46 protein-coding genes, 1 pseudogene and 1 riboswitch (1 of these 48 running past the window's edge) are annotated in these 57,085 nt (G+C 67.8%); of the genes and pseudogenes, 30 read left to right on the top strand and 17 right to left on the bottom strand.

Annotation, left to right across the window (positions count from 1 at the left end):
* The 12 genes and pseudogenes from WDC87_RS02315 to lpxC form a co-directional block, all read left to right on the top strand.
* Positions 1-920, top strand: the end of a protein-coding gene (locus WDC87_RS02315) for a penicillin-binding transpeptidase domain-containing protein (RefSeq protein ID WP_049406060.1). 925 nt of this gene lie to the left of the window's left edge; only the last 920 of its 1,845 coding nucleotides appear in the window; the start codon falls outside the window, past its left edge; the stop codon is at positions 918-920.
* A complete protein-coding gene (locus WDC87_RS02310) occupies positions 917-2,425 on the top strand; it encodes a UDP-N-acetylmuramoyl-L-alanyl-D-glutamate--2,6-diaminopimelate ligase (protein ID WP_053505689.1) in 1,509 nt (502 codons plus the stop codon). The genes WDC87_RS02315 and WDC87_RS02310 overlap by 4 nt, the downstream gene beginning before the upstream one ends.
* Positions 2,422-3,816: a UDP-N-acetylmuramoyl-tripeptide--D-alanyl-D-alanine ligase gene (gene murF, locus WDC87_RS02305; protein ID WP_252745158.1), complete on the top strand. Its 1,395-nt coding sequence runs from the start codon at positions 2,422-2,424 to the stop codon at positions 3,814-3,816. The genes WDC87_RS02310 and murF overlap by 4 nt, the downstream gene beginning before the upstream one ends.
* The gene (gene mraY, locus WDC87_RS02300; RefSeq protein ID WP_033834434.1) at positions 3,806-4,891 is read left to right on the top strand and encodes a phospho-N-acetylmuramoyl-pentapeptide-transferase; all 1,086 of its coding nucleotides are present in this window, start codon (positions 3,806-3,808) and stop codon (positions 4,889-4,891) included. Before murF ends, mraY begins: the two co-directional genes overlap by 11 nt.
* 1 nt (position 4,892) lies before the next feature.
* Entirely contained in the window at positions 4,893-6,218 is a 1,326-nt protein-coding gene (ftsW, locus tag WDC87_RS02295) for a putative lipid II flippase FtsW (RefSeq protein WP_164688290.1), read from the top strand.
* The gene (gene murG, locus WDC87_RS02290) at positions 6,215-7,303 is read left to right on the top strand and encodes an undecaprenyldiphospho-muramoylpentapeptide beta-N-acetylglucosaminyltransferase (RefSeq protein WP_252745159.1); all 1,089 of its coding nucleotides are present in this window, start codon (positions 6,215-6,217) and stop codon (positions 7,301-7,303) included. The genes ftsW and murG overlap by 4 nt, the downstream gene beginning before the upstream one ends.
* Positions 7,304-7,343: 40 nt before the next feature.
* Positions 7,344-8,780 carry a UDP-N-acetylmuramate--L-alanine ligase gene (murC, locus tag WDC87_RS02285; protein ID WP_049468223.1) on the top strand — a complete coding sequence of 479 codons (1,437 nt, stop codon included), beginning with the start codon at positions 7,344-7,346 and terminating at the stop codon, positions 8,778-8,780.
* On the top strand, positions 8,777-9,739 hold the full coding sequence (locus WDC87_RS02280; protein ID WP_049468221.1) for a D-alanine--D-alanine ligase: 963 nt from the start codon (positions 8,777-8,779) through the stop codon (positions 9,737-9,739). The genes murC and WDC87_RS02280 overlap by 4 nt, the downstream gene beginning before the upstream one ends.
* Positions 9,736-10,410, top strand: a pseudogene (locus tag WDC87_RS02275) (cell division protein FtsQ/DivIB); the annotation flags it as partial. The gene WDC87_RS02280 and the pseudogene WDC87_RS02275, both read left to right, overlap by 4 nt.
* A 71-nt stretch (positions 10,411-10,481) precedes the next feature.
* Positions 10,482-11,717 (top strand): cell division protein FtsA, encoded by a 1,236-nt coding sequence (gene ftsA / locus WDC87_RS02270; protein WP_005408083.1) that lies wholly within the window; start codon positions 10,482-10,484, stop codon positions 11,715-11,717.
* A 169-nt stretch (positions 11,718-11,886) separates the two neighbouring features.
* Positions 11,887-13,122, top strand: a complete 1,236-nt coding sequence (gene ftsZ, locus WDC87_RS02265; protein ID WP_088497852.1) for a cell division protein FtsZ — start codon at positions 11,887-11,889, stop codon at positions 13,120-13,122.
* 206 nt (positions 13,123-13,328) lie between these two features.
* Positions 13,329-14,240 carry a UDP-3-O-acyl-N-acetylglucosamine deacetylase gene (gene lpxC / locus WDC87_RS02260; RefSeq protein ID WP_008267619.1) on the top strand — a complete coding sequence of 304 codons (912 nt, stop codon included), beginning with the start codon at positions 13,329-13,331 and terminating at the stop codon, positions 14,238-14,240.
* Between the two features lie 281 nt (positions 14,241-14,521).
* On the opposite strand, the gene WDC87_RS02255 is transcribed toward lpxC, so the two are convergent.
* A complete protein-coding gene (locus WDC87_RS02255) occupies positions 14,522-14,971 on the bottom strand; it encodes a DUF721 domain-containing protein (RefSeq protein WP_049413132.1) in 450 nt (149 codons plus the stop codon).
* Positions 14,972-14,983: 12 nt separating this feature from the next.
* Between WDC87_RS02255 and WDC87_RS02250 the strand changes: the two genes are divergently transcribed.
* The 3 genes from WDC87_RS02250 to WDC87_RS02240 all read left to right on the top strand — a co-directional run bounded on the left by WDC87_RS02250 (position 14,984) and on the right by WDC87_RS02240 (position 20,045).
* A complete protein-coding gene (locus WDC87_RS02250) occupies positions 14,984-15,940 on the top strand; it encodes a M23 family metallopeptidase (protein WP_033834438.1) in 957 nt (318 codons plus the stop codon).
* A gap of 317 nt (positions 15,941-16,257) precedes the next feature.
* A complete protein-coding gene (gene secA / locus WDC87_RS02245; RefSeq protein ID WP_072167854.1) occupies positions 16,258-18,990 on the top strand; it encodes a preprotein translocase subunit SecA in 2,733 nt (910 codons plus the stop codon).
* 101 nt (positions 18,991-19,091) lie between these two features.
* Positions 19,092-20,045 carry a Nudix family hydrolase gene (locus tag WDC87_RS02240; RefSeq protein WP_072167855.1) on the top strand — a complete coding sequence of 318 codons (954 nt, stop codon included), beginning with the start codon at positions 19,092-19,094 and terminating at the stop codon, positions 20,043-20,045.
* 102 nt (positions 20,046-20,147) lie between these two features.
* Here WDC87_RS02240 and WDC87_RS02235 read toward each other — a convergent pair whose 3' ends face one another.
* Complete coding sequence (locus WDC87_RS02235) at positions 20,148-20,732, bottom strand: DUF4124 domain-containing protein (protein WP_072167856.1); 585 nt, start codon at positions 20,730-20,732, stop codon at positions 20,148-20,150.
* Between the two features lie 40 nt (positions 20,733-20,772).
* On the bottom strand, positions 20,773-21,600 hold the full coding sequence (gene metF, locus WDC87_RS02230; protein ID WP_252745161.1) for a methylenetetrahydrofolate reductase [NAD(P)H]: 828 nt from the start codon (positions 21,598-21,600) through the stop codon (positions 20,773-20,775).
* 150 nt (positions 21,601-21,750) lie between these two features.
* On the opposite strand from metF, the gene WDC87_RS02225 reads away from it, so the two are divergent.
* Positions 21,751-22,308 carry a DUF3228 family protein gene (locus WDC87_RS02225; protein WP_072167858.1) on the top strand — a complete coding sequence of 186 codons (558 nt, stop codon included), beginning with the start codon at positions 21,751-21,753 and terminating at the stop codon, positions 22,306-22,308.
* 41 nt (positions 22,309-22,349) lie between these two features.
* On the opposite strand, the gene WDC87_RS02220 is transcribed toward WDC87_RS02225, so the two are convergent.
* The gene (locus tag WDC87_RS02220) at positions 22,350-22,841 is read right to left on the bottom strand and encodes a hypothetical protein (RefSeq protein WP_072167859.1); all 492 of its coding nucleotides are present in this window, start codon (positions 22,839-22,841) and stop codon (positions 22,350-22,352) included.
* On the bottom strand, positions 22,841-23,314 hold the full coding sequence (gene ybaK / locus WDC87_RS02215) for a Cys-tRNA(Pro) deacylase (protein WP_072167860.1): 474 nt from the start codon (positions 23,312-23,314) through the stop codon (positions 22,841-22,843). Before ybaK ends, WDC87_RS02220 begins: the two co-directional genes overlap by 1 nt.
* A 96-nt stretch (positions 23,315-23,410) precedes the next feature.
* Here ybaK and WDC87_RS02210 point away from each other — a divergent pair, with 96 nt between their 5' ends.
* The gene (locus tag WDC87_RS02210) at positions 23,411-24,253 is read left to right on the top strand and encodes a tetratricopeptide repeat protein (protein WP_252745162.1); all 843 of its coding nucleotides are present in this window, start codon (positions 23,411-23,413) and stop codon (positions 24,251-24,253) included.
* A gap of 21 nt (positions 24,254-24,274) precedes the next feature.
* Here the strand turns inward: WDC87_RS02210 and WDC87_RS02205 are convergent, their stop codons facing one another.
* From WDC87_RS02205 to ahcY, 3 genes are all read right to left on the bottom strand, one after another.
* Complete coding sequence (locus WDC87_RS02205) at positions 24,275-25,615, bottom strand: peptidoglycan-binding domain-containing protein (protein ID WP_227838008.1); 1,341 nt, start codon at positions 25,613-25,615, stop codon at positions 24,275-24,277.
* Between the two features lie 49 nt (positions 25,616-25,664).
* Positions 25,665-26,453, bottom strand: a complete 789-nt coding sequence (locus tag WDC87_RS02200) for a hypothetical protein (protein ID WP_061478378.1) — start codon at positions 26,451-26,453, stop codon at positions 25,665-25,667.
* Between the two features lie 259 nt (positions 26,454-26,712).
* Entirely contained in the window at positions 26,713-28,158 is a 1,446-nt protein-coding gene (gene ahcY / locus WDC87_RS02195; RefSeq protein WP_072167863.1) for an adenosylhomocysteinase, read from the bottom strand.
* A 36-nt stretch (positions 28,159-28,194) separates the two neighbouring features.
* A riboswitch (S-adenosyl-L-homocysteine riboswitch) is annotated at positions 28,195-28,278 on the bottom strand.
* 120 nt (positions 28,279-28,398) lie between these two features.
* Here ahcY and WDC87_RS02190 point away from each other — a divergent pair.
* Both WDC87_RS02190 and ppc read left to right on the top strand, forming a co-directional pair.
* A complete protein-coding gene (locus WDC87_RS02190; RefSeq protein WP_072167864.1) occupies positions 28,399-30,915 on the top strand; it encodes a prolyl oligopeptidase family serine peptidase in 2,517 nt (838 codons plus the stop codon).
* A 237-nt stretch (positions 30,916-31,152) separates the two neighbouring features.
* On the top strand, positions 31,153-33,864 hold the full coding sequence (gene ppc, locus WDC87_RS02185) for a phosphoenolpyruvate carboxylase (RefSeq protein ID WP_227838002.1): 2,712 nt from the start codon (positions 31,153-31,155) through the stop codon (positions 33,862-33,864).
* A 38-nt stretch (positions 33,865-33,902) separates the two neighbouring features.
* On the opposite strand, the gene WDC87_RS02180 is transcribed toward ppc, so the two are convergent.
* Entirely contained in the window at positions 33,903-34,409 is a 507-nt protein-coding gene (locus tag WDC87_RS02180; RefSeq protein WP_005415314.1) for an acyl-CoA thioesterase, read from the bottom strand.
* Between the two features lie 138 nt (positions 34,410-34,547).
* Positions 34,548-35,759, bottom strand: a complete 1,212-nt coding sequence (gene metK, locus WDC87_RS02175) for a methionine adenosyltransferase (protein ID WP_005408103.1) — start codon at positions 35,757-35,759, stop codon at positions 34,548-34,550.
* A gap of 337 nt (positions 35,760-36,096) precedes the next feature.
* On the opposite strand from metK, the gene WDC87_RS02170 reads away from it, so the two are divergent.
* From WDC87_RS02170 to WDC87_RS02160, 3 genes are all read left to right on the top strand, one after another.
* Positions 36,097-37,812 (top strand): lysophospholipid acyltransferase family protein, encoded by a 1,716-nt coding sequence (locus tag WDC87_RS02170; RefSeq protein WP_252745163.1) that lies wholly within the window; start codon positions 36,097-36,099, stop codon positions 37,810-37,812.
* Positions 37,809-38,609: a UDP-2,3-diacylglucosamine diphosphatase gene (locus WDC87_RS02165; RefSeq protein WP_088497858.1), complete on the top strand. Its 801-nt coding sequence runs from the start codon at positions 37,809-37,811 to the stop codon at positions 38,607-38,609. The genes WDC87_RS02170 and WDC87_RS02165 overlap by 4 nt, the downstream gene beginning before the upstream one ends.
* 119 nt (positions 38,610-38,728) lie before the next feature.
* A complete protein-coding gene (locus WDC87_RS02160; protein ID WP_252745164.1) occupies positions 38,729-39,760 on the top strand; it encodes a metal-dependent hydrolase in 1,032 nt (343 codons plus the stop codon).
* 544 nt (positions 39,761-40,304) lie between these two features.
* Here the strand turns inward: WDC87_RS02160 and WDC87_RS02155 are convergent.
* From WDC87_RS02155 to WDC87_RS02135, 5 genes are all read right to left on the bottom strand, one after another.
* Complete coding sequence (locus WDC87_RS02155; RefSeq protein WP_061478371.1) at positions 40,305-41,132, bottom strand: class I SAM-dependent methyltransferase; 828 nt, start codon at positions 41,130-41,132, stop codon at positions 40,305-40,307.
* A gap of 63 nt (positions 41,133-41,195) precedes the next feature.
* Complete coding sequence (gene dusB / locus WDC87_RS02150; protein ID WP_072167924.1) at positions 41,196-42,191, bottom strand: tRNA dihydrouridine synthase DusB; 996 nt, start codon at positions 42,189-42,191, stop codon at positions 41,196-41,198.
* A 147-nt stretch (positions 42,192-42,338) separates the two neighbouring features.
* Positions 42,339-42,770, bottom strand: coding sequence for a hypothetical protein (locus WDC87_RS02145; protein WP_252745165.1), 432 nt, complete (start codon positions 42,768-42,770; stop codon positions 42,339-42,341).
* Positions 42,771-42,919: 149 nt separating this feature from the next.
* On the bottom strand, positions 42,920-43,885 hold the full coding sequence (locus WDC87_RS02140) for a ribokinase (protein ID WP_088497859.1): 966 nt from the start codon (positions 43,883-43,885) through the stop codon (positions 42,920-42,922).
* Between the two features lie 25 nt (positions 43,886-43,910).
* Positions 43,911-45,209: a nucleoside transporter C-terminal domain-containing protein gene (locus WDC87_RS02135; RefSeq protein WP_252745166.1), complete on the bottom strand. Its 1,299-nt coding sequence runs from the start codon at positions 45,207-45,209 to the stop codon at positions 43,911-43,913.
* Positions 45,210-45,402: 193 nt separating this feature from the next.
* On the opposite strand from WDC87_RS02135, the gene WDC87_RS02130 reads away from it, so the two are divergent.
* From WDC87_RS02130 to WDC87_RS02110, 5 genes are all read left to right on the top strand, one after another.
* Positions 45,403-46,374 carry an aldo/keto reductase gene (locus WDC87_RS02130; RefSeq protein WP_072167870.1) on the top strand — a complete coding sequence of 324 codons (972 nt, stop codon included), beginning with the start codon at positions 45,403-45,405 and terminating at the stop codon, positions 46,372-46,374.
* A 198-nt stretch (positions 46,375-46,572) separates the two neighbouring features.
* Entirely contained in the window at positions 46,573-46,767 is a 195-nt protein-coding gene (locus WDC87_RS02125) for a hemin uptake protein HemP (protein ID WP_005412278.1), read from the top strand.
* 153 nt (positions 46,768-46,920) lie between these two features.
* Positions 46,921-49,113 (top strand): TonB-dependent hemoglobin/transferrin/lactoferrin family receptor, encoded by a 2,193-nt coding sequence (locus WDC87_RS02120; RefSeq protein ID WP_289852700.1) that lies wholly within the window; start codon positions 46,921-46,923, stop codon positions 49,111-49,113.
* Positions 49,114-49,117: 4 nt separating this feature from the next.
* Positions 49,118-49,717, top strand: a complete 600-nt coding sequence (locus tag WDC87_RS02115) for a Hemin transport protein (RefSeq protein ID WP_252745168.1) — start codon at positions 49,118-49,120, stop codon at positions 49,715-49,717.
* Positions 49,718-49,789: 72 nt separating this feature from the next.
* Positions 49,790-50,725 carry a DUF6607 family protein gene (locus WDC87_RS02110; protein ID WP_252745169.1) on the top strand — a complete coding sequence of 312 codons (936 nt, stop codon included), beginning with the start codon at positions 49,790-49,792 and terminating at the stop codon, positions 50,723-50,725.
* A 101-nt stretch (positions 50,726-50,826) separates the two neighbouring features.
* Here the strand turns inward: WDC87_RS02110 and WDC87_RS02105 are convergent, their stop codons facing one another.
* Positions 50,827-53,343, bottom strand: coding sequence for an FtsX-like permease family protein (locus tag WDC87_RS02105; RefSeq protein WP_252745170.1), 2,517 nt, complete (start codon positions 53,341-53,343; stop codon positions 50,827-50,829).
* Complete coding sequence (locus WDC87_RS02100; RefSeq protein WP_088497863.1) at positions 53,340-53,987, bottom strand: ATP-binding cassette domain-containing protein; 648 nt, start codon at positions 53,985-53,987, stop codon at positions 53,340-53,342. The genes WDC87_RS02105 and WDC87_RS02100 overlap by 4 nt, the downstream gene beginning before the upstream one ends.
* A gap of 75 nt (positions 53,988-54,062) precedes the next feature.
* Here WDC87_RS02100 and WDC87_RS02095 point away from each other — a divergent pair, with 75 nt between their 5' ends.
* The 3 genes from WDC87_RS02095 (at position 54,063) to WDC87_RS02085 (ending at position 56,933) form a co-directional block, all read left to right on the top strand.
* Positions 54,063-54,707, top strand: a complete 645-nt coding sequence (locus WDC87_RS02095) for an arylesterase (RefSeq protein WP_061478363.1) — start codon at positions 54,063-54,065, stop codon at positions 54,705-54,707.
* Positions 54,708-54,794: 87 nt separating this feature from the next.
* Positions 54,795-55,508, top strand: a complete 714-nt coding sequence (locus tag WDC87_RS02090; RefSeq protein ID WP_002811889.1) for a response regulator transcription factor — start codon at positions 54,795-54,797, stop codon at positions 55,506-55,508.
* 153 nt (positions 55,509-55,661) lie between these two features.
* Entirely contained in the window at positions 55,662-56,933 is a 1,272-nt protein-coding gene (locus WDC87_RS02085) for a HAMP domain-containing sensor histidine kinase (RefSeq protein ID WP_005415333.1), read from the top strand.
* Positions 56,934-57,085: the final 152 nt, after the last annotated feature.

Below are 57,085 nucleotides of genomic sequence, written 5' to 3'. Positions count from 1 at the left end.
AGGCCGGGGCGGTGACCAAGGACACCATCATCGATACCAACCCGGGCTATATGACCCTGGGCCGCTTCACCATCCGCGACGTGCCGCGCAACAACGGTGTGCTCAACGTGACCGGCGTGATCACCCGCAGTTCGAACGTGGGTGCGGCAAAGGTTGCGGCGAAGATGCCGGACCAGACCTTCTACGACGGCGTGCGCCGCTTCGGCTATGGCTCGGCGCCGCACAGTGGTTTCCCGGGGGAATCGGCCGGCGTGGTGATGCGCCCGGCGCGCTGGTCGGGCACCACCAAGACCACCATGTCCTACGGCTACGGCCTGTCGGTGACGCCGCTGCAGATCGCTACGGCGTATTCGGCGCTGGCCAACGGCGGCAGGTTGATCGCGCCGACCTTCGTCAAGGGCCAGCGCAACGAGGGCCAGCAGATCATCGACGAGAACGTCGCCCGGCAGGTGGTGGCGATGATGGAAACGGTGGTCACCCAGGGCGGTGCCAAGCAGGCGGCCGTGCTGGGCTACCGCGTGGCCGGCAAGACCGGTACCGCGCGCAAGGCCGGCCCCGGCGGTTACGAGCGCGGGCATTACAACGCGCTGTTCGCCGGCGTGGTGCCCGCCACCAACCCGCGCTTTGCCACCGTCATCGTCATCAACGACCCGCAGGCCGGCAAGTTCTACGGCGGCCTGGTCTCGGCGCCGGTCTACCACAACGTGATGGAAGGCACCCTGCGCCTGATGGACGTGCCGCTGGACGACCTGCAGTCGTGGCTGGCCGCACAGCAGTCCGGCAAGGTCGGCCATTCGGCTTCGATCCTGCCTGCGCCGCCGGCCGAGACCGCGCTGCCGGTCGATGCCGCCGCTGAATTCGACGCTGCGCTGCCGAGCGCGCAAGCCCAGACGCCGCCCGCTACGGGAGGCACGCAATGAGTCCTTCGATGTTGCTTTCGCAGTTGCTTCCGGACGTGGCCCTGGCGGGTCATGATCCCGTTCTGACCGGCCTGGTGCTGGACAGCCGTGCCGTGCGCCCCGGTAACGCCTTCGTCGCCATCGCCGGTTTCGGCGCGCATGGCCTGGGCTTTGTCGAGCAGGCGCGCGCTGCCGGTGCCAGTGCCATCCTGTTCGAACCGCCGGCACCGGCCGATCTGCCGGCACCGGCCGATGCGATCGCCGTGCCGGGCCTGCGCGCGCGCATGGGCGCGATGGCCGACCAGTTCCATGGCGCACCGTCGCGGGCAATGGCGATGGTCGGCGTGACCGGCACCAACGGCAAGACCTCCACCGTGCAGCTGCTGGCCCAGGCCTGGCACCTGCTCGGAACGCCCAGTGGCAGTATCGGCACGCTCGGCGCCGGACTTTATGGTGCCGTCGAGCCGACCGGCTTCACCACGCCGCTGGTGCTGCAGATGCATGCGTTGCTGGCCCAGCTGCGTGACGCCGGTGCGCGCGCGGTGGCGATGGAAGTCAGCTCGCATGCGCTCGACCAGGGCCGCGTGGACGCCGTGCACTACGACGTGGCGGTGTTCACCAACCTCACCCGCGACCATCTGGATTACCACGGCGACATGGCCAGCTACGGCGCGGCCAAGGCGCGGCTGTTCCATCGCCCGGGCCTGAAGGCGGCGGTGATCAACCTGGACGATGCCTTCGGCCGCCAGCTGTTCGCGGGCCTGCCGGCCAGCGTGCAGCCGATCGGGCTGAGCTCGCGTGGTGCCGAGGACGCCAGCGTGCGCGCCGAGGCGCTGCAGCTTGACGGTCGTGGCATCGCCTTCGAACTGGTCATCGACGGCCAGCGCGCTGCGGTGCAGTCGCCGCTGCTGGGCCGCTTCAACGTGGACAACCTGCTGGCCGTGGCCGGTACCCTGCACGCGCAGGGGCAGCCGCTGCCGCGTATCGCCGAAGTGCTGTCGGCGCTGCAGCCGATCCGTGGCCGCATGAACCGCCTCGGCGGCGAGAACGGCCTGCCGACCGTGGTGGTCGACTACGCACATACCCCGGACGCGCTGGAGCAGGCGCTGGACAGCCTGCAGGGCCACCTGCACGGCGCGCTGTTCTGCGTGTTCGGCTGCGGTGGCGAGCGCGATACCGGCAAGCGCCCGCAGATGGCGGCGATCGCCGAGCGCCTGGCCAACCAGGTCATCGTCACCGACGACAACCCGCGTGGCGAAGACGGCGACGTGATCGTGGCCGACATCCTGGCCGGCTTCCAGAACGCCGATGCCGTGACCGTGCAGCGCAGCCGCGCGCGCGCGATCGGCCTGGCGGTGAAGCGCGCCGGTGCCGGCGACATCATCCTGATCGCCGGCAAGGGCCACGAGCCGTACCAGGAAGTGAATGGCGTGCGCCATGACTTCGACGACACCGAAGTGGCCGCGGCCGCACTGGCGGCCAAGGCCGGTGTTCTAGAGGCACAGGCCGGGGAGGGCGCCGCATGAAGCGCACCCTGCTTTCGCTGATCGCACACTGGGCCGGCGGCGAGATCCACGGCGACGACGTGGCCATCGATGCGGTCAGCAATGACACCCGCAACCTGGGCCCCGGCAGCCTGTATGTCGCGCTGCGCGGTGAGCGTTTCGACGGCCATGACTTCGCAGCCGACGCGCAGGCGCGCGGTGCCAGTGCGCTGCTGGTCGAGCGCCTGCTGCCGATCGAACTGCCGCAGGTGCTGGTGGCCGACAGCGAACTGGCACTGGCCAGGATCGCCACCGGCATGCAGCGTGACCGTGGCACCGAGGTGTTCGCGATCACCGGCAGCAACGGCAAGACCAGCGTGAAGAGCCTGCTGCTGTCGATCCTGCAGCAGGTGGCCCAGCACGCGCACAAGGTGGTCTACGCCAATCCGGGCAACCGCAACAACGAGATCGGCCTGCCGCTGGCGGTGATCGATGCACCGGAAGATGCCGACTATGCCGTCTACGAGATGGGTGCCGGCAAGCCGGGCGACATCGCCTACCTGACCGACATCGCCCGCCCGCGCTACGCGCTGGTCAACAACATCGCCCCGGCGCACCTGGAGCGGATGGGCAGCCTGCTCGGCGTGGCGGTGACCAAGGGCGCGATCTATGCCGCGCTGCCCGCCGATGGCGTGGCGGTGATCAATGCCGACGATGCGTACGGCCGCTGGTTCGAACAGCATTTTGTCGGCACCCCGGCGCGCTGCCGCGTGCTGCGCTTTGGCCTGGAGCATTCGGCAGAGGTGACCGCGCGCGACATCCGCGCCGGTGCGCAGGGCAGCCAGTTCACCCTGGTCGCGCCGGTCGGCGAAGCCCGCGTGGTGCTGGGCCTGCCGGGCCGCCACAACGTCAGCAATGCACTGGCCGCCGCCAGCCTGGCGCTGGCCGCCGGCATCGACCTGGCACGCATCGCGGCAGGCCTGGCCGAGGCACAGCCGGTGCCGGGCCGCCAGATCGCCCATCAGCTGCGCAATGGCGCGGTGCTGGTGGACGACAGCTACAACGCCAACCCCGGTTCGCTGGCAGCGGCCATCGATGCCCTGGCCGCCGCGCCGGAAGAGGGTTGGCTGGTGCTGGGCGACATGCGCGAGCTGGGCCCGGATGCCGAAGCGCTGCATGCGCAGGCGGGCCTCCGCGCACGCGCCGCCGGGCTCAAGCGCCTGTATGCGCTGGGTCCGCTCAGCGCCGCCGCCGCTGCCAGCTTCGGCGACGGTGGCCGTCATTTCGCCACCCATGACGCGCTGTCGCAGGCGCTGAAGGACGAGCTGCACGCCGGCGTGCGCTGCCTGGTCAAGGGGTCCCGTGGCAGCGCCATGGACACGATTGTCAAAGCGCTGCTGGCGCAAGGAGAGGAATCCCCGCATGTTGTATGAACTGGCTCGATGGTTGCAGCAGTTGGAGAGCCTGTTCGGGCTGTTCAACTACCAGACGTTCCGCGCCATCCTTGCCGCGCTGACGGCCCTGTTCCTGTCGCTGTGGCTCGGCCCGGCGATGATCCGCAAGCTTGCCCAGTTCAAGGGCGGCCAGCCGATCCGCAAGGACGGTCCGCAGACCCATTTCTCCAAGGCCGGCACGCCGACCATGGGCGGTTCGCTGATCCTGCTCACCGTCACCCTGTCGGTACTGATGTGGGCCGACCTGCGCAACCGCTACGTGTGGCTGGTGCTGGCGGTGATGCTGTGCTTTGGCGCCATCGGCTGGTATGACGACTGGATCAAGATCGTCCGCCGTGACCCGAACGGCCTGAAGTCGCGCTGGAAGTACCTGCTCCAGTCGATCTTCGGCCTGGCCGCGGGCCTGTTCCTGTTCTATACGGCCGACGTGCCGGCGGCGCTGACGTTCTACATCCCGATGTTCAAGTCGGTCGCGCTGCCGCTGGCCGGCATCGGCTTCGTGGCCATTGCCTACTTCTGGATCGTCGGCTTCTCCAACGCGGTGAACCTGACCGACGGCCTGGACGGCCTGGCGATCATGCCCACCGTGCTGGTGGCCTGCGCACTGGGCGTGTTCGCCTACGCCTCGGGCAACGTGGTGTTCGCCAACTACCTGCAGATCCCGCAGATTCCGGGCGCAGGCGAGCTGGTCATCATCTGCGCGGCGATCGCCGGCGCGGGCCTGGGCTTCCTGTGGTTCAACACCTATCCGGCCATGGTGTTCATGGGCGACATCGGTGCACTGGCGCTGGGTGCGGTGCTGGGCACGATCGCGGTGATCACCCGCCAGGAGCTGGTGCTGGTGATCATGGGCGGCGTGTTCGTCATCGAGACGCTGTCGGTGATGATCCAGGTCGCATCGTTCAAGCTGACCGGCAAGCGCGTGTTCCGCATGGCGCCGATCCACCACCATTTCGAACTGAAGGGCTGGCCGGAGCCGCGCGTGATCGTGCGCTTCTGGATCATCTCCGTCGTGCTCGTGCTGATCGGCCTGGCCACGTTGAAGGTGCGCTGAGATGAACGACCTGTCCCGCCAGGCAACACGCCTTGAAGCCATCGAAGGCAGCTACGACAAGTGGCTGCTGGGCGCGATCATCGCGCTCACCGGTGTCGGCGTGGTGATGGTGGCCTCCAGCTCGATCGCGCTGATGAGCAGCCCGTTCTATTACCTCAACCGCCACCTGATCTTCCTGGCGGTGGGTATCGTGCTGGCGGTCATCGCCGCCCGCACCGAGCTGAAGTCGATCGAGCAGTACAACCAGATGCTGCTGCTGGGCTGCTTCGTGCTGCTGCTGGCGGTGTTCGCGCCGGGCCTGGGCAGCACGGTCAACGGCGCACGCCGATGGATCAACCTGGGCATTTCCAAGTTCCAGACGGTCGAGGCGGTGAAGGTGCTCTACATCGTCTGGCTGTCCAGCTACCTGGTGCGCTTCCGCGACGAGGTCAATGCGACCTGGCCGGCGATGCTCAAGCCGCTGGGCGTGGCCGGCGCGCTGGTGGTGCTGCTGCTGCTGCAGCCGGACTTCGGTTCCTCGACCCTGCTGCTGGCGATCACCGCCGGCATGCTGGTGCTGGGCGGGGTCAACATGCCGCGCATGTCGATGCCGGTGATCATCGGCCTGGTCGGCATGAGCGCGCTGGCGATCATCGAGCCGTACCGCATGCGCCGCATCACCTCCTTCCTGGACCCGTGGGCTGACCAGCAGGGCGACGGCTACCAGCTGTCCAACGCACTGATGGCAGTGGGCCGTGGCGAATGGACCGGCGTCGGCCTGGGCAATTCCGTGCAGAAGCTGTACTACCTGCCGGAAGCGCACACCGACTTCATCTTCTCGGTCACCGCCGAGGAATTCGGTTTCCTGGGCACCTGCGTGATCGTGGCGCTGTACGCGCTGCTGGTCGGCCGCACCTTCTGGCTGGGCATGCGCTGCGTGGAAATGAAGCGCCACTTCTCCGGCTACATCGCCTTCGGCATCGGCCTGTGGATCAGCATGCAGACCTTCGTCTCGATCGGCGTGAACCTGGGCATCCTGCCGACCAAGGGCCTGACCCTGCCGCTGATCTCCTCCGGCGGTTCGTCGGTGCTGATGACCTGCGTGGCGATGGGCCTGCTGCTGCGCGTGTCGTATGAACTCAAGCGCGCCGAGCGACGCCAGGCCGTGCGCATCGGTGGCGCCGAAGACGCCCCGACCGAGCCAGTGGACGCGCCGGCCGCACCGATGGCCACCGGCGTGCCGCTGAGCGCCGCGCCGGTCGCCCCCGCGCCTGCTGCAGCGAACGCCGCGCGCGGCACCAGCCGACTGCAGTCGCGCATCGAACCGACCTTCGGGAGGCTGTCATGAGCGCGGCCACCGATAGCGCGCGTCCGGTGATGATCCTCGCCGGCGGCACCGGCGGCCACATCTTCCCCGGCCTGGCCGTGGCCCGCGTGCTGCGCGGGCGTGGCGTGCCGGTGACCTGGATGGGGGCCGAAGGCGCGATGGAAACGCGCCTGGTGCCGCAGCACGACATTGCCATCGACACGCTGGCCATCACCGGCCTGCGCGGCAAGGGCAAGCTGGCCCTGCTGGCGGCACCGTGGCGGCTGATGCGTGCACTGCGCGCGGCCGGGCTGATCATCCGCAAGCGCCAGCCGCGCGCGGTGGTCGCCTTCGGTGGCTTCGCCTCCGGTCCCGGCGGCATGGCCACGCGCCTGCATGGCCTGCCGCTGATCGTGCATGAGCAGAACCGTGCGCCGGGCCTGACCAACCGCATCCTGTCGCGTTATGCGCGCCGCCTGCTGACCGGTTTCCCGGGCACCTTCGCCCAGCGCGAGGAATTCGTCGGCAACCCGGTGCGTGCGGAAATCGCCGCCATTGCGCCGCCGGAGCAGCGCTTCGCCGACCGCCACGGCCCGCTGCGCGTGCTGGTGGTCGGGGGCAGCCAGGGCGCGCGTGCGCTCAACACCGGCGTGCCGCAGGCGATCGCCGCGCTGGGCGCCGACGTGCCGGTGCAGGTGCGCCACCAGAGCGGCGAGAAGATGCATGCCGAAGCGGTCGAGGCGTATGCCAGGGCCGGCGTGCAGGCTGAGATCACCCCGTTCATCGCGGACATGGCCGAGGCCTTCGCCTGGGCTGACCTGGTCGTCTGCCGCGCCGGCGCGTCCACCCTGGCCGAGCTGTGCGCGGTCGGTGTCGGCAGCGTGCTGGTGCCATTCCCCGCTGCCGTCGACGATCACCAGACCCGCAACGCGGAGTACCTGGTCGAGCGCGGCGCGGCGGTGTTGCTGAAGCAGGACGGAACGCTGGCCGACGGCATCGCCGCACTGCTGCGCGATCTGTCCGAAAATCCCGCCCGCCGCATGCAGATGGCGCAAGCCGCGCGTGCCCTGGCCAAGGTCGATGCCGCCGAGCGCATCGCCGATATCATTCTCGAGGAAGCTGTATGAAGAAGGCATGCCACCGCGCCTGCCCTGCGCGAGGCCGCGCATGATCCGTCGCCTGCACGACACCAACGACCTGGTGCGCGCGTTCCCGCGCGTGCACTTCGTCGGCATCGGTGGCACCGGCATGAGTGGCATCGCCGAAGTGATGCTGACGCTGGGCTACGAAGTGTCCGGCTCGGACAACGCTGACAACGTGGCGACCCGCCGCCTGGCCAGCCTGGGTGCGCGCATCATGCGCGGCCACTCGGCAGCCAACGTGCTGGGCACCGACTGCGTGGTGGTCTCCAGCGCCATCCGCGAGGACAACCCGGAGCTGATGGAAGCGCGCAGCCAGCGCATTCCGATCATGCCGCGCGCGGCGATGCTGGCCGAGCTGATGCGCTTCCGCCGCGGCATCGCCGTGGCCGGTACCCATGGCAAGACCACCACCACCAGCCTGACCGCTGCGGTGCTGAGCGAAGGTGGCCTGGACCCGACGTTCGTGATCGGTGGCCAGCTGCTGGCCGCCGGTGCCAACGCCAAGCTGGGTGGCGGGCAGTGGCTGGTGGCCGAGGCCGACGAAAGCGATGGCAGCTTCCTGCGCCTGAACCCGTTGATGTCGATCATCACGAACATTGATGCGGATCATCTGGAGAACTACGGCAACGATTTCGCCCGCGTGCAGGCGGCGTTCGCCGAGTTCCTGCAGCGCCTGCCGTTCTACGGCCTGGCGGTGCTGTGCATCGATGATCCGGAAGTGGCGGCACTGGCTGCCAAGACCCCGCGCCACGTGATGAGCTACGGCATGAGCCCGCAGGCCGACGTGCGCGCCGAGAACGTGGTGCAGGAAGGCTCGCGCATGCGCTTCACGCTGCGCCTGCCGCAGGGCACCAGCCAGGAAGTGGTGCTGGCGCTGCCGGGCAGGCACAACGTGCTCAACGCGCTGGCCGCCGCGGCGGTGGGCTGGCAGCTCGGCGTTGCCCCGGACGCGATCGCGCGCGCGCTGGAAGGCTTCGCCGGTGTCGGCCGCCGCTTCAACGACCTGGGCGAAGTGACCACCGCCAGCGGTGCGAAGGTGCGCATCATCGACGACTACGGCCATCACCCGAGCGAGCTGGAGGCAGTGTTCGCCGCCGCCCGCGGGGGCTGGACCGACAAGCGCCTGGTGGTGGCCTTCCAGCCGCACCGCTACAGCCGTACCCGCGACCAGTTCGACAAGTTCGCCGCGGTGCTGTCGAGCGTTGATGCGCTGGTGCTGAGCGAGGTCTATCCGGCCGGTGAGGAACCCATTGCCGGTGCCGACTCGCATGCGTTGGCCCGCGCCATCCGCGCGCGCGGCCGCAGCGAGCCGGTGGTGGTGGGCAAGGCCGCCGAGCTGGCCAGCGTGCTGCCGGATGTACTGCAGGACGGTGACCTGCTGCTGATGATGGGGGCCGGCGACATCGGTGCCGTGGCTACCCACATCGCAGTGGAAGGCTTCAAGGGGGAGGGCCAGGCGTGAGTACGCTGACCTTCCCGCCGCTGCGCGTGACCGACCCGGCCGTGTTCGGCCGCGTCGCAGTGCTGCTCGGCGGCAGCTCCAGTGAACGCGAGGTGTCGCTGGATTCGGGCCGCAACGTGCTCGAAGCCCTGCAGTCACGCGGCGTCGATGCGTTCGCGGTGGATGGCATCCCGGCGCTGGCCAGCGCGCTGGCCGCCGGTGGCATCGACCGCGTCTTCAACATCCTGCACGGCCACAACGGTGGCGGTGAGGACGGCATCGTGCAGGGCCTGATGGATGCCTTCGGCGTGCCGTACACCGGCTCGGACGTGCTGGGCTCGGCGCTGAGCATGGACAAGATCCGCACCAAGCAGGTGTGGCTGTCGCTGGGCTTGCCGACCCCGCAGTACCGCAAGGTCGACGCCTCGAACGTGCATGCGCTGGCCGCCGAGCTGGGCCTGCCGGTGGTGGTGAAGCCGGCCAACGAAGGCTCCAGCGTGGGCATCAGCCGGGTCACCGACGAGGCGGGCCTGGATGAGGCCGTGGCCCTGGCCGCGCGCTACGACGGCCAGCTGCTGATGGAACAGATGGTGGTCGGCGACGAACTGACGGTGGCCATTCTGGGCGACGTCGCGCTGCCGTCGATCCGCATCGTGCCCAAGGGCCAGTGGTACGACTACAACGCCAAGTACATCGCCGAGGACACCCAGTACCTGTGCCCGGGCCTGGAAGGCGATGCCGAGGACGAGATCCGCCGCATCGCGCTGGCCGCGTTCCGTGCCGCCGGCTGCCGTGGCTGGGGCCGCGTGGACGTGATGCGCGACCGTGCCAGCGGCCGTTTCTTCCTGCTGGAAGTGAACACCGCGCCGGGCATGACCAGCCATTCGCTGGTACCCAAGGCGGCGCGCCAGGCCGGCATCGGTTTCGAGGAACTGGTGTGGCGCGTGCTGGAACAGACCCTGGAGGCCGCGCACGCATGAACGCGCTGCTGCGCATCTTCGTCTGGCTGTTGGCGCTGTCGGTGGTTGCACTGCCGGTGGTGGCCGTGGTCAATGGCTGGGTCGGCGCCGAGCGCTGGCCGCTGGCGAAGCTGCGCGTGCATGGCGAGTTCAAGCGGGTACCGGCCGAGCAGCTGCAGCAGGTGCTGCTGCCCTATGCGCGCGCCGGCTTCTTTGCGGTCAAGCTGCAGGATGCGCAGGACGCGCTGGAAAAGCTGCCGTGGGTGGAAAGCGCGCAGGTACGCAAGCAGTGGCCGGACGTGTTGGAAGTGACCCTGGTCGAGCACAAGCCGTTCGCACGCTGGGGCAACGACCGCCTGGTCTCCGAGCAGGGCAAGCTGTTCCCCACGCCGAAGAAACTGTCAGACCTGGAACTGCCGGAGCTGGATGGCCCGGACAGCCAGACCCAGGAAGTGATGAAGCTGTACAGCGACTCGCGTGCCTTGTTCGCACCGGCCGGCGTCGACGTGCGCCGGGTGACGATGGATGCGCGCGGCAGCTGGTCGCTGGTGCTGAGCAACGGCACCGAAGTGGTGGTCGGCCGTGACGACGCGCGCTCGCGCATGCAGCGCTTCGTCAAGGTGCTGCCGCAGCTCAACCGACAGGACGCGCCGATCGAGCGCGCAGATCTCCGTTACACCAATGGTTTCACGCTGAGCTGGGGTACCCCGGCCACGCCGGCGAACACGCCGGCGACCCCGGCCAGAAGCACGCAGGAAAGGACATGAATCGCAAGGGTGACAAATCGCTGATCGTTGGCCTGGACATCGGCACCTCCAAGGTGGTGGCGCTGGTGGGCGAGTATTCGCCGGGCAACCCGATCGAAGTGATCGGCATCGGCTCGCACGAATCGCGCGGGTTGAAGCGTGGCGTGGTGGTGGACATCGAATCGACCGTGCAGTCGATCCAGCGTGCGGTGGAAGAAGCCGAGCTGATGGCCGGCTGCGAGATCCGTTCGGTGTACGCCTCGATCTCCGGCAACCACGTGCAGTGCAAGAACTCGCCGGGCATCGTGCCGATCCGCGACGGTGAAGTGACCTGGGGCGACCTGGATCGCGTGCTCGACGCAGCCAAGGCGGTGGCGATCCCGGCCGATCAGAAGATCCTGCACGCGATTCCGCGCGAGTACGTGCTGGACGATTCGCAGGAAGGCATCCGCAACCCGGTCGGCATGACCGGCGTGCGCCTGGAAGTGCATGCGCACCTGGTGGTGTGCGCGCAGTCGGCGGCGGCCAACATCAGCAAGTGCGTGCAGCGCTGCGGCCTGCAGGTGGACGACCTGGTGCTGTCCTCGCTGGCCTCCAGCGTGGCGGTGCTGACCGCCGACGAGCGCGAGCTGGGCGTGGTGCTGGTCGACATGGGCGCCGGTACCACCGACATCGCGGTGTTCGTGCAGGGCGCGATCTGCCACACCGCCTCGCTGCCGATCGCCGGCGACCACGTGACCAACGATATCGCGCACATGCTGCGCACGCCGACCCCGGAAGCCGAGCAGATCAAGGTGCGCTATGCCTGCGCCCTGGCCCAGCTGGCCACGGCCGAGGAGAGCATCCAGGTGCCGTCGGTCGGCGACCGCCCGCCGCGCCGCATGCCGCGCCATTCGCTGGCGCAGGCCGTGCAGGGTCGCTACGAGGAGATCTTCGAGATGGTGCAGGCCGAACTGCGCCGCTCCGGCTTCGAGGAACTGGTGCGCGCCGGCATGGTGCTGACCGGGGGCGCATCGAAGATGGAAGGCGTGGTCGAACTGGCCGAGGAAATGCTGCAGATGCCGGTGCGCGTGGGCATCCCGCAGCACGTCACCGGCCTGGGCGAAGTGGTCGGCAACCCGGTGCACGCCACCGGCGTGGGCCTGCTGCTGATGGGCAGCCAGATCGAGCACCCGCGGCGGCCGTCGCTGCCGACCGGGCGCGCTGGAAGCATGTTCAAGAAGCTCAAGACCTGGTTCCGCGGCGAGTTCTGACGCGGAACCCGTAACTCCGGGCCCGGCCCGGCGCAACACCCGCAGTACCCGCATCACAACGCAACAACGCACTACACAACCCACACAGCCGCAACGGCAACATGACACGCGAAGGCAGGAGGCCCGACCGTCCATGCCACCGACAAGCGGATACAACGAGGACACGGACATGGCGCATTTTGAACTGATCGAAAAGATGGCACCCAATGCGGTGATCAAGGTGGTTGGCGTGGGCGGCGGCGGCGGCAATGCCGTGGCGCACATGGTCAACTCGGCGGTGGACGGCGTGGAGTTCATCACCGCCAACACCGACTCGCAGGCCATCAAGAATTGTGGTGCCAAGCTGCAGCTGCAGCTGGGTACCAACGTGACCAAGGGCCTGGGCGCAGGCGCGAACCCGGAGGTCGGCCGCCAGGCCGCGCTGGAAGACCGTGAGCGCATCATGGACGCGCTGCAGGGCGCGGACATGGTGTTCATCACCGCCGGCATGGGCGGCGGCACCGGCACCGGCGCCGCGCCGGTGGTGGCGCAGCTGGCCAAGGAAATGGGCATCCTGACCGTGGCCGTGGTCACCAAGCCGTTCCCGTTCGAAGGCCGTCGCCGCATGCAGGTGGCGCTGAAGGGCATCGAGGAACTGAGCCAGCACTGCGACTCGCTGATCACGATCCCGAACGAGAAGCTGATCACCGTGCTGGGTCGCAACGCGACCATGATCCAGGCCTTCCGCGCCGCCAATGACGTGCTGCAGGGCGCCGTGCAGGGCATCGCCGACCTCATCGTGCGTCCGGGCCTGATCAACGTCGACTTCGCCGACGTGCGCACCGTCATGTCCGAAATGGGCCTGGCGATGATGGGTACCGGCACTGCACGGGGCGATGACCGCGCCCAGGCCGCTGCCGAATCGGCGATCCAGAACCCGCTGCTGGACGATGTGAACCTGGCCGGTGCCAACGGCATCCTGGTCAACATCACCGCCGGCGCGGACTTCACCATGGCCGAGTTCGACGAGATCGGCCGCACCATCGACGGCTTCGCTTCGGAAGACGCCACCGTCGTGGTCGGCACCGTGCTGGACCCGGACATGCAGGACGAAGTGCGCGTGACCGTGGTGGCCACTGGCCTGAACCGCGTCTCGGCCAGCAAGACCCAGCGTCCGGGCGAGCGTGCACCGATCAAGCTGGTCCGCAACGCCACCACCGGCCAGCCGGAGTTCGGCGAGTTCGACAACGGCGGCGACGCCGTGTCCAAGGCCGTCGGCGGCATGGGCCTGGGCCTGCGTCGCGCCAGCAGCGATACCGCAGCGGCTTCGGCCCCGTCGGCGCCGTCCTCTTCGGCCCCGGCCGCGGCAGAACTGCCGAACGATTACCTGGACATCCCGGCGTTCCTGCGCCGCCAGGCGGACTAAGCGGGCCGGCCCGGGGTTGTCCTCCCCGGGTTGCGCCACCATGTCCTGAAAACGCGGGCGCCGGGCCAGGATGGGCCCGGCCGCCCTGCTTCACGCGCTTTCCCAGCGGCGTGCCGGTGTGTCCTGCCGGTGGCTGTCACTGGCGTTTCAGCCAGGGTAGGGGAGTGCGCGTGTTAATCTAATGTGTCACTTCCGGTCCATCCCCCATGATCCAGCAACGCACCCTCAAGAACACGATCCGCGCCACCGGCGTTGGCCTGCACAGTGGTGACAAGGTCTACATGACCCTGCGCCCGGCACCGGTCAACCATGGCATCGTGTTCCGCCGCGTGGACCTGGACCCGGTGGTGGAGGTGCCGGCCAAGGCCGAACTGGTCACCGAAGTGACCCTGTGCACCGGCCTGACCTGCAACGACGCCAAGATCCAGACCGTCGAACACCTGATGTCGGCGCTGGCCGGCCTGGGTGTGGACAACATCATCGTCGAACTGTCCTCGGCCGAGCTGCCGATCATGGACGGTTCGGCCGGCCCGTTCGTGTTCCTGCTGCAGTCGGCAGGCATCGTGGAACAGGATGCGCCCAAGCGCTTCATCCGCGTGCTGAAGACCGTGGAAGTGACCGAGGGCGACAAGGTGGCCCGCTTCACCCCGTACGAGGGTTACAAGCTGGGCTTCACCATCCAGTTCGACCACCCGATGATTCCGGCCAAGCAGTCGCGCCAGGAAATCGAGTTCTCGACGCTGGCCTACACCAAGGAAATCTCCCGCGCGCGCACCTTTGGTTTCATGCGCGACCTGGAGTACATGCGCGAGCGCAACCTGGGCCTGGGCGGTTCGATGGACAACGCCATCGTGCTGGACGAGTTCCGCGTGCTCAACGAAGACGGCTTGCGCTACGCCGACGAATTCGTGCGCCACAAGATCCTGGACGCCATCGGTGACCTCTATCTGGCCGGTGGCCAGGTGCTGGGTGCGTACGAAGGCTTCAAGTCCGGCCACGCGCTCAACAACAAGCTGGTGCGGGCCCTGATGGCCGACGCCAGCGCCTGGGAATGGGTCAGCTTCGACTCGCCGGCCACCCCGGATCCGGTGGAATACGCCACCCCGGCGTACGCCTGATTCCATAGGTTGTTGAATTTAAAGATAAAAACGCCGCCTTCATGGGCGGCGTTCTTGTTTCCGGCGTCGGCGACGCATTCAGCGTGCTTGAAAGACGTCAAGGCTGGTTCAAGGTCACGGTTTTGTGAACCTGTTGAATCAGAAGCCTGAATTTAACGCAGTTTTAACAACAATCTAACGACAGGCCCCCGGATGGCCGCTAGGATGCGACCCGGCCCCCGAAATGTTTCACGCCGTGGTGACACACGCGACGGGGAGCGGAGCCGGATGCTCCCTTGCAATCAGGACCGTTTCTTCGGCTTCGAGGGAACGTCCTGCAGGCAAGCCAAGGCGTCGCGTAGCCCTTTGTGCGTGGCGGCTGAAACTGCGTGGGGTCCATTCCGGTTGTCGAGCGCTGGGGAGCGCGTGGGAGTGGGAGACGCAGTCTTGATGGTCACCCTGGTGGCCTTCAGCCCGATGGAACGGGCCGCGTCGAGCAGCTGGGCTTCGGCAAGCCGCAACTTGGCATGCCAGACCGGGGACTCGACGAGAAAAACGAGGTGTTCCCCGTCCACATTGGCCAGCCGGCAACGGCTGCGCAGAGGTGGCGGCAACTGGGGGCGCAACTGACGGTCCAGCGCGTCGAGCCACAAGGCACGCCGCAGCGGGTTCCCGCTTTTGTCCGCCATTACCGCATCCAGCGCCGGTTTCGGTGCCGACGCGGGGCGAACGCTGGATTTCGGCTCAGACATGAAAACTCACTGATGGCATTCAAGAAGATCGTAATCAAAACGCGTGAAGGACAGGCCAAGTCGTCGCCGATCGCGCGTTTGCGGTTCTATTTCGAGGACCGCCCCCGTGCCCTGCTGGGCAGCGTGCTCGGGGTAGGCTGCATTATCGGCCTTGCTGGCGGCATTGGCGCCAGCGCGCTGAATGATTCCCGGCTGCAGGCCAAGGTCGAGCGCCAGGATGCGGAACTGGCCAAGGTCAAGCGCGATGCGCAGACCCAGGTCAATGCGCTGGCGGCCCGCCTCGGCGAGCTGCAGGCCCAGGCGACCCGCCTCAACGCCCTCGGCGAACGGCTGACCCAGATGGGCAAGCTGGAGGACGGCGAGTTCGACTTCAACGAGACCCCCGGCCTCGGTGACGGTGACGCAGGCGGCCCGACCAGCGACATCCCGGTCAAGGACGTCAACGCCGACTTACAGGTGCTGGAGCAGCGCTTCGCTGCTTCAGGCCGCCAGTTGTCGGTGATGGAATCGCTGATGTTCGACCACCAGCTGCAGCAGAACGCGGTGCCGTCGCGCATGCCGATCCGCAACAGCTATGTGACGTCCGGCTTCGGCACCCGTGCCGACCCGTTCGGCCGCGGCGCCGCCACCCACAAGGGCATGGACTTCCACGCAAAGGTCGGTGACCCGGTGATGGCCGTGGCCGAGGGCGTGGTCAGCTTCGCCGGCGTGAAGGGCGGCTACGGCAATGTCGTCGATGTCGACCATGGCAATGGCTATGTCACCCGCTACGCGCACAATTCGCGCCTGGTGGTGAAGGCCGGCGACCTGGTCCGTGCCGGCCAGGAAGTGGCCAAGGCCGGTTCCACCGGCCGTTCGACCGGTGCCCACGTGCACTTCGAGGTGTGGGAGAACGGCAACGTGGTCAACCCGCGCAAGTTCCTCGGCGACGGCGGCAACACGCCGGTCGGCCGCGTCAGCCGCGGCTGACGCCACATTGGGGTGCCGGCTGCCGTCGGCACTACCGCCCCCGGAGTACGGGGGCAGCGCCGTAGGCGCGGGGGTGTGGAGGCGAGGTGAGCGGGGCCCGCGGTTCGCGCAGCGAAGCGTGGGAGCGCCAGCGCGTATGCGCTGACGCGTACCCGGCCAGCGGCCGGCACTACCCCTCGGGGTTGAAACCCCTCGCGCCCGTCCCAAGCTACAATGGGTGTTGCCATCGACAGGGCGCCAGGCGCCCTGTTTCGTTTGCGGCGGACGGATCCCCAGGGGGAGGCCGGGCGTCGTGTACATCCAACCCGGTTCCTTCAATGATCAACAGCCTGCTTACCCGCGTATTTGGCAGTCGTAACGAACGACAGCTGCGCCAGCTCAACCGCATCGTCGCCAAGATCAATGCGCTGGAGCCGGAGATCGAGAAGCTGTCCGACGAGCAGCTTCAGGCCAAGACGCCGGAGTTCAAGCAGCGCATCGCTGGCGGTGAAGCCCTGGACAAGGTGCTGCCGGAAGCGTTCGCGGTCTGCCGCGAAGCCGGTCGCCGCGTGCTGGGCATGCGCCACTACGACGTGCAGCTGATCGGCGGCATGGTGCTTCACCTGGGCAAGATCGCAGAAATGCGCACCGGTGAAGGCAAGACCCTGGTGGCGACCCTGCCGGTGTACCTCAACGCGCTGGAAGGCAAGGGCGTGCACGTGGTCACCGTGAACGACTACCTGGCCCGCCGCGACGCCGCGCAGATGGGCAAGCTGTACAACTGGCTGGGCCTGAGCGTGGGCGTGGTGTACCCGGGCATGCCGCACAGCGACAAGCGCGAAGCCTACGCCGCGGACATCACCTACGGCACCAACAACGAATTCGGCTTCGACTACCTGCGCGACAACATGGCGCTGTCCAAGGCCGACCGCTACCAGCGCGGCCTGCACTACGCCATCGTCGACGAAGTCGACTCCATCCTGATCGACGAAGCGCGCACCCCGCTGATCATCTCCGGTCCGGCCGATGATTCCCCGGAGCTGTACATCCGCGTCAACCGTGTCGTGCCGCACCTGGTCAAGCAGGAAGCGGAAGACGGCGAAGGCGATTTCTGGGTCGACGAGAAGGGCAAGCAGGTGCACCTGTCCGAAGCGGGCATGGAGCACGCCGAGCAGCTGCTGGTCGAGGCCGGCATCCTCGATGGCGAAACCGAAGGCCTGTACGCGGCGCAGAACCTGACCGTGGTGCACCACCTCAACGCCGCCCTGCGCGCGCACGCGATCTATCAGCGCGACGTGGACTACATCGTGCGCGATGGCGAAGTGGTCATCGTCGACGAGTTCACCGGCCGTACCCTGGCCGGCCGCCGCTGGTCCGATGGCCTGCACCAGGCGGTGGAAGCGAAGGAAGGCGTGCCGGTGCAGCGCGAGAACCAGACGCTGGCGAGCATCACCTTCCAGAACCTGTTCCGCATGTACAAGAAGCTGTCCGGCATGACCGGTACGGCCGATACCGAAGCGTTCGAGTTCCAGAGCATCTATGGCCTGGAAGTGGTGGTGATCCCGACCAACCGCCCGACCATCCGCAAGGACAGTCCGGACCAGGTGTTCCTCAACCGCAAGGGCAAGTTCAATGCGGTGCTGGCCGACATCGAAGAGTGCGCCAAGCGCGGCCAGCCGGTGCTGGTGGGTACCACCTCGATCGAAACCTCGGAAATGCTGTCCGAGCACCTGAGCAAGGCCGGCGTGAAGCACGAAGTGCTCAACGCCAAGCAGCATGACCGCGAAGCCACCATCGTCGCCAACGCCGGCCGTCCGGGCGCGGTGACCATCGCCACCAACATGGCCGGCCGTGGTACCGACATCGTGCTGGGCGGTTCGCTGGAAGCCGAGATCCACGCCCTGGGCGAGGACGCGACCGACGAGCAGAAGGCGGCGGTCAAGGCCGAATGGCAGAAGCGCCACGAGGCAGTAAAGGCGGCCGGCGGCCTGCACATCGTCGGCACCGAGCGCCACGAATCGCGTCGTATCGACAACCAGCTGCGTGGCCGTTCGGGCCGCCAGGGTGACCCGGGTTCGTCCCGCTTCTACCTGTCGCTGGAAGACAACCTGATGCGCATCTTCGCCTCCGACTGGGTGCAGAAGGCCATGCGCATGATGGGCATGAAGGAAGACGACGTCATCGAGGACCGCCTGGTCAGCCGCCAGATCGAAAAGGCGCAGCGCAAGGTCGAAGCCCACAATTTCGACATCCGCAAGAACCTGCTGGACTTCGACGACGTCAACAATGATCAGCGCAAGGTGATCTACGCCCAGCGCGATGAGCTGCTGGACGCCGAATCGGTGAAGGACAACGTCGACGGCATCCGTGACGACGTGATCTTCGACATCGTTGCGCGCTTCGTGCCGCCGAACTCGATCGACGAGCAGTGGGACCTGCGTGGCCTGGAAGCGACCCTGGAGTCGGACTTCGGCCTGCAGATGTCGCTGACCGACCTGGTCAAGCAGCATGAGGAACTGGATGCCGAGGCCATCGCCAGCAAGGTCCAGGAGCGCGTCAACCAGCACTTCGCCGAGAAGGAAGCCAGCCTGGGCGAAGAGACCATGCGCGCGCTGGAGAAGCACGTGATGCTGACCGTGCTGGACCAGAGCTGGAAGGAGCACCTGGCGCGCATGGATTACCTGCGCCAGGGCATCTACCTGCGTGGTTACGCGCAGAAGCAGCCCAAGCAGGAATACAAGAAGGAAGCCTTCGAGCTGTTCTCGGACATGCTGGAGAACGTCAAGCGCGAGGTGGTGACCCTGTTGGCCCGCGTGCGTATCCGCAGCGACGAGGAAGTGCAGGCCCTGGAGGCCGCCGAGCGCCAGCAGGCGCAGGCTCGCCTGAGCCAGTCGCAGTTCCAGCACCAGGATGCGGGCGGCTACAGTGCCGACGAGGAAGCCGCGCAGGTGCAGGCCGCCCAGCAGGGTGTGGCCACGCTGCAGCGCGACGAGCCGAAGATCGGCCGCAATGATCCGTGCCCGTGCGGCAGTGGCAAGAAGTACAAGCACTGCCACGGCCAGCTGAGCTGATCCCGAAGAGCCCCGCGAAAGCGGGGCTTTTCGTTTGTTGCGGGGGAGCTGCACCGGATCCGTGATTGCGCCGGCCGCCCTGTTCTGGGCATGCTTCCTCCATGCCTTCCCCCACCCGATCGATCCACGTCGTGGCCGCCGTCATCACCGACGCCCGTGGCCGCGTGCTGCTCAACCGCCGTACCGAGAACCGCGACATGGCCGGCCTGTGGGAGTTCCCCGGCGGCAAGCGCGAATCCGGCGAGACCTCTGAACAGGCGCTGGTGCGCGAGCTGCGCGAGGAACTGGGCATCGAGGCCGATGTCGGCGAGTGGCTGATGGACGTGCCGCAGCGCTATCCGGACAAGTATCTGACCCTGGAGGTGCGCCACGTGCGCAGCTGGAAGGGGACACCGCGTGGGCGGGAGGGCCAGGCCATAACCTGGGTGGCGCAGGACAAGCTGGGACGCTATTCGATGCCGCCGGCCGACCTGCCGGTGGTGGCCGCACTGCGCCAACCGGACCGCTACCTGATCACGCCGGCGCCGGCTGACGATGCCAGCGGCGTACAGCACTGGCATGACTGCCTGCAGCGCGCGGTCGCGGCGGGCCAGCAGCGCATCCAGCTGCGCCTGCCACCGGAACACCCGCAACGGCAGGCGATGATCGAACAGGCCGTGCGCGCGCATCGTCGCGGCGTGCAGTGGCTGCTCAATCGCGATGTGGCGCTGGCACGTGCACTGGGCGTGGGGGTGCACCTGGGCAGCGAGCAGCTGCAGGACCTGCAGGAACGGCCCTTGCCGGAAGGGCAGCTTGTCGCCGCGTCCTGCCACGACCTGGAGCAGCTGCAGGCGGCGCAGCGGCTGGGCTGCGACTTCGCGGTGCTCGGCCCGGTGCAGGCCACGGCCAGCCATCCCGATGCGGTGCCGCTGGGCTGGGAAGCCTTCGCCGCGCTGCGCGCGCAGGTGTCACTGCCGATCTACGCGTTGGGTGGGATGGCCGCCGGCCATATCGCCGAAGCCCGTCGCCATGGTGGGCAGGGTATCGCTGCGATTGGTGGGCTGTGGCCGGCGTGAGCCGGCATGCGCGGTTCGATCCCTGCGCAGCGGGGCTCTGACCCCATCGCGGCAATCCGGGGTCGGAGCCCTTTCCGCTGGAAAGGGATCCGACCCGTCCGGTCACAACGTGATCCAGAAACACCCGTATTGCCGCCGCAACCCCAGCACCGTCGAAGCGCGCGACACGCTGCCGGGCAGCGTCTGTTCCAGGCGCAGGCCGACCGGATGCCGCACGGTCGGCGGCTCCGGGTCGGATCCCTGCGCCGCAGGGGCCTGATCCTCATCCTGCGATTGCGGCAGCGCCTGCGAGGGATACACCGGTACCACGTCTACCAGGGGCCGCCGCGCCAGCGATTCCAGTTGACCGAGGATGCGCTGCGCACCGGCATCGGAGACTGCGCCCCACAGGTACAGCGACGACAACCGGTTCACATCGTTGCTGAGGATGCCGACGCGCAGTGCGTCCACCAGCTCGCTCAGGCGACGTGGGCAGCGCGCCCCCAGGGTGTCGCGCGACAGGGTGCTGCCGGTGGGCGCGGGCGGTGGCAATCGCGATCGGGCGCCGACACTGTCGCAGGGGCGGTCGGTGTACACGCTCTGCCCCCGTGCATCAGTGCAGCGGTTCAAGCGTGGGGACTGCGCATGGACCACGCTCGACGCCGAGCACAATGACAGCAGCAACAGCAGGAAGGAAAGCCGGTTCATCGACGCAGGGTAGCGCCGATCGTGGTGGCATGGCGTGCTTTCAGCCCTGCAGCAGCTTCAGCACCGACGTGGTCGGCCTGGCCAGGTTCAGGGTGCAGAAGTGCAGGCCCGGCGCGCCGCCCTCGACCAGGCGCTGGCACAGCCTGGCCACCACTTCGGTACCGAACGCCCGCACCGATTCGGCGTCATCGCCATAGGCCTGCATCTTGCGGCTGATCCAGCGCGGGATTTCCGCACCGCACTGCTCGGAGAAACGGCGCAGCTGGCTGAAGTTGGCGATCGGCATGATGCCTGGCGTGATGGGTACCTGCACGCCGAGCCGGCGCACGGCGTCGACGAAGTGGAAGTACGCATCCGGGTTGTAGAAATACTGGGTGATCGCCGCGTCCGCGCCGGCATCGATCTTGGCCTTGAAGTGCTTGAGGTCGGCCAGTGCATCGGAGGCCTGTGGATGGGTCTCAGGGTAGGCGCCCACTTCGATGCGGAACGCATCGCCATGTTCGGCGCGGATGAACTCGATCAGCTCGGCGGCGTAGCGCATGTCGCCGGGAAACCCCATGCCGGAGGGCAGGTCGCCGCGCAGCGCCACCAGGCGATGGCAGCCGATGGCGCGGTACAGCTTGAGCAGTTCGCGGATTTCCTGGCGGGTGCCGCCGACACAGGACAGGTGCGGTGCGGCCTCGAAGCCATGGTGCTGGTTGAGGTGGCGCACGGTCTCGGAGGTATAGCTCAGGGTCGAGCCACCAGCGCCGAAGGTACAGGACACGTACTCGGGACCGTAGTCCTTCAGCTTGGCTGCGGCACGATCCAGCTGGCTGCGCTGTTCGTCGGTCTTGGGCGGATAGAACTCGAAGCTGATGGCAGTCATGGCACGGGCGGCGGCGGCGGGTGGGGATCAGTATATCGCTTCATCAAGATGGATGTTCAGTGATTCTGTGTGCAGGCGCCGCGAGCGTAAGGCCGTGCAGGTGCTGCCAGCGGTTACCCTGTGCGGCGGATTCCTAGATCGCGCCGCACCATGTCCATCGTTCTTACCGATTTCGCCCGTCCCCGCCTGTTCCCGCGCATGCCGCGCGGCAACACCATCCAGGACTGCACTGCCGAACAGTTCGAGGCGTACCTCAATGCCCATGAACCGATGAAGGTCCTGCAAGGTTATGCCCCCTTCTGCAAACTGTTCGTCTATGAGAACTGGACCAGCACCCGGTGCCTGACGGTGCCGATCACCGAGGCCAACCGCCATCTGCTGCGCAGTGGTTACGAGGCGCGCAACCGGGAGGAACTGCCGGTACTGGTGCGCTGGTTCGAAGGCGTGGAATCGCCGCGCGCCAACTATCTGGTCGTCATCCTGTACAGCGCGGAGCAGCTTGCGAAGGAAGGCTCGCCGATCGAGGCTGATTGGGGCATCGTCGGCTGCATCTACACCGCTGAGCCGGACGAGGTGCCGATGGCCCCGATCACGATGATGCGCAATGCGCTGGGCGTGGAAGAGGGCGGCTCCGGCGTGCCGCTGGACCGCGAGGCGTACCGGCGTGCGGTGGAATTCTGGGAGAACAACGCCAATTGGCGGCCGTAGGGGAAGGACAGGCCAGTAGAGCCACGCCATGCGTGGCTGCTTCATCGTTCGACGGTTTTCCACTCCCACCAGGGGTAGTGATACTCGCGGTCGATCGCCTGCCAGTGTTGGCCGCAGCGGGTGCAGGCGACGCTATGGCAGTTGCCCCAGCCATCCTCCGCTGCGTCGAGCGACAGCAGCTGCATCTGCCCGTGTTCGATCAGCCGACGGGGGTCGAAGAACGGGTAGCCGGGGTTGAGCGCACACAGGCAGCCGGTGCCCGCGCGCCAGAAACGCAGCCGCTGCAGCGCCGCCTTCAGGTGCGCCTGGTTGCTGACCAGCATGCCGCCCAGCGCTATGCCTGCGCTGCGCTGCTCGATCAACGTCACGTGCGGTGCCAGCGCGTCCAGCGGCGCCGCATCGAACAGCCGGGCGAGCGTACGCGCGGCGTCGGTGATGCGCCCGCCGTCGCCTGACAGCAGGTCCTGCAGCAGCGCCTGGGCGTGGGCATTGTTGAGCATGGGGGCTGGCGCCGCAGACCAGGGCCAGCGCATCAGCGCGCCTTGCCGATGGCGGCGAAGTGTCCGCCGGTGAGCTGCAGCAGATCGCCCGGTGCCAGTTCCACTTCCAGGCCACGACGGCCGGCGCTGACATGCAGCGTGTGCAGGGATTCCGCACTGGAATCAAGAAAGGTGCGAAGGCGCTTTTTCTGGCCCAGCGGGCTGATGCCACCGACCAGATAGCCGGTCGCACGCTGTGCGGCGTCAGCGGCGGCCATCTCGCATTTCCTGCAGCGGGCAGCTTCGGCCAGCGCCTTCAGGTCCAGCTGGCCGGCGACCGGCACGATGGCCACCAGCAGTTCGTGGGTGTCGGTACTGGCCAGCAGGGTCTTGAACACCTGTGCCGGGTCCAGGCCGAGCTTTTCCACGGCTTCGCCACCATAGGAGGCGGCATGGGCATCGTGCACGTAGCTGCGCACGCTGTGGGCGATGTTCTCGCGCTTGAGCAGATTGATGGCGGGGGTCATGCGCGCATCGTAGCGCGCAGGGAATAACCTGCCTTGACCGAGGCTACTGGTGGGCCCCTGCGATAATGCGCGCTGTACACCGTCTGGACTCTCATCATGCGCGCACCGCCCCTGCTTCATGGCCTGACTCTGGATAGCGAACCGTGCGCGGGCCCGTACCCACCGCAGGGCTTCTGGCCGATCGCCGAAGGTGCACTGGGCAACGGTGATCAGTTCGGTCTGTACTGGCCGCTGGGTCGGGAGGCTGAGCCGCCCGTGGTCTGCGAAATGTTCCATGACGAGGGGCGGATGGTCTTCCGCCATTCCTCGCTGGATGTCTTCGCGCAATGGCTGGATGCCGGTGGCGCGGAACAGGACGACGATGACGGCTGCGAGCCGCGTGAGCACGCGGTACCGGATGCGGGATCGCCGTTGCCCTTGATCGAGCGTGCGCAGCGGCATGTACAGGCTGCCGAACCGGCCCAGGCAATCGCGTTGCTGGAGGATGCCTGCAGGCGCTTTCCGGAACTGCCGCGCGCGTGGGCCATGCTGGCAGGGCAGCAGATGCGCCGGGGCCAGCACGCGGCGGCCGTGGCGGCGGCACGTGCGGCGATCCTGGCCAACTGGGCTTTCGGCATTCCCGAGCCTGGCGTGCTGCGCATGCTGCGGGCCACCGATGCCGCCGGCGATCCTGTGCTGGCAATGGCGCAGCAGATGGGGTTCGCCTTCGGCGGCGCCAAGACCAACGCGGACCATGCGTGGATGCAGGCGTGCATCGATCAGTGCTGGGATGCGGGAGATACGCTGGCGGCACTGCGCATGAGCCAGAACCGCTGCTACGTGTTGAGCAGCGAGACGGTTTCCTTCCAGCAGCGCGAAGGCTTCGATCTGGAGGCCTGGCGGCGCGACTTCGCCGCACGGTGCCAGCGTGCGCTGCACGACGACCGGCAGCGCATGTAGATCCAGCCCGGCGACGCGGGATCAGCGCGACATCGATTGCTGCGTCTGTATCTGTTCCTGGGTCTGCCGCTGTGACAGCTCGTTGTCCAGCGCCTGGCTCTGCCGCGTGCTGTCCTGCAGGTTCTGGTTCACCGCCCGCGACAGGTCGACGTAGGTGCGGTGCATGGCGGGATCGCCGAGCTGGCCCTGCACCGCGAACACGCCCTGGTTGTCCGGCCGCGCCAGCACGGTATCGACCTGGCTCATGCCGGCCAACTTTGACTCGTAAGCCACCTGGCCTGCGGCGTTCTCGAGCTGGCTGCGGTCATTGAACAGCGGCGACAGGCCGCCCTGGCGCCGCTGTTCTTCCAGTGCTTCCAGCTTTTCCACGACCTGCTGGTAACGCGGGTTGTCGGCGTGGCCCGGGGTGGCCATGGTCGGCTCGGCCGCCTGTGCACGCTGCTGCGTGGCCACCTCCAGCGCCCCCAGGGTCGCGCCGCCAGCCTTGCCGTCTACGGTGAGGTGGTGATCCCGCTGGAACTGCTTGACCGCTTCCACGGTGCCGGGGCCGAAATCGCCATCGGCCACCAGCGGCTTGCCGTCCTTGCCCAGGTAGCCCAGGTCGGACAGCTTCTGCTGCATGGCCTGCACCTCATCGCCCTTGCTGCCGTTGACCAGCACGCCGTTGCCCGCAGGCGTGCCCGGTGACCCGTGCGAGGGAGCATGGGTGGGGGTGATGCCGATCTGGACCATGGCCCGGTCGAAGCGCTCATCGCGGCTGGCTACGGCGGCCTGCGACTGGATGCCGTACTTGGTGGCATCGACGAAGTTCTGCACGTCGCCGCGCGTCGGCGGATTGCCGGCCTGGACGGTGCCGCCCTGCAGCGTTTCCGCATTGCCGGCCAGATAGCTGATGAACTGCGGGCCCATGCTGCCGAACTGGTTGTCATAGTCCGCCATGGCCAGCTGCAACTCCGGGTTGGCGGCGATGGCATCGGCCGCGGCCGGATTGGTTGCACGTACCTTGGCGATGGCCTGATCGACACGCTCGATGGCGCTGTCCAGCTTGGCGTTGGTGAGCTCGTCCATCCTGGCCTGCGGAATGGCCTGCAACTTGGCGTCGAGCGCCGCCAGCTGCTGGGTGCTCAATCCGCCCTGCTGGGACAACAGTGCGATGTCGCCATCGGTGAAGCCGTTGTCGCGCAGGAAGCGCCTGGCCTGCGGATTGCCGCCGACATCGAACTGCACCAGCCCGAACGAATAGGTGCTTGCGCCTTTCTGTGCGTATGAGAAGTGGTCCAGGTGGCGGGTGTTGCCGCCCAGCTCGGTGTTGAGGAACAGCGTGGACAGCTGTTCGCGCGTAAGGGTGGAATCCGTTGCCATGGTCATCGTCCTTCAATGAGGGTAAAGCGCCGGGCGTGCCCGGCGATTGTCAGCCGGCGCAGTGCTGCTGGGTGAAGCCGAGCAGCTGTCGGATGGCCTGGGTGCCGTAAGCAGCCGGCGCCGGTTCGAGGGCGAACTGGCCAACCATCTGGTTGCTGCACAGCTGCACGTTGCGCCTGCCGGCGGAGGTTTCCTGGGTGCAGTTGGCTGCGAGCAGGGCGTTGGGGCCGCCGCCCATGTTCGTGGCGGCCGTGCAGCCCAGCAGGCGGCCTTCCTGGCCGTTCTCACCCAGCAGCGTGTTGAAGTTCGCCAGCTGGCTGTTGGGATCGCGCAGCACCAGCAGGTCCACGCATTGCTGCTGGCCGTCAGGGGCTTCGCATGCATCCTGGTCGACCAGGCCGTCACGCGTGGCGGACAGCACCTTGAGGCGATCGGCGTACACCTGCTGCAGGCACTGTGCATCGGTGCACAGGTCGCGGGTGTGCTCCTGCCAGCGCTGCTGTTCGGCGTGCAGCTTGCTCTGCCCTGCTGCATCGAGCGTGGCCTGTGCGGCAGTGACCGCCTTGCCCACGTCCGCATCCAGGCCGGTCAGGGTCGGGTCCTTGCAGACCAGGGTCTGTGCCGGCGACGCTGCATCGGCGCAGCCAGCGCTCGTGTCGGCGACCGTGGCGGGCGCGTCGGCGGCCTTGCCTGCGGGGCTGGCCTGTCCGCTGGCCGCAGCCGGAGCCGTAGCGCCGGCTTCGCCGGCAGGTGGGGTGCAGGCGGCCAGCAGGGCCACCCAGCACAGGGGCATCAGGGGCTTCATGGCCCGGTTCAGTCGTTCACGGTTGCGCGGCATGTCCTGTCCTTTGGTGTCTGCGTCCCGGCGCATGGCCTGCCGTTGGCAGCCCACGCGGGCGTAAAGCCTAGCAAGCGGCTTCTTAGTGCTCCGTGACAGGGTGCGCGGATCGGTTGCCGGGTGCCGCAACGCAGAACGGGCGCCCGAAGGCGCCCGTCCTGTCTGCATCCGTTGCCGGGGTCAGAGCCCTTTCATGCGGAAAGGGATCCGACCCCGCGTACGCCGGTAGTGCCGGCCGCTGGCCGGTACCCCGCAGGCATCAGTAGCGGTAGTGGTCCGGCTTGAACGGGCCTTCCACCGGCACGCCGATGTAGTCGGCCTGTTCCTGGCTCAGGGTGGTCAGCTTCACGCCGATCTTTTCCAGGTGCAGGCGGGCCACTTCTTCGTCCAGCTTCTTCGGCAGCAGGTAGACCTTCTTCTCGTAGCTGTCCTTGTTCGCCCACAGGTCGATCTGTGCCAGGGTCTGGTTGGCGAAGCTGTTGGACATCACGAAGCTCGGGTGGCCGGTGGCGCAGCCCAGGTTCACCAGGCGGCCTTCGGCCAGCAGGAAGATCGCGTTGCCGTTCGGGAAGATGTACTTGTCCACCTGCGGCTTGATGTTGACATGCTTGATGCCCGGGTAGGACACCAGTGCATCGACCTGGATCTCGTTGTCGAAGTGGCCGATGTTGCAGACGATGGCCTGGTCCTTCATCGCGCTCAGGTGCTCGATGCGGATGATGTCGCGGTTGCCGGTGGTGGTGACATACAGGTCGGCACGGCCCAGGGTCGACTCGATGGTGTTGACTTCATAGCCTTCCATCGCCGCCTGCAGCGCGCAGATCGGGTCGATCTCGGTGACGATCACGCGCGCGCCGTAGGCACGCAGCGAGGCCGCGCAGCCCTTGCCGACGTCGCCGTAGCCGCAGACCACGGCCACCTTGCCGGCCAGCATCACGTCCATCGCGCGCTTCAGGCCGTCGGCCAGCGACTCGCGGCAGCCGTACAGGTTGTCGAACTTGCTCTTGGTGACCGAGTCGTTGACGTTGATCGCCGGGATCAGCAGGGTGCCGGCCTGCGCCAGCTGGTACAGGCGGTGCACACCGGTGGTGGTCTCTTCGGAGACGCCCTTCCAGTCCTTCACCACGCGGCCCCAGTAACCCGGGCGCTCCTTGGCCACGCGCTTGAGCAGGTTCTTGATGACCTGTTCTTCGTGCGAGGCAGAGGGGGTGTTGACCCAGTCGCTGCCGTTTTCCAGTTCGTAGCCCTTGTGGATCAGCAGGGTCACGTCACCGCCGTCGTCGACCACCAGTTCCGGGCCGGTCAGGGTGCCGTCGGCCAGGGTGAAGGTCAGCGCGTCCAGGGTGCAGTCCCAGTACTCTTCCAGGGTCTCGCCCTTCCAGGCGAACACCGGGGTGCCGGTGGCGGCGATGGCGGCAGCCGCGTGGTCCTGGGTCGAGAAGATGTTGCACGAGGCCCAGCGCACATCGGCGCCGATGTCCTTCAGGGTCTCGATCAGCACCGCGGTCTGGATGGTCATGTGCAGCGAGCCGGTCACGCGCACGCCCTTCAGCGGCAGTTCGGCCTGGTACTTGCGGCGGATCGACATCAGGCCCGGCATTTCGTGCTCGGCGATGTCCAGTTCCTTGCGGCCCCAGTCGGCCAGCGTGATATCGCGGATCTTGTAATCACCTTCGGTGGAGAAGGTCTTGGCAACAGCGTTCATTCGTGTGCTCCGGTTGTGGGCGAGCGGATGCTCGCATCTAGCCGGGCGCCGTTGTTACAAAGCCACCTTACCGAGCCTGGCCGGGCCTCGTGGGATCCGGTCGCAGCGCCCCTCGGCAGGGGAGAACCCCCATTATATCGCGGCCCCAGCGTGACATCGGCATGACCCAACCATCGGCAGATGGGGCCACGTGCACGGCCTGTTAAGGTCGGTGTTTTCACGCATCACACAGGTGGAACGATGAGCATGCACGCGCGCCGCACACGGCGCTGGACCGGCCTGGTCCTGTCGATGGGGCTGCTGGCGGTGGCCCCGCTGGCCTGGGCGGCCGCTTCGCAGCCCGTTGCCGCGCAGGCGCAGGGTGTCAACGGCTACGAACTGCCATCGGCCGCACTGCAGGCAGTGGTCGATGCCCCGCGCGCGCCGTCGCTGTTCCTGTCGCCGCGCCGCGACGTGGCCGCGATGATGCAGATGCCGTCGCTGCCGTCGATCCAGGTGGTGGCGCAGCCGGAACTGAAGCTGGCCGGCCTGCGCATCAACCCGCGCACGTTCTCCGACAGCCGCTTCAGCTTCGGCGAGAAGCTGTGGCTGATGAACGTGGCCGATGGCAAGGAGCGGCAGATCAGTGGCCTGCCGGCCACGCTGTCGATCGCCAGTGTGATGTGGTCGCCGGACCAGAAGTGGCTGGCGTTCAACCAGGTCGATGCCGCCAGTGGCGCCAATGAACTGTGGCTGGTGGATGTGGCCGGTGGCAGTGCCCGTCGCCTGGTTGCCGGCCTGAACACGGTGATCGGTAGCGGCTACCAGTGGCTGCCGGACAGCCGCGGGCTGGTGGTGTTCGCCCGCCCGGCCAACCTGGGGCCAGCCCCGGCCGCCGACGGCGTCCCGACCGGCCCTGCCGTGCAGCAGACCAGCCAGGGCGGCGGCGTGGTGTCGATCCGTACCTATCAGGACCTGCTGAAGAACGAAGCCGACGCTCGCCAGTTCGATTACTACGCTACTACCCAGCCGATGGAAGTCGGCCTGGATGGCAGTACCCGCGCGATCGGTGCGGCCGGCATCTTCATGGGCTTCTCGGTGTCGCCTGACGGCCGCTTCGTGCTGCGCCAGCCGGTGCAGCGTCCGTACTCCTACGTGGTGCCGGTAAGCAGTTTTCCGCGCCGCATTGAAGTAATCGACCGGGCCACCGGCAAGCTGGTGCATACCGTGGCGGTGCGCCCGCTGGTGGAAGGCCTGCCGACCGGCAACGATGCCGAAGTGACCGGCGTGCGCGACATCAGCTGGCGCGGTGATGCCGATGCCACCCTGGTCTGGGCCGAAGCGCAGGACGGTGGTGATCCGAACCAGGAGGCCAAGGTGCGCGATGCGGTGCTGATGCAGGCCGCGCCGTTCGACAAGCCGCCGGTCACCCTGGCCCAGCTTGGCAGCCGCCTGAGCGGCATCAACTGGGGCCGTGGCGACCTGGCCCTGCTGACCGAGTCGTGGTGGAAGACCCGCAGGACCAAGACTTGGCTGATCGCCCCGGACAACGCCGGTGTCGAGCCGCGCCTGCTGTGGGATCGTGACGCGCAGGACCGTTACGCCGATCCGGGGCGGCCGCTGCTGGCCAGCGATGAACGTGGTCGCTCGCTGCTGCAGACCAGCCCGGATGGCAGCAGCCTGTACCTGGCCGGCGCCGGTGCTTCGCCGGAGGGCGACCGCCCGTTCGTGGACCGCTTCGACATCGCCACGGGCAAGGCGACGCGCCTGTTCCATTCGCAGGCGCCGAGCTATTCGCTGCCGGTGGCATTGCTGGACAACCAGGGCAATTCGCTGCTGCTGAGCCGCGAGAGCCCGGACGAACCGGCCAACTACTACGTGCAGTCGCTGGCCGATGCCCGTGCCGCACCGCGCGCGCTGACCCGTTTCGCCCATCCGCTGCCGCAGCTGAAGGGCGTGCAGAAGGAGCAGATCCGCTACAAGCGCAAGGATGGGGTCGACCTGACCGCGACACTGCTGCTGCCGCCGGGCTACGACCCCAAGCGCGACGGCCCGCGCCCGCTGCTGATGTGGGCCTACCCGGGCGAGTTCAAGAGCGCGGCCGCGGCCAGCCAGGTGACCGATTCGCCGTATCGCTTCAATGCGGTCAGCTACTGGGGCCCGCAGGCGTTCCTGGCCAAGGGCTATGTGGTGCTGGCCAGCCCGTCGATGCCGATCATTGGCGAGGGCGACAAGGAACCCAACGACACCTACATCGAACAGCTGGTGGCCAATGCGCAGGCGGCGGTGGATGAAGTGGTGCGGCGTGGTGTGACCGATCGCGAGCGCATCGCCATCGGCGGCCATTCCTACGGTGCGTTCATGACCGCCAACCTGCTGGCGCACACCCGCCTGTTCAAGGCCGGCATCGCGCGCAGCGGTGCCTACAACCGCACGCTTACTCCGTTCGGTTTCCAGGCCGAGGAGCGCAACTACTGGCAGGCGCAGGACGTCTACCAGAAGATGGCGCCGTTCAATTACGCCGACAGGATCAAGGATCCGATCCTGTTCATCCACGGCGTGGACGACAACAACTCCGGCACCTTCCCGATCCAGAGCGAGCGCATGTTCGCCGCGGTGAAGGGCCTGGGTGGTACCGCGCGGCTGGTGATGCTGCCCAACGAATCGCATGCCTACCGGGCACGCGAATCGATCATGACCATGCTGGCCGAGAGCGAGCGCTGGCTGGAGCAGACCATCGGCCCGGCCGAGCAGGGCAAGGCGAAGAAGAAGCGCTGATACCTGCATGAGGGCGGCCCCTGTAACAGGGGCCGCCTGTGCGGCTGCGGCGCCGCCCGAGCATGGGCTCGGGCGCTACACGGTGTCACGCGCCACGACGCTTGTAGAGCCGAGCCCATGCTCGGCTGCGTCCGCCAGGGATGCGTGCAGATGAAACCATTTTTGCATCGCAGCACGCTGCCCGTTCTGGTTTAGGCTTGGGATCTGGATCCGTTGACCGAGGCCTGTGCGTCGCCGATGAACGAGTACCGCAGCAGCATCGAGTTTGCTTCCCCCGATCTTCCGCTTCGCGATGACGTGCGCCGGCTCGGCGCACTGGTCGGTGACCTGCTGGTCGAGCAGGTATCGGCGGCCTTCCTCGACGAGGTCGAGGACGTGCGCACCCGCGCCATCGCCCGTCGCGAGAACCAGGCGCCGCTGTCGGAGCTGGCCGAAGGGCTGGCCGGGCGCACGCCGCAGCAGGCCGAGACCATGGTGCGGGCCTTCAGCACCTACTTCCAGGTGGTCAACATTGCCGAGCGCGTGCATCGCATCCGCCGCCGCCGTGACTACCAGCGTGCCGGTACCGCAGGGGCGCAGCCTGACGGCCTGCAGGATGCGCTGCAGCACCTGAAGGCGCAGGGCGTGGGCCTGGACGAGCTGGCGCAGTGGCTGCCGCGCATCGACATCGAACCGGTGTTTACCGCGCACCCGACCGAAGCGGTGCGCCGTGCGCTGCTGGAGAAAGAGCAGCTGATGGTGGCCAGCCTGGTCGACAACCTCGACGGCCAGCGCACGCCGGGGGAAGCGGCCGCCGATGCTGCGCGCTTCCGCATGGCGCTGACCGCGTCGTGGCAGACCACTGATTCCTCGCCGGTGCGGCCCACCGTCGATGACGAGCGCGAGCACGTCGGCTTCTATCTGGTGCAGGTGCTGTACCGCGTGATTCCGGTGCTGTACGAATCGCTGCAGCAGGCGCTGCGCGATACCTATGGTGAAGAACTGCCACTGCCGCGCCTGCTGCGCTTCGGTACGTGGGTGGGCGGGGACATGGACGGCAACCCGAACGTGGATGCCCACACCATCCGCAGTACGCTGGATGCGCAGCGGCAGGCGGTACTGGCGCGCTACCAGAAGGAACTGCTGCAGCTGGCCAGCCTGCTCAGCCAGTCCACCGAGCGGGTGGGCGTGAGCGATGCGCTGCAGGCGCGCGTGGCGCACTACCAGCAGCTGCTGCCGCAGGTACAGTCGCGCCCGCGCCATGCCGACATGCCCTACCGCCTGCTCAACGATCGCATGCGTGCTCGCCTGCAGGCCACGCTGGAAGACGGCGAGGGCGCTTACGCCGGCCCGGATGAACTGATCGACGACCTGCAGCTGATCCTCGACAGTTTGCGCGCCAATCGCGGCGAACACGCTGGCGGCTTCGCCGTGCAGCGGCTGTTGTGGCGGGTGAAGACGTTCGGCTTCCATCTGGCGCGGCTGGACGTGCGCCAGGAATCGAGCGTGCATGCGCGCGCGCTGGCGGCGGTGCTGGGCGGCGACCCGGCGTGGGAGGGCCTGGATGCATCGGGCCGTGCGCGCCTGCTGGCACCGCATGCCAGCGGTGAGGTGCCGTTGCCGGAAGGCGACGACGACGGCAACCGGCGGCTCGACGCCGTGTTCGCTGCATTGGCCGATGCCCGTGCGCGGCATGGCGGCGATGCACTGGGCAGCTACATCATCTCGATGGCACACGACCGCAGCGACGTGCTGGCGGTGCTGGCGCTGGCACGCCGTGGCGGCCTGGTGGAAGAGAACGGGTCAGTACCGCTGGATATCGCGCCGCTGTTCGAGACGGTGGATGACCTCAAGCGCGGTACCGCCACGCTGCGCGACCTGCTGGAGGATCCGGTGTACCGCGCGCACCTGCAGGCACGCGACGACGTGCAGATGGTGATGCTGGGCTATTCGGACAGCAGCAAGGACGGCGGCATCGCCGCCTCGCGCTGGGGCCTGCAGCGCGCGCAGGTGGAACTGCTGGAGGTGGCGGCCGAGGCCGGCATCCGATTGACCTTCTTCCATGGCCGGGGCGGTTCGATCAGCCGTGGTGGTGGCAAGACCACCCACGCCGTGGATGCGTCGCCACGCGGCAGCATCGATGGCCGCCTGCGGGTGACCGAGCAGGGCGAGGTGATCCATCGCAAGTACGGCATCCGCGCGCTGGCCCTGCGCTCGCTGGAGCAGGCCACCGGTGCAGTGCTGCGCGCCAGCCTGCGTCCGCGTGCCGCCGAGCCGCGCGAGGACGCGTGGCGGCCGGTGATGGATGCGGTGGCTGCGGCCAGCAGCGAGGTGTATCGCGCGTTCGTCGGCCAGCCCGGTTTCATGGATTACTTCCGTACCGCCACGCCGATCGACGTGATCGAGCGGATGACGCTGGGTTCGCGGCCGTCGCGCCGGCTCGGCCAGGACGCAGCGCTGGGCAACCTGCGTGCGATTCCCTGGGTGTTCGCCTGGAGCCAGGCGCGTGCGGTGATTCCCGGCTGGTACGGCGTGGGCAGTGGCCTGCAGGCCGCGGTCGATGCCGGCCACGAACAGACCCTGCGCGATATGGCGCGGGACTGGCCGTTCTTCCGTACCTTCCTGGATGACATCGCGATGGTGCTGTCCAAGGGCGATATCACCATCGCCGAGCAGTTCTCGCTGTTGTCGGGTGAACTGCACGGGCGCTTCTTCCCACAGGTGCAGCGCGAACTGGAGCTCACGCGGCGCTGGCTGCTGGCGCTGATGGACCAGAAGACGCTGCTGGACCACGACGCGCGGCTGGCGCTGTCGATCCGCCTGCGCAATCCCTACGTCGATCCGATCAGCGTGCTGCAGGTGGATCTGCTGCAGCGCTGGCGGGCCAGCGGGCGCGAGGATGACGATCTGCTGCGCGCGCTGGTGGCGTGCGTGAACGGCGTTTCGCAGGGCGTGCAGAACACAGGGTGACCTGGCGTTGGTAGTGCCGGCCAGCGGCCGGCACTACCTCATTCCTCCGGCGACGGCGGGTTCGACGCCAGCAGTTCCAGGTGGCGCTGTTCCATTTCCTGGCGCAGCTGGCGGCGGATCTGTGCTGCGGCCTGGCGGCGCTTTTCGTCGGACGTTGCCGGCTGCAAGGGCGGGACAGGCGTCGGCCGGCCTTCTTCATCCACTGCGACCATCGTGAAGAAGCAGCTGTTGGCGTGGCGCACGCTGCGCTTGAGGATGTCCTCGGCCACCACCTTGATGCCGATCTCCATCGATGAGGTGCCGGTGTAGTTCACCGAGGCCAGGAAGGTGACCAGCTCGCCGACCGCGATGGGCTGGCGGAACATCACCTGGTCCACCGACAGGGTGACCACGTAGCTGCCGGCATAGCGGCTGGCGCAGGCGTAGGCCACCTGGTCAAGCAGGCGCAGGATGGCGCCACCATGGACCTTGCCGGAGAAATTGGCCATCTCCGGCGACATCAGCACCGTCATGGACAGCTGGTGGGTTTTCAGTTCGGTCGACATGCGGCGATTGTATCGGCAACCGGTCGTGCCGGCCGCTGGCCGGCAACCACGCGGTTGTTTCCGGAGGCCATGAAAAAGCCGGCCAGCGGCCGGCTCTACCAGAAGCAGAAGGGCCGCGTGAGCGGCCCTTCGTGTTGCTTACTTCAGCTTCGCATCGGCGCGCAGGGCGGCGGCGCGGTCGGTCTTCTCCCAGGAGAAGGCCGTGGCGTTGACGGTCTCGCCTTCGCCGTTGAGGTAGCTGAACTCCTTCGGCTTGCGGCCGAAGTGGCCATAGGCCGCGGTCTGCTGGTACATCGGGTGGATCAGGTCCAGCATCTTGATGATGCCGTACGGGCGCAGGTCGAAGTGCTTGCGGATCAGCTTCTCGATCTTGTCGTCGCTGATCTTGCCGGTGCCGAAGGTGGTGACCGAGATCGAGGTCGGCTCAGCCACGCCGATGGCGTAGGAGACCTGCACTTCGCAACGGTCGGCCAGGCCGGCAGCAACCACGTTCTTGGCGACGTAGCGGGCCGCGTAGGCGGCCGAACGGTCGACCTTGGACGGGTCCTTGCCGGAGAACGCGCCACCACCGTGACGGGCCCAGCCGCCGTAGGTGTCGACGATGATCTTGCGGCCGGTCAGGCCGCAGTCGCCCACCGGGCCGCCGATCTCGAACTTGCCGGTCGGGTTGATGTGGAACTTGGTGCCCTTGTGCAGCCACTTGGCCGGCAGCACCGGCTTGATGATCTCTTCGCGGACGGCCTCGATGAGGTCCTTCTGCTTGATGCCCGGGGCGTGCTGGGTCGACAGGACCACGGCGTCGATGGCCGAGACCACGCCGTTTTCATAGCGCAGGGTGACCTGGCTCTTGGCGTCCGGGCGCAGCCACGACAGCGGCGAGTTCTTCTTCTTGCGGATCTTGGCCTGCTGCTCGACCAGGCGGTGCGACAGGTGGATCGCGGCCGGCATGTAGCTGTCGGTCTCGTTGGTGGCATAGCCGAACATCAGGCCCTGGTCGCCAGCGCCCATTTCTTCCGGCTTCTTGCGGTCCACGCCCTGGGCGATGTGCGGCGACTGCTTGCCGATCAGGTTCAGCACGCCGCAGGTGGCGCCGTCGAAGCCGACGTCGGAGCTGTCGTAACCGATGTCCGTGATGACCTTGCGGGTCAGCGCTTCCAGGTCGATCCAGGCGCTGGTGGTGATTTCACCGGCCACGATGGCAACGCCGGTCTTGACCATGGTCTCGCAGGCCACGCGGGCGCGCTGGTCCTGGGTCAGGATCGCGTCCAGCACCGCATCGGAGATCTGGTCGGCAACCTTGTCCGGATGGCCTTCGGAGACCGACTCGGAGGTGAAGAGATAGCTGGACATCAGGCGTAATATCCCTTGATTCGGATGGAAAGATGGGCGCGCATGATACACGGGGTGCGCCGCCTGTGCATTGTGAACCGGTACCGGTTGCCGGTGGTTAAGCCCGCGTAGGCCCGGCAGGGGCCGTCATGACGGGATTGGGGGCCAGCCTCGAGGCCCAGTGTTCCACCCGCGCGACAACAACAGACAGGGCTGCCCAACCCCCGACCGCGCAGGGCGCGACCCGGCCGTCAAGGGGGCCGGCCGTCATCGTTCTGCCCCGAAACCGCCATCTGGCTGCCGCCTGCCGGGCGCAGGCTGTCGGCCAATCCGGCCGCCGGGCATCAGTGGATCCGCCATGCAGGAACTCGAACAGCGTCTCCAGCAACGTTTCCCCGATTGGTTCCATGGCCGCCGTGGCCAGCTGGCACGGCCGCTGCTGCGCAGCGTCGGCCGCTGGTCGCGCCTGGACCAGATCGAAGCCTTCCTGCAGCGCAGCTCAGGCCTGCGCGGCTTCGGTTTCGTCGCCGCCGGCCTGGAGTTCATCGGCGGCCAGTACCAGGTGGATCCGGCCGCGCTGGCGAAGATTCCGGCCACCGGCCGCCTGCTGATTGTCGCCAACCACCCTTCCGGGGCGCTGGACGCACTGGCCTTGCTGGACGCAGTCGGCCGTATCCGCCGCGATGTGCGGATCGTGGCCAACGACCTGCTGGGGGCGATCGCGCCGCTGCAGGATCTGCTGTTGCCGGTGCGCATCCTGGGCGGCAAGGCGCAGCGCGGCAGCCTGCATGCGGTGGAGCAGGCGCTGGCCGCCGAGCAGTGCGTGATCGTGTTCCCGGCTGGCGAGGTCTCGCGCCTGTCGCTGCGCGGCATCCGCGATGGCCGCTGGCAGCGCGGATTCGTCCGTTTTGCCCGCGCCGCCGGTGCGCCGGTGCTGCCGGTGAGGGTGGAAGCGCGCAACTCGGCGCTGTTCTATGGCGCCTCGACCCTGTTCAAGCCGGCCGGTACCGCGTTGCTGGCACGCGAGATGTTCACCCGTCGTGGCCGCCCGCTGCGGCTGAGCATCGGCGAGCCGATGCGGCTGGGCGACGGCGGCGACCCGGGTGCCCAACTGCTGGCGGTACGTCGCGCACTCTATGCGCTGGGCCGCAATGGCGCGGCCGGCAATGCCGCTGCCTGCGCGGGCCCTGAGCTGCTGGCCGCCCCGGTGCCACCTTCGCAGGTCGCCGCTGGCATCGCTGCTGCCACCCAGCTGGGCCAGACCGCCGACGGCAAGCAGATCCTGCTGGCCACCTGCACTGCCGATTCGCCACTGCTGCTGGAACTGGGCCGCCTGCGCGAACTGACCTTCCGCCAGGTGGGTGAGGGCACCGGCCGCAGCCGTGACCTCGACAACTACGACCCGCAGTACGAGCACATCGTGATCTGGGACGCCGCCGCGCAGCGCATTGCTGGCGCGTACCGGATCATGCGTGGTGCCCACGCGTTGGCCCGGCACGGCCTGTCCGGGCTCTACAGCGCGTCGCTGTTCCGCTATTCCGACGATGCCATCACCCACATCGCCGAGGGCCTGGAACTGGGCCGCAGCTTCGTGGTGCCCGATTACTGGGGCAGCCGCAGCCTGGACTACCTGTGGCAGGGCATCGGTGCCTACCTGCAGTGCCGGCCGGGGATCCGCTACCTGTTCGGCGCGGTGTCGATCAGTGCGGCCTTGCCGCGCGATGCGCGCGAGCAGCTGGTGGCGTACTACCAGCGTTATTACAGCGGCACCGCCGGCATGGCCGAATCGAACCGGCCGTTCCAGTACTTCGCCGCACCGCCCAGTTTCGGTGAGCTGGATGCAGGCGCCGCGTTCGACGTGCTGAAGGCCAACCTGGCTGCACTCGGTACCGGCGTACCCACGCTGTATCGCCAGTACACCGATCTGTGCGAACCGGGCGGCGCGCGCTTCCTCGCCTTCGGGGTGGACCCGGACTTCAGCGATTCGATCGACGGCTTGATCGAGGTGGACCTGTGCGCGGTCCGGCCGAACAAGCGCAAACGTTACCTGCGCGACGCGGGGACGCCGGCATGAGCACGCTGGCGAACCTGTCGCCGAACCGGCGCGCGGTGTTCGTTTCCGATGTGCACCTGGGCTCGCGCCATTGCCATGCCACCGAGCTGGCGCGATTCCTCTCGCAGCTGCGCTGCGAACGGCTGTACCTGGTGGGCGACATCATCGACCTGTGGTGGATGGCGCACCGCCGTGCCACCTGGCGGCAGTCGCACAGCGAGGTCATCCAGGCGCTGCACGCGCTGCGCCGTGCCGGCACCGAGATCATCTACATTCCCGGCAACCACGACGCTTCGCTGCGCCAGGTCTGCGGTCTGATGCTGCCGGCGATGCAGGTGCGCCGCCGCGCCATCCACGTGACCGCCGATGGCCGCCGGCTGCTGGTCGCGCACGGCGACGAGTATGACGGCGTGACCCACTTCGGCGGCCTGCAGGAAAAATTCGGCGACTGGCTGTATTACCGCATCCTCACCGGCAACCAGGCCTTGAATGCAGTGCGGCGGCGGCTGGGCATGCGCTACTGGTCGCTGTCGGAGTTCCTGAAGAAGCGCAGTGGCGCCGCTGAACGCTACATCGAGCGTTTCGTGCAGGCCGGGCTGGACGACGTGCGCCGACGCGGCCTGGACGGCATCGTCTGCGGGCATATCCACCGCGCCGCGCTGATTGAACGCGATGGCCTGGTCTATGCCAATGACGGCGACTGGGTGGAGAGCCTGACCGCACTGGCCGAAGACCACGACGGCGCGCTGCGCCTGCTCGACCATAGCGGCCAGACTCTGCTGGAACTGCCCGGCGCGCGGTTGTCGCAGGCGGCATAGCCCGCGTCTGTCCCGCTGTAGAGCCGAGTCCATGCTCTGCTGCCGTTACGCGCAACGAAGAGCAGCCGAGCATGGGCTCGGCTCTACATACACCGCGCGCAAGCCGCTAGCATCGGCCCATGGATTCATTGACCCAGATCGTACTCGGCGGCGCCGTCGCTGCTGCCATCGCTCCGCCCGGCCATCGCCGCGCGGCCCTGCTGGCCGGTGCCGCGCTCGGCACCTTGCCGGACCTCGACGCCCTGTGGCTTGGCTTCACTGCGGCCGACCCGGTGGCGAACATGACCGAACACCGCAGCTTCAGCCATTCGCTGCTGGTGCTGCCCTGGGTGGCCGCACTGATCTGGTGGTTGTTCAAGCGCTTCGGCAACGGCCGCGTCGCGCAGTCACCGCTGCGCTGGTTCTGGGCGATCCAGCTGGCGCTGGTTACCCATCCCGTGCTGGATGCGTTCACCGTCTACGGCACCCAGTTGTGGTGGCCGCTGCGGCCACACCCAACCATGGGCTCCAGCGTCTTCATCATCGACCCCGGCTACACGGTGTGGCTGCTGCTGGGCTGCGTGCTGGCCTGGTTCGGTCGTGCGCGGCCCTGGGCGGGCAAGGTGCTGGGCGCGGCGTTGCTGCTCAGCAGTGGCTACCTGGGCTGGGGGCTGATCGCCAAGGCGCAGGTCGATCGGGCCGCGCAGCGGAGCCTGGCCGCGATGGGCCTGGGCGATGCGCCGCGCTTCTCGGTGCCGATGCCGTTCAACACCCTGCTGTGGCGGGTGGTGGCGATGACGCCCAATGGCTACGTGGTGGGTGATCGCTCACTGGTGGCCGACCATGGGCCGATGCGGTTCGAGGGCCGTCCGTCCAACGTGCAGGCACTGCGCGAAGCGTCTGCAATTCCCGCCGTGCAGCGGCTGCAGTGGTTCAACCGAGGTTTCATGCGGGCGCAGGTGGTGGACGGCCGGCTGGTGCTGAGTGACCTGCGCATGGGGCTGGAGCCGGACTACACCTTCAACTTCGTGGTGGCCGAGCAGGCCGACGGGCAGTGGCGGCCGATAACGCCCGAGCAGGTGCGAGTGGATTACAGCAGCCCGGCCGCGCGCGCCGACGCAGGTCGCCGGCTGGCCGCGATGTGGCAGCGGATCTGGCATGCGCCCGAGTAGATCCACGCCCTGCGTGGATGACGGGACATCGGCGGTGGCAGCCACGCATGGCGTGGCTCCACTGCGTCGATCAGCGCCCGCAGCCGGTGCCGTTGAGTAGATCCACGCCATGCGTGGATGAAGGGACATCGGCGTTGGCAGCCACGCATGGCGTGGCTCTACTGCATCGATCAGCGCCCGCAGCCGGTGCCGTTGAGTAGATCCACGCCATGCGTGGATGAAGGGACATCGGCGGTGGCAGCCACGCATGGCGTGGCTCTACTGCGTCGATCAGCGCCCGCAGCCGGTGCCGTTGAGTAGATCCACGCCATGCGCGGATGAAGGGACATCGGCGGTGGCAGCCACGCATGGCGTGGCTCTACTGCGTCGATCAGCACCCGCAGCCGGCGCCGTTGAGTAGATCCACGCCATGCGTGGATGAAGGGACATCGGCGTTGGCAGCCACGCATGGCGTGGCTCTACTGCGTCGATCAGCGCCCGCAGCCGGTGCCGTTGAGTAGATCCACGCCATGCGTGGATGCGGGAGCATTAGTGCCGCGTCGGCTCAATACACCGTCGCGCGGCCCTGCACGAACGAGTAGAAGAACACCGCATTCGGGTCGTTCTGCACCAGGCGGAACTCGCGGCGCATGCCTTCCACGGTGTCCTCGTCCACCGAGCCGGCCTGCAGCAGCTGGTCGGCCGCCGACAGCAGCAGCTGCTCCCAGAACGCGATCATGGTCTTGCGACGCGCCGGTTCGCGGTTGTCCAGGTGGATGGTCTTGATCTCGGTATGCACGTCGCGGAAGCCGCCGGCTAGCAGCAGGTTGCCCAGCTTGGCGCCGACGAACGGGTCGCCGCCGTGGTCGTACTGGAAGTCGTTGAAGGCCATCCAGTAGCGCCAGATGTGCGGCGAGTACGGGTCGAGCAGGAACGAGGCATTCATCACTTCGGTGATGTAGACCGGCGAACCCGGTGCCAGCACGCGGCGCACTTCGCTCAGCACGCGGGCAGGGGAGGGGACGTGTTCCAGCACCCAGCACAGGAATGCCGCATCGAAGCTGCGGGCCTCGAACGGCAGTTCGCCGGCATCGGCCTGCTGCAGGGTGTAGCGGTCGCTGCACCACGGCGTGCGCGCCAGGTTCTCGCGCGCCGTGGCCAGCTGCGTTTCGCTCAGGTCCACGCCGGTCACGTGCAGCTCGGGGAAGCGGCGCAGCAGGATCTCGGTCTGCGCACCGACGCCGCTGCCGACTTCCAGCAGGCGCCGTGCACCGCTGTAGTCGATCTGGCCGAAGATGCTCGATTCCAGCAGGCGCGCCTGGGTCATCAGGCGCTGCTGTTCGGTGCCGGAAAACCCGTGCAGGTAGGTCGGAGAGGAGATCGGCGGGGTCATGGAGGCGGGCTCTGGGAGTTCAATTCGGTCGAGCAGGCTCGACGTTGTGACGCGGCAGTGCGGTCAGGCCGCCGAAGGCAGCGCCGGTTCCCCGGCAATCAGGCGGTCGAAGTACTCGGTGGTCAGCGCGATCTGGCTCTGCGGGTCTTCGGCACGGTTGACCACCGCACGGAAGGCGGCGTTCTCCGGCCGGTCCCTGGCATACCAGCCCAGGTGCTTGCGCGCGATGCGCACGCCCTGCGGTTCACCGTAGAACGCGTGCAGCGCATGCAGGTGGCCGAGCAGGATGTCGCGCACTTCGGCCAGCGATGGCGGCGGCAGTTCCTGCCCGGTGGCCAGGTAATGCGCCACTTCGCGGAAGATCCACGGCCGGCCCTGCGCCGAGCGGCCGATCATCACCGCATCCACGCCGGTCTGCTGCAGCACGTAGGCGGCCTTCTGCGGCGAATCGATATCGCCATTGGCGATCACCGGAATGCGCAGCGCGGCCTTGATCTCGCCGATGGTGGCGTACTCGGCCTGGCCGGTGTAATGCTGGTCGCGGGTGCGGCCGTGCACGGCCAGCGCGGCGATGCCGCTGTTTTCGGCAATCCGGGCAATGACGGGCCCATTGCGGTGGTCACAGTCCCAACCGGTGCGGATCTTCAGGGTGACCGGCACGTCCACCGCGTTGACCACGGCTTCGAGGATGCGCGCCACCAGCTGCTCGTCGCGCATCAGCGCCGAGCCGGCCCAGGCGTTGCACACCTTCTTGGCCGGGCAGCCCATGTTGATGTCGATGATCTGCGCGCCGTGGTCGACGTTGTAGCGCGCGGCTTCGGCCAGCTGCTGCGGCTCGGTGCCGGCGATCTGTACGCTGATCGGTGCCGGTTCGCCGTCATGGTCCATGCGGTGGATCGACTTGCGCGTGTTCCAGAAGCGCGGGTCGCTGATGGTCATTTCCGAGGCGGCCAGTCCCGCGCCCAGCCGTTTGCACAGCAGGCGGAAGGGCTTGTCGGTGACGCCGGCCATGGGCGCCAGCACGACGTTGGGGGCAATGGTGTACGGGCCGATCTGCATGCGCCCATTGTAGAGCGCGGGCGCGGCCTGGGCGGTGTCGGCGGGCCCCGGGTTCAGGCCGATCGGCACCGACCTCATGCCGTACCGGCATCAGCAGATGCTTGACGGTTGCTTCCGCCGCCCCCAAGGGCGGGCGATGGTAGGTGGCTAACCCAGGCTCTGCCAGGCCTGGCGGGTACCCAGGGCGAAGGCCAGCCCCAGGCCCAGGCAGGCCAGCGAACTGACCACCCAGAAGCGCCGGCCGTTGTACCCCGGCCGGAACAACGCCAGGCCGAAGCCCATCGCGGCGCGCAGCAGCAGCAAGGCAGCGATGGCGGGCAGGACCAGGCGACTGGCCGGCAGTGGCGAATGCCAGCCCGCGGCGGCCAGTGCGTACAGGGTCCAGGCCACCAGCAAGGCAGTGATGCCGGCGGTCATCAGCGGTGGCCACCAGTGCCCCGCATGCGCGAGCCGGACCACGCGCTGGCCGGCACCGAAGTATCTGTACCACGCGGCGCCGAAGCCGATGCAGCCGATATGCAGCAGCGCCGCAGCGGCACTGCCTGCGGCCGCGACCAGCAACCAGGGGAATCCGTCCATGTCCTGCCCGTGCAAGGAAGCTGCGCGGATCGTGAGCGAGGGGCAGGATGTGGGCAATGCGACAGGCGGTCGCAGGGGCTGGGCAATGGGCAAAAGAAAGGCCCAGGTGCCTGTACACCCGGGCCTTGTCATCCACGCGTGGCGTGGAATTACTTGGCTTCGGCGTCGGCCGGGGTGAAGCGCGGCATTGCCGCTGCAGCGCCTTCCTTCTCGGTCGAGCGACCGGCGAACTGGTTGGCAAAGCGCACGTGGCGGGCGAACGGGGCGTCGGCCACCTGCGCCAGCGACGCGGCCAGCGCACCGTTGAAGGCATCACCGGCACCGGTGGTGTCGATGGCCTGCACCTGCTCGGCGCCGACGCGGTAGTACGGCTGGCTATCGCCGCGCAGGTTCTCGTCGGCATGCGAGACGAACACGCCCACCGAACCCAGGGTCACCACCACGGTACCGTTGCCGACCAGCTTGCGGCAGAGCGCATGCAGGCTGGCGCCATCCAGCGCGGCGACATCGTTGGCATCCACGCGCTCACCGACATGGCGGCCGAGCAGCGCGGCGAACTCGGTCTCGTTCGGGGTGATCACATCGGCCAGCTTGAGCAGGCCGATGGTCGAGGGCGCGTCGGCCGGTGCGGTGTTGAGCACGGTGGTGACACCGGCCTCGCGGGCCGTGGCCAGCGCCGCTTCGATGGTCTGCACCGGCGATTCCAACTGTACCAGCACTACCTTGGCGCCGGTCAGCAATGCCTGCTGCTGTTGCAGGAAGTCGGTGCTGAGCGCGGCGTTGGCGCCCGGGCCGATCACGATGGTGTTGCGGCCACGCGCGTCCACGTAGATGCCCGCAGTGCCGGTCGGCTCGCTGCTGGCTTCGGCAATCAGGCCGAAGCCATCGTGCGCGGCCAGTTCGCGTGCGGTGGCGCCGCCGGCGTCATCGCCCAGCGCGCACACGAAGTGCGTGTCGGCGCCGGCGCGGCAGGCCGCGACCGCCTGGTTGAAGCCCTTGCCACCGGGGCCGGTGCTGTAGCGGCCGGCAATGGTCGCACCCGGTGCCGGCAGCGACTCGCACCGCCACACGTGATCGACATTGAAGGAACCGACGACAACGACACTGCTGCTCATAGGAAATCTTTTCTCAACCAGGGGTTCAACTGAAGTGCGTCAGCACGCCGGCGATGGTCGCCGTCATGAAGGTGGCAATGGTACCGCCCAACACCGCGCGCAGGCCGAACTTGGCCAGATCGTGGCGACGTTCCGGCGCCAGGCCGCCGATGCCGCCGATCTGGATCGCGATCGAGCTGAAGTTGGCAAAGCCGCACAGCGCGTAGGTGGCGATCAGGCGACCTTCGTCGGACAGGCTCACGCCCGCCACCTGGCCGTTCACGATCTGCGACAGCTCGGTGTAGGCCACGAACTCGTTGATCACGACCTTCTGGCCGATCAGCGAACCGACGGTGGTGGCATCAGCCCACGGGGTACCGATCACCCAGGCAATCGGGGCCAGCACGTAACCGAAGATGGTCGACAGGTTGGTCGGCTTGCCGATGGCAGCGGCAAGGCCGGTCACATCGCCGATCCAGGTCAGCGGGGCGTTCAGCAGCGCGATCAGGGCGATGAAGGCCAGCAGCATCGCGCCGATGTTCAGCGCCAGCTTCAGGCCGTCAGCGGCACCGGCAGCGGCCGCGTCGATGATGTTGCTGGAGGTCTTCTCGACTTCCATCTTCACCGTGCCGCGGGTCAGCGGGGTGCCCGTTTCCGGAATCAGCAGCTTGGCCACGACCAGGGTGGCCGGTGCGGCCATGATGCTCGCCGCCAGCAGGTGCTTGGCGTAGAAGGCCTGCTGCACCGGGTCGCCGCCGCCGAGCATGCCCACGTAGGCCGCCAGCACGCCGCCGGCGATGTGGGCCATGCCGCCGATCATCATGGTCAGCAGCTCGGACTGGGTCATCCTGGCGATGTACGGGCGCACGGTCAGCGGCGCCTCGGTCTGGCCGATGAAGACGCTGGCGCAGACGCTGGTGGTTTCCGCGCCGGACACGCGCATCACCTTGGTGATCGACCAGGCCATCACGCGCACGATCGCCTGCATGACGTTGAGGTGGTACATGACCCCCATCAGCGCCGAGAAGAAGATGATGGTCGGCAGCACCTGGAAGGCGAAGATGAAGCCGTAGTTCTTGGTGTCCATCAACGAGCCGAAGATGAAGCCCGAACCCTCGTTGACGAAGCTCAGGACCTTGACGAAGCCCTTGCCCAGCGCATCGAACACGTCGCGCCCGCCCGGCACCAGGATCACCAGCGCCGCGAAGGCGATCTGCAGGGTGATACCGGTGGCAACCAGCTTCCAGTCAACCGCACGCTTGTTGTTGGAAAACAACCAGGTGATGCCGATCAGCACCGCCAACCCGAACAGGCCGAAGCCGATCCTGCCCAAACCTTCGACCATGTGAGTGACTCCCCTGGGGCGTCGCGAAAAACGGGAAGCCTAGTGCAGGGCAGGGGCCGGGGCAAGAAAAAGCAGCGTGCGCGCGCCCATCGGTACCGATCAGGCCAGCAACGGCAAGGGCTTGCGGCCGGCGGCGGCAGGTAGAATGGGGCTCGATCCCGGCCCGGATGCGGGCCCGCAGCAGGAGATTCGCATGCAATACCGCCGCCTGGGCTCCACCGGCCTGCCGATTTCCGCCCTGTCCTTCGGCGCCTGGGTGACCTTCGGTGACCAGATCCCACGCGACGAGGCCCGCAACCTGGTGGCTGCCGCCTGGGACCACGGCGTCAACTTCTTCGACAACGCCGAGGGCTATGCCAACGGCCGCGCCGAACAGGTGATGGGCGATGTGATCGCCGACCTGCGCCTGCCGCGCGACGGCATCTGTGTCTCCAGCAAGGTGTTCTTCGGCAGCGCCAGGGACCCACGGCCAACCCAGCGCGGCCTGTCGCGCAAGCATGTGACCGACGCCTGCCATGCCGCGCTCAAGCGCCTGCGGGTGGACTACCTGGACCTTTATTACTGCCATCGCCCGGATCCGGACGCGCCGATCGCCGAGACCGTGCATGCCATGGATACGCTGGTGCGGCAGGGCAAGATCCTCTACTGGGGGACCTCGGAGTGGTCGGCGATGCAGATCCAGCAGGCGCTGGACATCGCCGAAGCACGCAACCTGCAGGGCCCGTCGATGGAGCAGCCGCAGTACAACCTGCTGCACCGCGAACGCGTCGAGGTCGAGTATGCGCCGCTGTATGCCAGTGCCGGCCTGGGCACCACCATCTTCTCGCCGCTGGCCTCGGGCCTGCTGACCGGCAAGTACGACCAGGGCATTCCGGCCGATGCGCGGCTGGGCCGCGAGGGCATGGAATGGCTGCAGGCGCTGGTGCTGGGTGACGACTCCGAGGCCCGCCTGGCCCAGGTGCGCCGCTTCAGCGAAGCAGCGCGTGAGCTGGGCCACGCCCCGGCCACGCTGGCGATTGCCTGGTGCCTGCGCAATCCGAACGTCTCCAGCGTGATCCTCGGCGCCAGCCGGGTCAGCCAGCTGCTGCAGAACCTGCAGGCGCTGGAGGTGCTGGAGCAGGTCGATGCGGCTGGCTGGGCGCAGGTCGAGGCCGCCTTCGCCTGAACCCCGGGGCCGACCGGGCCTGGGCCTCGGTCGGGCCGGCTCGGGCTCGTGCCTCGGTAGAGTCGCGATTTGATTGACGGGATCTATCGAATTGCAGAATTCGATCATTAATCACATCAATCAAATTGAGAATGGTTGTTGATTGTCAACTGAGAATCATTATCATTTGACTCGTCCCTCGCACGAGTCCAGATGCTCATGAATGCTCAACCTGTACTGCTGCGCCCCGAAACGCTGACCCTCCGCGATCGTCCGGTCCGTGTCGTTCCGCCGGAAGAGGTCATCGACAGCGAAGCCCTGCTCAAGGGCCGTCGTGAAATCCTGATCCAGCACGGCGACCGCTTCTACCGCCTGCGGCACACCAGCAACGACAAGCTGATCCTGACCAAGTAACCGCGGCCTGGTCGCCCGCCTCCCTCCCTCCTGCCGGCAGCGCCGGCAGGGTGGGCGACCCGTCCGCGCCCGCTCTCTCCCCCTCGGTCTACCGCGTGCACCTCCCGGGTGTGCCGGTAACCGGGGGTTCCCCTGCCTGACCGAACGAACCCGATGACCCGCCCTACCGCCCTTTGCCTCGCCGTCTGGATGGCCCTCCCCCTGTCCGCCCATGCTGCCGCCGCGGCCACCGCCGCGCCCGATGCGCGCGACTTCGACCGCGTGCAGGTCACCGCCACCCGCACCGAGCGGGCAGTGAGTGACGTGGCGGCCACCGTCGATGTCATCGACCGCGAGCAGATGGACCGGCACCTGGTGCAGGACATCAAGGATCTGCTGCGCTACGAGCCGGGCCTGTCGGTCAGCCGCAGCGCCGCGCGCTTCGGCCTTGGCAGCATCCGCATCCGTGGCCTGGACGGCAACCGCGTGCGCGTGCAGACCGATGGCATCGCCATGCCCACCAGCTTCAACATCGGCTCGTTCTCCAACGCCAACCGCAACTTCACCGATCTGGACACGCTCAAGCGCGTGGAGATCGTGCGTGGCCCGGCCAGTTCGCTGTACGGTTCCGACGCGCTCGGGGGTGTAGTGGCCTTCGTCACCAAGGATCCGGCCGACTACCTGAAGGATGGCAAGGACAGCTACGTCGGCCTGAAGTTCGGCTACGACGGTGAGTGGAAGGGCCTGCTCGGCGGCGTGACCGGCGCGTTCGGCGGCGAACACTGGAGCGGCATGATCAACATCAACCATCGCCAGGGCCAGGAAACCGGCAACAAGGGCGATGTGCGCAGCCTCGACAACACCCGGACCGCGCCCAACCCGCAGGACCGCGACGGTCGCAGTGGCCTGGCCAAGCTGGTCTATGCACCGAGCGAGGACCAGCGCCTCCGCCTGACCGTGGAAGGCAACGAAGACACCACCGATACCAACGTGCTGTCCTCGATCGACCGTACCACCACCACCGGCATGAAAGCGCGCGACACGCAGAACCGCACCCGCGTGTCGTTCGCCCATGAAATGGATGCGCTGGACAAGGTCTTCGCCGACAGCCTGCATTGGCAGCTGTATACCCAGCACAGCGAGACCAACCAGGTCACCGACGAAGACCGCGCCAACCGCAGCCGCCGCCACCGCGAGTTCAATTTCGACCAGCGCGTTTACGGCTTGCAGGCGCAGTTCAACAAGGCGTTCAGCACCGGCAGTGTCGAACATGCGCTCACCTACGGCTTCGAAGGCGCGCGTACCGAGATCCGCCAGAAGCGCGATGGCTATCAGGTTCTGGCCAATGGCCAGACCAGCACTACCATCCTGCCTGACGCCTTCCCGGTACGCGATTTCCCGATCAGCAAGACCACCGAGCTGGGCCTGTATGCGCAGGATGAAATGCGCATGGCGGGCGGCAAGCTGTCGCTGGTGCCGGGCGTGCGCGTGGATCGCTACGAGCTGAAGCCGGAAGTGGACAGCATCTTCGCCGACGACAATCCCGGCGTTGCGGTGGCCAGGCTGACCAAGACCAGCGTCTCGCCGAAGCTGGGCATGGTCTATCGCTTCACCGACGAATGGTCGCTGTTCGCCGGCTACTCGCATGGTTTCCGTTCGCCGCCGTACAACGACGTCAACCTGGGCTTCACCAACTTCGCCTTCGGTTACACCGCCATCCCCAATCCGGACCTGAAGCCGGAAACCAGCGACGGCCTGGAGCTGGGCCTGCGCTTCCTGTCACCGGCCGCCTACGTCAGTGTCAGCGGCTACTACAACGAGTACAAGGACTTCATCGAGTCGCAGTCGCTGGTCGGTACCAACGCGCAGGGCCTGATGGTGTTCCAGTCGCGCAACATCGCCGATGCGCGCATCTACGGCGCCGAACTGAAGGCTGGCGTTGACTTCGGCCAGATCAACCCGGCGCTCCAGGGTTGGGCGCTGCGCAGCTCGGTGGCCTGGTCGCGCGGTGACAACAAGACCGAGGACACGCCGCTGGATTCGGTCGACCCGCTGCGCAGCACCGTCGGCCTGATGTACGACACCGACGCCTGGGGCGTCGAACTGGCCGGTACCTTCGTCAAGCGCAAGGACCGCGTCACTGCAGCGACGGTGTATCGCCCGGCCGGCTACGGCGTGGCCGACCTGATGGCGCACTGGAACTTCGCCCCGGGCGCGACCTTCAACGTCGGCGTGTTCAACCTGGGCGACAAGCGCTACATCGATTGGTCCAATGTGGGTTCGACGCTGTCGCCGACCAGCCGCGTGCTGGATCGCTACACCAGCCCGGGCCGCACTCTTTCCGCCAGCCTTGCCGTTTCCTGGTGACCCCATGAGCCAAGCCTTGTCCGCACGCAGGAATGACGCCATCGCCGTGCAGGGCAGCGCGGCCTGGCCGACCCCGGCACAGCTGGCCACGCTCGGCACTGTGTTGTGCCTGTACCACGCCGACGGCAACGAGCTGGGGGGCTGGCGCCAGGCGGTGCGCGTGCACGCCTGCCAGGGCGTGGACAGCGAGGGCATACGCGAAAGCCTGTGTTTCCTTGATGCCCGCGGCCGCTGCGTGTGGCGCCTGTACCTGCTGCCCGACAGCGATTTCCTGGCCTGGGACCGGCTGGTCGCGGCGCTGCCGCCGGGCCCGGAGCACGACAGCGATGGCAGTGTCGGCGAACGCCTGTGGCGGCGCCTGGCCGGCCATCTCGGTGGCCAGCGCTGGCGACTGTGTGCGCTGCGCCTGCATGCCGCGGACGAGGGCCGCACGCTGGCGGCCAGCCTGTCGACGTTGTCCTCGCTGGGCGCAGCCACCACGCGTCGCATCGCGCGGCTGGAGGGTGCCGAAGGCGAGCTGGCGATCGACGATTGCTGCTGCGCCGACGCCGCGCGCCGGCCGACACCGCGTATTCCCGGCGACCTGCCGCTGATCCGCCTGTGATCCTTTCCTGATGGAACGCCCGACGGCCATGGACGGCCTCTCAACGAACCTGCAACCCCGAAGGAAGACCCGATGAAGTTCCAGACAGCCAGCGTCATGCTGCTGCTCGCTGCCAGCGGCGTGGCCAGCGCGCAGCCCTCCGACATCGCCCGCGACCACGACAGCATCCTGGCCATGCAGGGCGAGTACACCGTCGACTTCGCGTTCGACGAGACCGTGCTGCTCAAGCCCGGCTACGAGCGTGCGCCGGCGATGCGAAGCGGCGGCAGCGAAGTGGTCATCGTGGTCGAGGACACCCCGCAGCGCATCGTGCTGCAGCACCTGTTGCTCGATGAGAAGAGCGGCCACATCACCAAGCACTGGCGCCAGGACTGGGTCTACGAAGCGCCCAGCCGTTTCGAGTTCAGCGCCGATCAGACCTGGCAGGTACGCCGCATTCCCGCAGCGGTGAACCAGGGCGCCTGGACCCAGTGCGTGTATGAAGTGAGCGATGCACCGCGCTACTGTGGCACCGGCAAATGGACGTACACCAACAACGTGCCGAGCTGGACCAGCGACCTGAGCTGGCGCCCGTTGCCGCGTCGTGAGTACACCAAGCGCAGCGACTACAACGCGCTGGCCGTGGTCAACCGCCACACGCTCACGCCCAATGGCTGGACCCACGAGCAGTTCAACACCAAGGTGCAGCGCAACGCCGACGGCAGCCAGGTGGAGATCGCCCGCGAGTTCGGCTTCAACGACTACGTCAAGACAACCGAGGTCGACTTCACCCCGGCGCGTGACTACTGGAAGGCCACTGCCGGTTACTGGGCCAAGGTGCGCCAGCGCTGGGACGGCTTCCTCGGCCAGGCCCCGGGCGTGCACCTGAAGACCAAGCTCGATGGCATGGCGATGATCATTCCGCTGTTCACCCAGGCCGAAGCGATCCAGTCCGGCAAGCAGGTGAAGGACGCGCAGATCGACGAGGTCTTCGCCAAGTACGTGGAAAAGGCGCCCAAGGAAGGCTGATCGCCGCGATGGAGATGGGTGCCGGGCGTACCCGGCACCGCATCCACCGGCTGCCGGTGGGGCCGGGCTTGCTCGGCACGCCATCCGGAGGCGCAACCGCCTCAGGCCTCACGCAACGCCAGTGCCGGCGGCGTATGCAGGATCGCCCGCGTACCCCACCAACCCGCCAACAGGCTCAAGCCGATGCCGACTACGCCGCCGATCAGCAGCCCTGGCCACGGCGGCAGCAACGGCAGCTCGAACACCTTCTGCGAGACCGCCACGCCGATCGCAGCGGCCGCGCCCACCGCCAGCATCGCCGCCAGCGTGCCCAGCGCACCGAACTCCACCAGCACCGCACCGCGCAGCTGGCGCCGGGTCGCGCCCAGCGTGCGCAGCACCGCGCTGTCGTAGCGACGCTCGCCGGCCGTGGCCTGCAACGCGGCCAGCAGCAGCAGCACACCAGCCAGCAGGCTGAACACCATCACCAGCTGCACCGCCTGCGCCACCCGCTCCATCACATCGCGCACCTGCGAGATCACCGCGTCCACGTCCAGCAGCGACAGGTTCGGCTGCGCACGCACCAGTTCGCCCAGCCCGGCCGCCTTGCCGGCCGGCAGGTGGAAGGCCGACAGCAGGTTGTGCGGGGTGTCACCCACGGCGTTGGGGTTCAACAGCACGAAGAAGTTGGGCCGGAAGGTGTTCCAGTCCGCCTTGCGCACGCTGGTGACGGTGAACTCGCGTTCCTGCTCGCCCACTGCAATGGTGATGCGATCGCCCGGGTACACGCCGTAACGCTTGGCCCAGCCGATCTCCACTGACGCCTCGGGCGCCGTGCTGTCGGGCGTCCAGAACGTGCCGTTGACCAGCGTATTGGCCGGCGGGAAGCTGCTGCGCCAGCTGAAGTTCAACGGCCGGTTTTCATCATCATCCTCACGCTGGCCTTCGCCCTGCGACGGCTGCCCGTCCTGCGAAGGCGTACGGTCTACGCGCAGCGGCGGCTTGCCGTTGATCGCGATCAGGCGGCCGGTCGCCATCGGTTCGATGCTGGCGTCGCCGGCGCCCAGTCCACGCAATGCGGCCAGCACACTGTCGCGCTGCTCGGGCTGGATGTTGATCAGGAAGTAATTCGGCGTATCCGCAGGCAGTCGCTCGCGCCATTGCTGCAGCAGGCCGGGGCCGGTCACTGCCAGCAGCAGCAACGCGCACAGCGACAGCGACAGCCCGACCAGCTGCATCACCGCGAGCAGGCGGCGCCGGGTCAGCGCGGCCAGGCCCAGCCGCCAGTTGCCATGCAGGCGGTGCTGCAGGCCGCGCAGCAGCTGCAGCAGCACGAAGCCGACCGCACCGGCCGCCAGCGCCAGCGCGGCCAGGCCGCCCAGCACCCACAGCGCCAGCTTCAGGTCGCCGGTGACTTGTACCGCCAGCAGCAGGCTGGCTGCCAGCGCTGCCACATAGGCCAGCAGTGACGCCGGCGGCAGGGCGGCGAAGGAACGGTTGAGCACGCGCATCGGCGGCACCCCACGCAGGCGCAGCAGCGGCGGCAGGCTGAAGCCGAACAGCAGCAGCAGGCCGATGCCGGCGCCGGTCAGCGCAGGCATCGCCTCGGGCAACGGCAGGCGCTGCGGCACCAGGCTGCCCAGTACCTGCACCAGGCCTTCCTGCGCGGCCATGCCCAGGCCGATGCCGAGCGCACAGGCCGGCACCGCCAGCATCAGCAGCTGCAGTGCCAGGCCCAGCAGGATGTCGCGCTGGCGCGCACCCAGGCAGCGCAGGATCGCCACCTGGTCGATGCGGCGCAGGGCGAAGCGGTTGGCCGCCAGCGCCGTGGCCACGCCGGCCAGCAGTACCGCCAGCAGCGCGCTCAGGCCGAGGAAGCGGCCGGCCAGGTCGAAGGCCTGGCGCACGCCGCGCTGGGTGTCATCCACGCTCAGCAGGCGCAGGCCTTTCACCTGCGGCAGCAACCACTGGCGCAGCGCGGCAACCTGATCGGCTGGTCCGGCGAACATCAGCCGGTAGTTGATGCGGCTGCCCGGGCCGAGCAGTCCCGTGCCGTCCACGTCGGCGCGGTTGACCAGCAGGGTGGGGGAGAGCGTCAGCAGGTCGCCACCGGTGTCGGGCTCGGCCTCGATGATGCCGGCGATGCGCAGCGTGCCGGCGCCGAACTCGAGATCATCGCCGGCCTTCAGCCCGAGCCCCTGCAGAAGGCGTGGGTCGGCATAGGCCTGGCCCTTGGGTGGCATGCCGGCATCGGTGATCAGCGCCCCGCCGGGCGTGGCCCGTACCCGCAGCGTGCCGCGCAGTGGATAGCCCGCCTGCACCGCCTTGATGCTGGCCATCTGGCTGGCATCGCCGTTGAACAGCACGCTGCCGAAGCTGGCGATGCGGGTGTAGGCCAGTCCACGCCGTTGTGCCTCGTCGGCGAATGCCTGCGGCGGGTCATCACGCCCGGCGATGCCGAGATCGCCACCGAGCATTTCCGCCGCGCTGCCGGTCAGCGCCAGGTTGACCCGGTTCACCAGCGTGCCCACCGCGGTCATTACCGCCACGCCCAGCACCAGTGCGGCGAACACGGTGAGCAGGTCGCCGGCCAGCGCCTCGCGGCGCAGTGCGCGCCACGCGTGGCGCAGCACGTTCATGCCTGTGCCCCACGCTCGACCGGCAGCAGGCGGCCGTCATCGATGCGGTGGATGTACTGGCAACGCTGCGCCAGGCGCAGGTCGTGGGTGACCAGTACCAGGGTGGTGCCGCTGCCGGCGTTGAGTTCGAACAGCAGGTCGCTGACGTGCTGGCCGGTGGCATGGTCCAGCGATCCCGTCGGTTCGTCGGCGAACAGGATGCGCGGGCGGGTGACGAAGGCTCGCGCCAGTGCAACGCGCTGCTGCTCGCCACCGGACAGCTGGCGCGGGTAGTGGCGGGCACGATGGGAGAGGCCGACCTGGGCCAACACTTCATCGACCCGCGCGCGATCCTCGCGCCCGGCCAGCTCCAGTGGCAACGCGACGTTCTCGGCGGCGGTCAGCGCCGGCAGCAGATGGAAGCTCTGGAACACGAAGCCGACCTCGCGCGCGCGCAGCTGGGCCCGCGCCTCTTCATCGAGGCCGCCCAGGTCCTGGCCCGACAGCGCAATGCGGCCGCGGCTGGGCAGGTCCAGCCCGGCCAGCAGGCCGAGCAGGGTGGTCTTGCCCGAACCGGAAGCGCCGACGATGGCCGCGCTGGTGCCTTCATGGACGGTCAGGGTGATGTTGTCCAGTATGTGGACTTCACCCTCCGGGCCCTGCACGGATTTGCCGACCTGGTCGACGGCGATGGCGACGGGCGCGTTGCGGGGGGACAGGCTGTCGATGAGGAGACTCCAATGCGCAAGACGGGATGGAGCCGGCGAGCCGGCGCGATGATGGTGCTGCTGCTAGGGTTCCTGCTGTTGCCGGGGCTGGCCTGTGCCAAAGGTCCGGCCGGCACCGTGCTGGTGCTCGGCGACAGCCTCAGTGCCGCCCACAATATCCCCGCCGACGCCGGCTGGGTCAGCTTGCTGCAACAGCGGGTCAGGCAGCAGTCGAAAACCCCGGCGCGCATCGTCAACGCCAGCATGAGCGGGGAAACCACCGCCGGCGCGCTGACCCGCCTGCCGGGCCTGCTGGCCAGGGAGAAGCCGACCGTGGTGGTGATCGCGCTGGGCGGCAATGACGCGCTGCGCGGGCTGACTCCGGCGCAGGTGCAGGGCAACCTGGGAAAAATGGTGCAGGCCAGCCAGAAGGCCGGCGCCAAGGTGCTGCTGCTGGGCATCGACGTGCCCCCCAACTACGGACCGGCCTACCGCCAGCGCCTGGCCGCGGCCTACAAGGCGCTGGCCACGCAGTACAAGGTGCCGCTGCTGCCGTTCCTGCTGGAGGGCGTGGCCCTGCAGCCGGGCATGATGCAGGCCGACGGCCTGCATCCCACGGCGCAGGCGCAGCCGAAGGTGCTGGACAACGTCTGGCCGCTGCTCCGGCCACTGCTCTGAACCGTTTGTGTACCTCTTGACGGAACTTCACATCGCGTCCACCGTCGATCCGGCATGTTTCACAAAGCTGAAGTTAGAGGGAATCACATGCGTCAGACGAAGGAGACCTCCGGCTTGGTGCTGGTGGTCGAAGACAACCGCAACATCTCCGAGATGATCGGGGAATACCTGGAAGGTCGCGGCTTCGAAGTCGACTATGCACAGGACGGCCTGGATGGCTACCGTCTCGCGGCGGAGAACAGCTATGACGTCGTGGTGCTCGATCTCATGTTGCCGCGCCTGGATGGCATCGAAGTGTGCCGTCGCTTGCGCAACGATGCGCGCAAGTCCACGCCGGTGCTGATGCTCACGGCACGCGACACGCTGGACGACAAGCTCACCGGCCTCGGGTTCGGCGCCGATGACTACCTGACCAAGCCGTTCGCGATCCAGGAGCTGGAAGCCCGCCTGCGCGCGCTGATCCGTCGCGAACGCCGCCAGGTCGGTTCGGAGGTGCTGAAGGTCGCCGACCTGGTCCTCGATCCGGTCAGCATGCGGGCTACCCGTGCCGGCACCGAGCTGCAGCTGTCGCCGATCGGCCTGCGCCTGCTGACCATCCTGATGCGCGAATCGCCGCGCGTGGTCACCCGCCAGGAGATCGAACGCGAGATCTGGGGCAATGGCCTGCCGGATTCGGACACCCTGCGCAGCCATCTGTACAACCTGCGCAAGATCATCGACAAGCCGTTCGACCGTCCGCTGCTGCACACCGTGCAGAGCGCCGGCTACCGCATTGCCGATATTGCCCAGCCGATGGCCTGATCGGGGCCCGGCCTGTGCAGCATCAGGCCCGGCCGGGCAACGACCCCGCACCGGGCACGGATGACCGGCCGGCGTTGCCGCCGGTCAGCGTCCGTGCACGACTACGGCGCAGTGCGCTGCCTATAATCGCAGCGCTCTGACCGGGACCCCGCAATGCCGCACGGCCTGCCGCGCAAGATCCGTATCGCCTTCATCCTGCAGGCAGTCCTGGCCAGCCTGGGCATCCTGCTCGGTGCCTGGCTGGTCTCGCTGGTGATCAAGCACAGCCTGGTCGGCGCCGCCCTGCGCGAGGAAGCGGCCTATTACTGGACGTTGCACGAGGCGTCGCCGGTGCAGCCGCCGCCCAACACCCACAACATCCGCGGCTACCTGCTGGAAAGCGGGCAGTCGGCACTGTCATTGCCGGCCAACCTGCGCACCCTGGAGCCTGGCTTCCACGAGCTGCCCCAGGACGACCAGCTGGTGCTGGTCGACGTGCGGCCTGCCGGTCGCCTGTACCTGGTGTTCCTGCGCTCGCGCGCGGAGATGCTGGCGTTCTGGTTCGGCATCGTGCCGGTGCTGCTGACCCTGTTGGCGGTGTATGGCGCCAGCTGGGTCACCTACCGTGCCTCCAAACGACTGGTGTCGCCGGTGAACTGGCTGGCGCGGCGCGTCTCGCGCTGGGACCCGGGCCACCCCGAAGCGGCCGATCTGGAGCCGAACAAGCTGCCGGCGGACATGCAGGGCGAGACCCGCCAGCTGGCGGCCGCACTGCATTCGCTGGCCAACCGGGTCAGCGCGCACGTGGCGCGCGAGCGCAACTTCACCCGTGATGCCAGCCATGAGCTGCGCACGCCGTTGACCGTCATCCGCGTGGCCAGCGACATGGCCCTGGGCGATGAAACCCTGCAGCCGCGCCTGCGCCGCAGCCTGCAGCGCATCCAGCGTGCAGGCCGCGACATGGAAGCGGTGATCGACGCGTTCCTGATCCTGGCCCGCGAGGCCGATGTCGAACCGCAGATCGAGCTGTTCGACGTCAACGACATCGTTCGCTACGAGGTGGACAACGCCAACGAGCTGCTGGGCAACCGGCCCGTATCGGTGCACCTGCACGGCGAAGGCCCGGTACAGCTGCACGCACCGCCGCGGGTGCTGCAGGTGGTGGTCAGCAACCTGGTGCGCAATGCCTGCAGCTACACCGACGAAGGGCGTATCGACGTGCACGTGCTCAATGACCGGGTGGTGGTGCGCGATACCGGCATCGGCATGTCCGCCGAGGCGCTGTCGCGCGCGTTTGAACCGTTCTACCGCGCCGAGCCGAGCCGCCCGCAGGGCACCGGCCTGGGCCTGTCGATCGTGCGCCGGCTGTGCGACCGCTTCGGCTGGAAGGTCAGCCTGGCCAGCGAGCCGGGCAAGGGCACCGAGGCCACGGTGATCTTCCGGTAGAGGGATTTTGCCGGGCTGCGCCCGGCACCCGCCGAGACAACATCAACATCAAAAGCGGGCATTCCGTGGAATGGCGGGGCGGTGTGGGTTTGCAGGACACGCCGTAAACCCGTCCATGGGGGCTCGATGGCGCCATCCATGGCGCCAACGGT

It is taken from the genome of Stenotrophomonas maltophilia group sp. Smal12, from assembly GCF_037079935.1.
GTDB classification, from domain to species: domain Bacteria; phylum Pseudomonadota; class Gammaproteobacteria; order Xanthomonadales; family Xanthomonadaceae; genus Stenotrophomonas; species Stenotrophomonas sepilia.
The sequence above is the reverse complement of the archived record's forward strand: the minus strand, read 5'-3'. Positions and strand labels throughout refer to the sequence as shown.

What these genes read in the sequence shown, in the direction of transcription:
- WDC87_RS02140 (WP_088497859.1), bottom strand. Translation starts at nt 43,885, where the DNA reads ATGAGCAGCAGTGTCGTTGTCGTCGGTTCCTTCAATGTCGATCACGTG.
- WDC87_RS02235 (WP_072167856.1), bottom strand. Translation starts at nt 20,732, where the DNA reads ATGAACCGGCTTTCCTTCCTGCTGTTGCTGCTGTCATTGTGCTCGGCG.
- ftsW (WP_164688290.1), top strand. Translation starts at nt 4,893, where the DNA reads ATGAACGACCTGTCCCGCCAGGCAACACGCCTTGAAGCCATCGAAGGC.
- WDC87_RS02110 (WP_252745169.1), top strand. Translation starts at nt 49,790, where the DNA reads ATGAAGTTCCAGACAGCCAGCGTCATGCTGCTGCTCGCTGCCAGCGGC.
- WDC87_RS02120 (WP_289852700.1), top strand. Translation starts at nt 46,921, where the DNA reads ATGACCCGCCCTACCGCCCTTTGCCTCGCCGTCTGGATGGCCCTCCCC.
- ahcY (WP_072167863.1), bottom strand. Translation starts at nt 28,158, where the DNA reads ATGAACGCTGTTGCCAAGACCTTCTCCACCGAAGGTGATTACAAGATC.
- WDC87_RS02095 (WP_061478363.1), top strand. Translation starts at nt 54,063, where the DNA reads ATGCGCAAGACGGGATGGAGCCGGCGAGCCGGCGCGATGATGGTGCTG.
- WDC87_RS02115 (WP_252745168.1), top strand. Translation starts at nt 49,118, where the DNA reads ATGAGCCAAGCCTTGTCCGCACGCAGGAATGACGCCATCGCCGTGCAG.
- WDC87_RS02255 (WP_049413132.1), bottom strand. Translation starts at nt 14,971, where the DNA reads ATGTCTGAGCCGAAATCCAGCGTTCGCCCCGCGTCGGCACCGAAACCG.
- secA (WP_072167854.1), top strand. Translation starts at nt 16,258, where the DNA reads ATGATCAACAGCCTGCTTACCCGCGTATTTGGCAGTCGTAACGAACGA.
- WDC87_RS02205 (WP_227838008.1), bottom strand. Translation starts at nt 25,615, where the DNA reads ATGGCAACGGATTCCACCCTTACGCGCGAACAGCTGTCCACGCTGTTC.
- WDC87_RS02155 (WP_061478371.1), bottom strand. Translation starts at nt 41,132, where the DNA reads ATGACCCCGCCGATCTCCTCTCCGACCTACCTGCACGGGTTTTCCGGC.
- WDC87_RS02085 (WP_005415333.1), top strand. Translation starts at nt 55,662, where the DNA reads ATGCCGCACGGCCTGCCGCGCAAGATCCGTATCGCCTTCATCCTGCAG.
- WDC87_RS02200 (WP_061478378.1), bottom strand. Translation starts at nt 26,453, where the DNA reads ATGCCGCGCAACCGTGAACGACTGAACCGGGCCATGAAGCCCCTGATG.
- WDC87_RS02135 (WP_252745166.1), bottom strand. Translation starts at nt 45,209, where the DNA reads ATGGTCGAAGGTTTGGGCAGGATCGGCTTCGGCCTGTTCGGGTTGGCG.
- WDC87_RS02310 (WP_053505689.1), top strand. Translation starts at nt 917, where the DNA reads ATGAGTCCTTCGATGTTGCTTTCGCAGTTGCTTCCGGACGTGGCCCTG.
- metF (WP_252745161.1), bottom strand. Translation starts at nt 21,600, where the DNA reads ATGACTGCCATCAGCTTCGAGTTCTATCCGCCCAAGACCGACGAACAG.
- WDC87_RS02210 (WP_252745162.1), top strand. Translation starts at nt 23,411, where the DNA reads ATGCGCGCACCGCCCCTGCTTCATGGCCTGACTCTGGATAGCGAACCG.
- WDC87_RS02170 (WP_252745163.1), top strand. Translation starts at nt 36,097, where the DNA reads ATGCAGGAACTCGAACAGCGTCTCCAGCAACGTTTCCCCGATTGGTTC.
- WDC87_RS02105 (WP_252745170.1), bottom strand. Translation starts at nt 53,343, where the DNA reads ATGAACGTGCTGCGCCACGCGTGGCGCGCACTGCGCCGCGAGGCGCTG.
- murF (WP_252745158.1), top strand. Translation starts at nt 2,422, where the DNA reads ATGAAGCGCACCCTGCTTTCGCTGATCGCACACTGGGCCGGCGGCGAG.
- WDC87_RS02130 (WP_072167870.1), top strand. Translation starts at nt 45,403, where the DNA reads ATGCAATACCGCCGCCTGGGCTCCACCGGCCTGCCGATTTCCGCCCTG.
- WDC87_RS02125 (WP_005412278.1), top strand. Translation starts at nt 46,573, where the DNA reads ATGAATGCTCAACCTGTACTGCTGCGCCCCGAAACGCTGACCCTCCGC.
- WDC87_RS02180 (WP_005415314.1), bottom strand. Translation starts at nt 34,409, where the DNA reads ATGTCGACCGAACTGAAAACCCACCAGCTGTCCATGACGGTGCTGATG.
- WDC87_RS02160 (WP_252745164.1), top strand. Translation starts at nt 38,729, where the DNA reads ATGGATTCATTGACCCAGATCGTACTCGGCGGCGCCGTCGCTGCTGCC.
- WDC87_RS02225 (WP_072167858.1), top strand. Translation starts at nt 21,751, where the DNA reads ATGTCCATCGTTCTTACCGATTTCGCCCGTCCCCGCCTGTTCCCGCGC.
- murC (WP_049468223.1), top strand. Translation starts at nt 7,344, where the DNA reads ATGATCCGTCGCCTGCACGACACCAACGACCTGGTGCGCGCGTTCCCG.
- WDC87_RS02090 (WP_002811889.1), top strand. Translation starts at nt 54,795, where the DNA reads ATGCGTCAGACGAAGGAGACCTCCGGCTTGGTGCTGGTGGTCGAAGAC.
- WDC87_RS02240 (WP_072167855.1), top strand. Translation starts at nt 19,092, where the DNA reads ATGCCTTCCCCCACCCGATCGATCCACGTCGTGGCCGCCGTCATCACC.
- metK (WP_005408103.1), bottom strand. Translation starts at nt 35,759, where the DNA reads ATGTCCAGCTATCTCTTCACCTCCGAGTCGGTCTCCGAAGGCCATCCG.
- mraY (WP_033834434.1), top strand. Translation starts at nt 3,806, where the DNA reads ATGTTGTATGAACTGGCTCGATGGTTGCAGCAGTTGGAGAGCCTGTTC.
- lpxC (WP_008267619.1), top strand. Translation starts at nt 13,329, where the DNA reads ATGATCCAGCAACGCACCCTCAAGAACACGATCCGCGCCACCGGCGTT.
- WDC87_RS02220 (WP_072167859.1), bottom strand. Translation starts at nt 22,841, where the DNA reads ATGCGCTGGCCCTGGTCTGCGGCGCCAGCCCCCATGCTCAACAATGCC.
- ybaK (WP_072167860.1), bottom strand. Translation starts at nt 23,314, where the DNA reads ATGACCCCCGCCATCAATCTGCTCAAGCGCGAGAACATCGCCCACAGC.
- WDC87_RS02145 (WP_252745165.1), bottom strand. Translation starts at nt 42,770, where the DNA reads ATGGACGGATTCCCCTGGTTGCTGGTCGCGGCCGCAGGCAGTGCCGCT.
- WDC87_RS02165 (WP_088497858.1), top strand. Translation starts at nt 37,809, where the DNA reads ATGAGCACGCTGGCGAACCTGTCGCCGAACCGGCGCGCGGTGTTCGTT.
- ftsA (WP_005408083.1), top strand. Translation starts at nt 10,482, where the DNA reads ATGAATCGCAAGGGTGACAAATCGCTGATCGTTGGCCTGGACATCGGC.
- ftsZ (WP_088497852.1), top strand. Translation starts at nt 11,887, where the DNA reads ATGGCGCATTTTGAACTGATCGAAAAGATGGCACCCAATGCGGTGATC.
- WDC87_RS02250 (WP_033834438.1), top strand. Translation starts at nt 14,984, where the DNA reads ATGGCATTCAAGAAGATCGTAATCAAAACGCGTGAAGGACAGGCCAAG.
- murG (WP_252745159.1), top strand. Translation starts at nt 6,215, where the DNA reads ATGAGCGCGGCCACCGATAGCGCGCGTCCGGTGATGATCCTCGCCGGC.
- dusB (WP_072167924.1), bottom strand. Translation starts at nt 42,191, where the DNA reads ATGCAGATCGGCCCGTACACCATTGCCCCCAACGTCGTGCTGGCGCCC.
- ppc (WP_227838002.1), top strand. Translation starts at nt 31,153, where the DNA reads ATGAACGAGTACCGCAGCAGCATCGAGTTTGCTTCCCCCGATCTTCCG.
- WDC87_RS02190 (WP_072167864.1), top strand. Translation starts at nt 28,399, where the DNA reads ATGAGCATGCACGCGCGCCGCACACGGCGCTGGACCGGCCTGGTCCTG.